Consider the following 56,815-nt stretch of genomic DNA (forward strand, 5'->3'; position numbering starts at 1 on the left):
TCTTAGTTTCGTGCAAGTTGCATGAGCCGTTCGCCAGGTCAACGATCGCGGGTTACGGCAGTGACGGTGCTCGACATATGGGCTGGCACCCACCGGCCGCGGGGAAGGAGTTGGGGCGAATGTGGAGGAACGTCGCACCGCGTGTCGCGCAACTGTCCCCGCTGGAGCGGGTCCGCCTGCGCCGGATCGCCGTCCGCTACGCCCTGCACGGCTGGGAGGTCACCCCGGGCGCCTGCCTGGCCCGCAGCCGCTTCGTCTGCGGACGGGCCGGCTGCCCCACCGTCGGCTGCCATCCCGCGCTGGAGGAGTGGCAGCAGGGGGCGAGCGCCGACCCGGCCCGGGTGGCGACCTGGTGGCGCAGCCGGCCGCACGGGGTACTGCTGCCCACCGGCCGGGCGTTCGACGTCCTGGAGGTGTCCGCCCACCTCGGCCGGCAGGCCCTCGACACGGTCAGGACGCACCCGGCCGGCGAGGGGTGCGCGGGCCGGTCGTGGTGACCCCGACCGGGCGGTGGATGTTCCTGGTCCGCCCTGGCGACCCGCTGCGCCCCGAGCTGGAGCACTGCTTCCACGTGGTCCGGCACGGCGTCGGCTCGTGGATACCGGCGCCGCCCACCCGGCTGCCCGAGGGGCCGGTCCGCTGGGCGGTCGCCCCGGAACAGGCCCGCTGGCGGCTGCCGGACTCCTACCTGGTGCAGAACGCGCTGGTCGAGGCGCTGCGGGCGGCCGGGGTGAGGCTGACCACCGAGCTGCTCCCCGGTCACCTGCCGCTGCCCCGGCGCGGCTGCTGAGCCGCGGCTGTCGGGCTGCCGACGCGGGCCCGACAGCGTCCCGGCGGCCCGGCGACTCGTTGACCCGTGCGGGGGCGCGACCGCGCCCGAGCGGGGGTCCGATGTCCAGGTACGACGCGCCGCGCCAGCCCGGTGGCGCGGAACCGCCACCGCACCGCCACCGGGGGCACCGCTGGCCCCCGAGCCGGCCGTGCGGCTCCCGCCCCGGTCGGCCCGGCCGCTGGGCTCCCGCCCGGCGGGCACCCGCCGCCCCGCCCGCTGACGATCGCGCACGCCGCGGGTTCCGCCCGTCCTCGTCGCCCGACAGGGACGACGCGTCCCGAGCCGGGCCGCGCGCGGCGTTTCGGCCCGGCCGACGCCGATGGCCCGTTTCGTTACCCGCCGGCCCCTTGGGCATCGACAAGCCTGCGCTGAGTCGCTCGTCCACACCGGCCCGCGCCGCCGCCCCGGCCGGCGAAAGTAGCAGCAGGGGCAGCGCGTGAGCCGCCTCCGCAGCGGGTATGCCGCCGGACCGCTGATACGCGTGAGGGGAAGGCACCGCCATGCTCAGCAAAGAGGATCAGCGCAGGTTCGAACAGATCACCCGTCAGCTCCGGGAGAGCGACCCGGAGTTCTTCGCCCGGCTGGACCACCGGACCCGGGCCCGGCGCGGCCGCTACCTGATGCTGTTGACCATCGTGCTGTGGGCCTCGCTGCCGGCGATGACCGTGCTGGCCGGCCGGCTGGCCGGCGCGGTCTGCGCGGTGGTGCTGCTGGCCAACGCCGCGCTCATGTGGAGGTTCCGGCGCCGATGGCTATGACCGCGCGGGCGGGTCCGGGACCGGCCCGGACTCCGCCGGCTCCGGGGACCCCGGCGGCCGGGACGACGGCCCCCGGTCCGTCTCCGGGCGGGGCCGGCCGAACTCCCGGTAGGCCCGGCGCAGCCGTTCCACCAGGCCCGGTCCGCCCAGCGCGGGCGCCGGGGCGCCGAGCTGCCGCAGCAGCAGGTCCGGCCCGGTCGCCAGGCTCGGCGGCCGGTCCGGCAGCGGGACCGGCGGCACCCAGAACCGGTCCACCGCGTCGGCCGGCGGGGCCGCGGGCAGCGCGGCGAGCGCCCGCGCGGCGCCGACCGCCGGCAGGGCGCGACCGTCCGCCCTGGACGGCCGCACCCGTATCCCGTCCGCCCGGTCGCCGTCGTCCGCCGTGGACGGCGCACGGCCCTCGGCCGCCCGGCCGTCGTCGCCCGCCGTGGGCGGCGCCGCCCGGCCGTCGGCGGCACGCAGGGCACGTAGGCGGTCCAGCAGGTCGGACCGGCGCCGGCCCCGCCAGTGCAGCAGCGCGAACGGGTCCGCGTCGAACGCCTCGGCGAGCAGGTAGAACGCCGCGGCGAGGTGCTTGCACGGTACGGCGAAGTCGGGGCAGCTGCACCGCTGGGCGAGCTCGTCGATCCCGGCCGGGAACAGGGGCGCGCCCGCGGCGACGAACAACTCCTCCAGCTCGGCCGGCAGGTCGCCGGCGAGCAGCCGGGCGCTGAAGAACGCCTGCGCCGCCAGTTCCGCCTCGACCCGGTCCCACAGCCGCGCCGGGAACGGGGCCAGCTCGATGCGCACCCGGTACGGCTCGGCCCGGGAGCCCTGCACACTCGCCGTCACCACGCCCGGGGCCACATCCAGGCTGAGCACCTGCCCGGCCCGCGCGTACGACCGGCCGCGGGTGAGCCGGGTGCCCAGCGCGAACGACTCCAGCACCTCCAGGAACCGCCGGGACCACCAGGACCGGCCGATCGCGCCCCGGGTGCTGCGGGCGCGCAGCCCGCCGTCCACCCGCCGCGGCCGGCCGTACTCGGCGAACCGGCCGGTGGAGGCGCCCCCGCCGGACGGCGCCGACCGCTCGGCGGGCGGCGTCACTCGACCACCGCCCCGGGCTCCAGCGCGAACAGCTCGCGCAGCTGCTCCGTGGACAGCTCGGTGACCCACTGCTCGCCCGCGCCCACCACGGACGCGGCCAGGCTCCGCTTCTCGGCGATCATCGCGGCGACCTTCTCCTCCACCGTGCCGGCGCAGACGAACTTGCGGACCTGCACCCGCCGGCGCTGACCGATCCGGAACGCCCGGTCGGTGGCCTGGTCCTCGACCGCCGGGTTCCACCACCGGTCGACGTGGACGACGTGGTTGGCCGCGGTCAGGGTCAGCCCGGTGCCGCCGGCCTTGAGCGAGAGCACGAACAGCGCCGGCCCGCCGTCGGACTGGAACCGGGCGACCATGGCGTCCCGGTCGGCCTTGCCGACGCCGCCGTGCAGGAAGAGCACCTCCCGGCCGAACCGGGCGGACAGGTGTCCGCGCAGCATCGCGCCGAACTCGGCGTACTGGGTGAACAGCAGGGCCTTCTCCCCCGCCGCGAGCACCTCGTCGAGGATCTCCTCCAGCCGGGCCAGCTTTCCCGACCGGCCGGCCAGGGCGGAGCCGTCGCGCAGCAGCTGGGCCGGGTGGTTGCAGACCTGCTTGAGCCGGGTCATCGCCGACAGCACGAGGCCGCGCCGCTCGATGCCGTCGCTGGACTCGATGCGCGCCAGCATGTCGTCGACCAGCGCCCGGTACAGCGACGCCTGCTCGGCGGTGAGGTTGCAGAGCACCTCCATCTCCAGCTTCTCGGGCAGGTCGGAGATGATCGACGAGTCGGTCTTGAGGCGGCGCAGCACGAACGGGCCGGTCATCCGGCGCAGCCGCTCGGCCGCCTCGGCGTCGCCGTGCCGCTCGATCGGCTCCGCGTACGCCTTGCGGAACGCGGCCGCCGGGCCGAGCAGCCCGGGGTTGGCGAACTGCATGATCGACCAGAGGTCGGCGAGCCGGTTCTCCACCGGCGTGCCGGTGACCGCCACCCGGTGCCGGGCGGGCAGCGCCCGGACGGCCTCCGCCTGCCGGGTCGAGGCGTTCTTGATCGCCTGCGCCTCGTCCACCACCACCCGGTGCCAGTCGATCCCGGCCAGGTCGACCGCGTCGCGGGCGGCGACCGAGTACGTGGTGAGCACCAGGTCCGCGGCGTGCACGGCGGCGACGAACGCCTCCCCCCGCGCCCGCTCGGCGCCGTGGTGCACGTGTACGCGCAGCCCCGGCGTGAACCGCGCGGCCTCCCGCTGCCAGTTGCCGACCAGCGACATCGGGCAGACCAGCAGGGTCGGACCCGCCTCGGGCGGGTCCCCGGCGAGCAGGGCGAGCAGCTGCACCGTCTTGCCCAGCCCCATGTCGTCGGCGAGCACCCCGCCCAGCCCGAGCGACTGGAGGAACGCCAGCCAGGCCAGCCCCCGCCGCTGGTACGGCCGCAGCGTCCCGGCGAAGCCCGGCGGCGGATCCAGCGGGGTGAGCCGGCGCTCGGCCTGCCCGGCGAGCAGGTCACCGAGCGCCCCGTCGGCGGTGACCTCCAGTACCGGCAGCGCGTCGTCGGAGTCGGCCTCGGCCAGGCCGAGCCGGAGCAGGTCGGCGACGGTCAGCTCGCCGGCAGACCGGAGCAGCCGCAGCCCGGCGGCCAGCCGCCGGGGGTCCAGCTCGACCCAGCGCCCGCGCAGCCGGACCAGCGGCGTCTTCAGCTCCGCCAGCGCGGCCAGTTCCTCCTCCGACAGCGGCTCGTCGCCGAGCGCCACCTCCCAGCGGTAGTCGACCAGCGCGTCCAGGCCCAGCCCGCCGGCCGCCGCGGCCACGGTGCCCGGCGCGGTCCGGCCGCGCGCCCGCAGCCGCGCCCCGAGCCGGGACGACGGCCGCTGCCACCAGGACGGCAGCAGCACCCCGAACCCGGCGGCGTGCAGCACCGGCGCCCCCTCGCGGAGGAACCGGTGCGCGCCGTCGGCGTCCAGGTGCAGCGCCTCCGGGGCGGCCGTGCGCAGGGCGGCGTCCAGCTCGGGCCAGAGCCGGCTGGCCCGGCCCAGCTCGGCCAGCAGGGTCTCCTGCGGCCGGTCGCCGAGGCCGTCGACCGTCGCCGGGGCCCGCCAGACGCGCCCGGCGTCGACCAGCAGGCTCGGCTCGTCGGCGGCCTGGAGCCCGAACTCGACCCGCCAGAGCGCCGCGTCGCCGGACGCCTCGACGAGGGCGCCCGCCCGCTCGTCCTCCCCGGCCAACTCCTCGGCGTGAGCCTCGGTGAACGGGTCGACGGCCGGTTCCACCAGGCGGAAGCTCGCCCGCACCGCGCCGCCGGCCGCGTCGCGCTGCCAGTCGTCCAGCTCGGCGCGCAGCGCGTCCAGGGCGGCGGGGTCGGCGGCGAAGCGGCCGTCGGGGCCGGTGAGGGCGGCCAGCCACGCGGGCACCGCGCCGGTCTGCCGGCCGCCCCGGGTGAGTACGGTCCGGGTGAGCGCGGCCCGGGCGGCGGCGTCGGTGAGCGCGTCGAGGGCGTCGGCGACCAGCTCGCCGGGCGACGGCCCGTCGGACGCGGCGCGGGCGGCCGGGGGCAGGGCCAGCGCCAGCGACCGCGCCCAGGCGGCGTCCGCGCCGGTGAGCAGGGCCGCCACACCGCCCGCGCCGGCACCGCCGCCCGGCGGGTCGTTGGCGCGTCGGGGGGCGTTAGCCCGTCGGAAGGCGTCGGCTCGTCGGGCGGAACGCGGTCGGCGCGGGTGCCTCGGCCGGGGCGACACCGGGCAGCACCCGGCCGCGGTGAACCAGGTCGGCGGCGAACTCGGCCACGTCGGCGAGGTGCCGCAGGGTGGCGCCGCACACCCCGGCGAGGTCGCCGGCAGCGCGCAGCAGCGCGAGCGCGTCGCCCGGGGCGTACCGGAGGGCGGGGGCGCGCCAGCCGGCGAGGGTGACCGGCCCGCGGACCGGTTCGTCGACGGCGGTCCGGACCAGCTCCGGGGAGTCGGCGGGCGAGCCCGCCCGGGTGGGCAGGCGCAGCAGCACCGAGCCGGCCCGCGCGGCCGGCGGGCCGGCGGCGAGGGCGGCGGCCAGCGTGGCGCGGTCGGCGGCGAACGGGTGGGGACGCTCGCGCGGCGCGCGGCCGGGCCGGCGCGGCGCGCGGGGCGGCAGGGCGCTGTCCTCCGCCCACACGGCGAGCCCCGCGCCGGGCAGCCACGCCCCGTGGATGACCAGCACCCGCTCCCCCTCGTCCAGACCCCGGCCCAGGATAGGCGGCGCGGCCGGGCTAGCGTCGGCGCCATGGTCGACCTGCTCGTGATCGGCGGTCTGGGGGTGGATCTGCGGGTGCGCGTGCCCGCGCTCCCGTTGCCCGCCGCCGACTCCCTCACCGTCCCCCCGATCGACCTGCGGATCGGCAACACCGGCGCCGGGGTGGCGCTGGCCGCGCGGGCGCTGGGCCTGCGGGTGACCGTCGTCGACGTGCTCGGCGCCGACCCGCCGGGCGCGGTGGTACGCGAGGCGCTGGACCGGGCCGGGGTGGGGACCGTGCTGGCCAGCGACCCGGGCGGGACCCGCCGGTCGGTGAACCTGGTCGACCCGGCCGGCCGCCGGATGTCGCTGTACGACCCCCGCCCGTGGCACGGGCCGCCGCCCTTCCCGCCGGAGCGGCTCGCCGCGCTGGCCCGGGACGCCGCGCACGTCCACCTGTCGATCATGGACTGGGTCGCCCCGCTGCTGCCCGCGCTGCGGGCCGGCCTCCGCGCGGGGGTACGCCTGTCGACCGACCTGCACGACTGGGACGGCGACAACCCCTACCACCGCCCGTTCGCCGACGCGGCCGACCTGGTCTTCGTGAGCGGGGTCCGGCTCGGCGACCGGGCCGCGGCGCTCGCCGCCGGGCTGGCGCCCCGGACCGCGGTGGTGACCCGGGGCGGCGACGGCGCGGAACTGTTCGACGGCGGCGGCGCGCCCGCCCGGGTGCCCGCGGCGGCGCCGCCGGGGCCCGTCGTGGTCACCAACGGCGCCGGGGACGCGTTCGCCGCCGGCCTGATCGCCGCCCGGCTGCGCGGGGCGGGCCTGTCCGACGCGGCGGCGTACGCGGCGCGGGTGGCCGCGGCGGCCTGCGCCCACGACGGCATGGAGTACCCGGCGGGGCTGCTGCCGCCCGCGTGAGCGCGTCGCGCCGTCGCCGGGGGCGGGTCAGAGCGCGCCGGTCGAGCCGTCGGTCAGCTCGCGCAGGATGTCCGCGTGGCCCGCGTGCCGGGCGGTCTCCTCGATCAGGTGGGTGAGGATCCAGCGCAGCGAGACCTCGCCGAGCTGCGGATGGGGCACGACGTGGTCCAGGTCGAAGCGCGCGGCGATCTCGCGGGAGCGGGCGCAGGCCCGCTCGTAGCCGGCCGCGAGGGACTCGACGGTGTCGGACTCGGCCAGGGCGAAGCTCGCCGTCGCCTCCTCCTCGCTGGTCAGGTAGACGTCGCCGGGCCCCGGATCGAGCAGGCAGACGAACCAGTTCCGCTCGACCAGGGCCAGGTGCCTCAGCAGGCCGCCCAGGGTGGTCGCGGACGGCACCAGCCGGCGCCGGGCGTCCGCGTCCGTGAGGCCGCGCACCTTGCGCAGCACGATCGCGCGCTGGAGGTCGAGGAACGATTCGAGCACCGCGCGCTCGGCGCCGGCGCGGGCCCGCACCACCGGCTCGACGACAGGATCGACAGGTATCTCCACCATCCATGAACGGTAGCCCGGCGGCAGCGGCTCGGGGCGACACGGCCATCGCCCTGCGGGGCGACCGCCGCCGGGGCAGGATGGGCCCATGGCAGCATCGGTAGAGATCCCGTTGGCTGGCGGCGCGGCCGACGGGCAGACGGTCACGGTCGAGCTGGACAGCAACGGCCGGCCGCCGCTGACCCACCACCACCTCGGGGAGCGGGGGCTGGCCGAGGCCGACATCTACGAGCTGGAGTCGGCGGGCGACCGGGACGGGTGGCTCTACCGGTGGCGCGGCCGGGCCGCCTGAGCCGGCGGTTCTCCCCCACCTCCGCCCGGGCTCAGGTGCGGCTCGGCGCCCCCAGCTTCCGGGAGCGCAGGCTCGCCAGCACCGCGCCGGTCACCTGGGAGGTGCCCCGGGCCTGCTCGCACACGTCGGCCACCCGGCGGGCGGTCTGCGCGGCACGGTGTTCCCGCTCGTCCCAGAGCCGGTCGACCTCGGCCAGCAGCGGCCCCTCCACCTCCCGTTCCACCCCGCGCAGCGCCGGCACGCCGAGCCGCTGCGCCAGGTCGAAGACCTTCCCGGCGTACGGCAACGGCAGGAACGGCGTGCCCACCATCGCCGCGAAGATCAGGAAGTGCAGCCGCATGCCGACGGCGAGGTCGAAGTGCCGCATCAGCCCGAGCACCTGTCGGGGCGAGTAGCCGCCGTGCAGGATCCGGCCCCGCTCGGCGGCGGTCATGTGCGACATCACCCCGTGCGAGTGCCGGATGTCGTCGCGCTCCATCGGGACGAAGAGCACGTACGCGTCGATCCGGTTGATCAGGAAGTCGGCGATCTGGGCGATCAGCCGGTGGTAGCCGTCCACGTCGAGCCGCTCGGCGGCCCGGCCCGGCTCGCGGACGCTCATCCCGACCAGTCGCTTGCCGGCCGGTACCCCCTCCTCGCGCAGCAGCCCCTCGGGGAACTCCTCCGGCTCGAGCAGGAACGCGGGGTCGGCGGTGACCGTGACAGGGTTGGTCAGTCCGGCCTCCTCCAGCACCATCCGGGACTCCTGGTCCCGCACGGTCACCTCCACGGCGCTGGCCAGGGTCTCCCGGACCATCCCCGTGTCCACCCCGTCCGAGAGCGGGCCCACCCCGACCGCGTACGTGAGCAGGGGCAGCCCCCGCTCCTGGGCGACCCGGACCACCCGCAGGTAGCGGCGGGCCTCCCGGTCGTAGAGGATGCCGCCGCCGCCGAGGATCAGCAGGTCCAGCCCGGCGAGCACCTGCGCCGAGTCGACGCGGCTGACCCCCTCCCAGGGCACCGCCTGGACGTCGGGGTGCTCCCTGGCGGTGTGCTCCGGGTTGCGGGAGAAGACGACGATCCGCGCGTCCGGTTCGTGGTGTCGCAGGTCGGCCAGGAGGCCGGTGAGGATCGCCTCGTCGCCGAGGTTGCGCCCGCCGTACGAGCCCAGCACACCGATCGTCAGCCCGGTGCGGTCCGCCATCGCCTCGCTCCTCCCAGCGGGGTACCTTCCGCGTGGCGTTCCCGCTGGGCCGGGGGGCATGCCCGGGGCGGTCAGCGCGGCGGGGCCTCCCCGGCGTCCGAGGTGAGCGGCTTGCGCATCTGCTGGTTGGTGACCTCGAAGCCCAGGCTCTCGTAGAGCCGGATCGCGCCGGTGTTGTGGGCGAAGACGTTCAGTCTGAGCTGGTCGTACCCGAGCCGGGCGACCTCGGCCTCGGCGAGCTGGATCATCCGCCGTCCGTGCCCGCGTCCCCGGTGCGCCGGGTGTACCTCGATGTGGTGGATCCGGGGCAGGCTCGGGCGGCCCGGGGCCGGCAGGCTCACCCAGATCCAGCCCACCCCCGCCCGCCGACCAGGCGGGACACCAGGGCGGACACCACCTCGTCGAGGTCGAAGCCGGCGTCGATCGAGGTGGTGAGCAGGTCGAGCAGCAGCCCGTCCACCGCATAGTGGAGCAGGGCGACCTCGAACGCGCCACCCGGTAGCCCGGCGGCGACGTGGAACGCGACGTCGTCGGTGTACCCCTGGCGCAGCACGGCGGCGAGGCCGCGGTTCAGCTCCGGGCGCCGCGCCGCCTCCAGGCGCAGCTCGATGAGCGCCCGGGTGACGTCGGGCTCCCGGGTGGTGCGCGCGACGACGTACCGCAGGTAGTCGGTGACGAGGGCGAGCGAGGGCTCGCGGCCGGCCAGCTCGGCGAGGACGGCCTCGTCCGGGGCGTACCGCTCGAAGATCCGCTCGGCGAGCGCGCCGAGCAGCGCCTCCCGGCTCGGAAAGTAGTTGGAGGCGGTGCCGGTCGGCACCCCCGCCTCGGCGTCCACCGCGCGGTGGGTGAGCCCCCGCGCGCCGGCGGCGGCGAGCACGCGCAGCTCCCACGTTCAGCCACCCGCACTTCGGCCTCGACCAGCCCACCGGCCGGTTCGACACGGTGTTGATGGGCCGCGGCACCTACGAGCCGGCGCTGCGGATGGGCGTCACCAGCCCGTACGCCCACCTCACGCAGACGCCGGAGCGGCCCGGCATCAGGCCGGCTCGCGGACCTGGGTGGTGAGGAACGGAAGCACCGCCGCGGGCAGCGCCGCCGAGCGGACGATGTCGTAGTGGGTCAGCCCCGGCAGCACCGCCAGGCGGGAGGCGGGGCGGCCGGTGCCGTCCCAGCCGGCGTCGCGCCGGCCGCCGCCGAGCAGGCCGAAGAACTCGGCGGCGTGGGCGGTGGAGACCGAGTCGGCGTCGGCGAACACCAGCAGGACGGGAGCGGCCAGGGCGGCCACCTCCGCCGACCAGTCGTAGTCGCGGCGGAGCAGGTCGCCGGACTTGGCCCAGAGCGCCGGCCAGTCCTCGGGGTGGGGGGCGATCCGGGCGTACAGCTCGTGCGGCGGGGTGCCCCGCATCCGCTCGGCGACCTGCTCGTCGTGGGCGGCCATGGCGGCCAGCACCTCCGGATACCAGCCCTGCCGGCGGCAGGGCGCGGAGACCACCACCAGCCGGCGCACCAGCGCGGAGTGCTGGATCGCCAGTCGCAGGGCCACGCCGCCGCCCAGCGAGTAGCCCATCAGATCGACCTCGCCGAGGTCGAGGTGACGGATCAGCGCGGCGACGTCGTCGGCCATCGACTCGTACCGCAGCGGGCGGTCGATGTCGGCGGTGCGGCCGTGGCCCTGGAGGTCGACCGCGACCACCCGCCGCCGCTCGGCCAGGGCGGGCAGGACGGGCGCGAACATCTCCGCCGCGCCGAACCCGCCGTGCAGCAGCACCAGCGGACGGCCGGAGCCGTGCACCTCGTACCAGAGCGACAGTCCGTTGACGTCGGCATAGCTCATCGGGGCACCTCCGGCACCTGTCCCACTCGTCGAGGCCGATCCAACACCAGCCGTACGACATCCGCCGGGGCGACGCCGGACCAGGCCGGACGGGCTAGGCGAGTACGATCCTGCCGTGGCTTCGGGCAGGATCGACGACGACGAGCAGCTACGCCGCATCGAGGCGGTGACCGATTCCACGCTGTCCCGGCTCGACGTCGCCGACCTCTTCGACGAACTGCTCGACCGCGTCCGCGACCTGCTGGGCGTCGACACCGCCGCCATTCTCCTGCTCGACGTGCACGCCCGTCAGCTCGTCGCCACCGCCGCCAAGGGGCTGGAGGAGGAGGTGCGGCAGGGCTTCCGGGTCTCGGTGGGCCGGGGCTTCGCCGGCCGGGTCGCCCTGACCCGCCAGCCGGTCATCATCGAGCACGTCACCTCCGACCGGGTGGTCAACCCGATCCTGCTGGAGACCGGCGTCCGGTCCCTGCTGGGCGTGCCGATCTTCGCGCGCGGCGAGGTCGCCGGCGTCCTGCACGTCGGCACCCTCACGCCCCGGCGGTTCAACACCGACGACATCCGCCTGCTCGAACTCGTCGCCGATCGGGTCGGCCAGGCCGCCCGGGCCCGGGCGAACACCCTGGACCAGGCCGCCGCCCTGGCCCTGCAACGCAGCCTGCTCCCCACCGCGCTGCCCCAGGTGCCCGGCCTGGAGATGGCCGCCCGGTACGTGCCCGGTCACGTCTCCGGCGTCGGCGGCGACTGGTACGACGTGTTCACCCTCCCCTCCGGCTGGGTCGGGGTGGTCATCGGTGACGTGTCGGGCCACGGGCTCCAGTCGGCCGTGGTGATGGGCCGGATCCGCAGCGCGCTGCGGGCGTACGCCCTGGTCTGCGACGACCCGGCGGAGGCGCTGACCATGCTGGACCGCAAGGTGGTCCACTTCGAGACCGGCGCCCTCACCACCGCCCTGTACGCGATGATCTCTCCGGACGGCGCGACGATCCGGATCTCCGTGGCCGGGCACCTGCTACCCGTGCTGGTCGCGCCCGACCGGCCGGCCGCTCTGCTCCCCGCCGACGTGGACCTGCCGCTCGGCACCGGCCGCCGGCCACCCCCGCGGCGCAGCGCGCGGCTGGACTTCCCGTACGGCGGGGTCCTGGTCTGCTACACCGACGGGCTCGTCGAACGCCGCGGCGAGGTGATCGACGCGGGCATCGCCCGGCTGCAGGCCGCCATCCCGCTGGCGCCCGTCGAGACGGTGTGCGCGACGGTCATGGCGAGCCTCGACACCGAGCACCCGAACGACGACATCGCCATGCTGGCGATCCGGCGAACGGTCGGCCGAATCTAGCTGGGGCAACCTTCCACCGGAGTCCGCGGACGTCCACCACCGCTCGTACCCGTCGTCACCCAGATAGCCACCTACCTCACGCTGTTACGGGAACGACGTTTGCGTGGGCCACACACGGGTATGCGGCGCCATGATCGCGCTGCTCATCGCCCTGCTACTCGTCTGGCTGGTCCTGGTGATCGTCGGGCTCGTGGCCAAGGGCCTGTTCTGGCTCTTCGTGGTGGGGGCGATCCTGTTTGTCGCGACCGCGATCGTTCTGTGGGTCCGCAGGCGGGTGTAAGCCGCCTACCAGCGGTGGGGTGCCGCTGGGGGTGGATCCGCCCCGGGCACGTGTTGCCGAACTCGGAGGATCGCCCCGCACGTCGTACAGGCCATCGCCCGCCACGCCGACGTGAAGATCACCCTGAAGATCTACTCGCACGCCAACCTTGACGTCATGCGCCCGGCGCTCGGCAAGCTCGACGGGCGGCTGTCGTGAGCCTCGTTGCTGTCACTATTGCTGTCAGCGGCCGGATTCTCGATCATCCGAATCGCGGCGGCGCTGTGGTTGGTGGTGGGCGCGGCAGGTTTCGAACCTGCGACCCCTCGCTTGTAAGGCGAGTGCTCTCCCACTGAGCTACGCGCCCGGAACGCCCCGCACGGCGGGCCGGAGTCCGGCAAGCTTACCTGCCGGCCCCCGGCCCGTCGCAACGGCGTACCTGGTTGGGATCAGGCGGCCACGGCCTCCGCGAGGGCCTTGCGCCAGCCCTGCTGGTCGCGCGCCTCGCCCGGCATGTTCATCTCGGCGAACCGGACGACGCCCGCCTTGTCGATCACGAACGTCCCCCGGTTGGCGATGCCCGCGACGTCGTTGAAGACGCCGTACGCCTGGGCCACCGCGCCGTGCGGCCAGAAGTCGGCCAGCAGCGGGAACTGGTAGCCCTCCTTGTCGGCCCAGATCTTGTGGGTGTAGATGGAGTCGACGCTGACGGTCAGCACCTGGACATCGTCGTTGACGTACTCGTTGAGGTTGTCCCGCACCTCGCAGAGCTCACCCTGGCAGATACCGGTGAAGGCGAGCGGGTAGAAGACCAGCAGCACCGTCCGCTTGCCGCGGTAGTCCGACAGCCGGACCTCCTGGTTGTTCTGGTCCTTCAGCACGAAGTCCGGCGCCTCGGCGCCAACCTCGATAGGCATGCGTACTCCTTGGGGGTGTCAGGTTTAGGGGTGGCGTCAGCCTGCCATAACCGGCACGCCCCGTCTACTGTGGCCCGGCCCGCGGAGGGGCCGGTACGCCGACTACTTCTTGGCCTTGGTGCCCCGGCGCAGCACGAGCCGGGCGCCGCTCCAGTCCCGGCCGGCGTTGACCGTGGACGTCTGCTGCAGGCCGGCGGTGGGCGCGGACTCCGCGACCTCGCTCGGCTCGACGTGGCCGTCCCGCCCGGCCTTGGGCGTCAGCAGCCACACGACGCCGTTGTCGGCCAGCGGGCCGAGGGCGTCGACGAGGAGCTCGAAGAGATCACCGTCGCCGTCGCGGTACCAGACCAGCACCGCGTCGACCACCTCGTCGGTGTCCTCGTCGACCAGATCTCCACAGCGGTCGGTCAGGGCGTCCCGGAGATCCTGGTCGACGTCCTCGTCGTACCCCATCTCCATGACGACCATCCCCGGCTCGATCCCGAACCGGTCCGCCAGGCTGCGTACCCCGTCGGCGGCCTGACCAGCGGTCGCGCTCACTGTCGCGTGCCTCCTCATCTCATCCCTGCTCGCGGCATCGCTGCGACGCCGTCAGGCAAAGTCCACACACTCGTGCCTCCCTGCGCAAGTGGCGCACCGGGTGGAACGGAATTTACCGCGCCAGCAGCGTACGGGCACCCTGGGTAATGGCTTCCTCGGAGACCAGCACCTGGCGGGCCGCCGGACCTAATGGTACAAATGAGTCAACTCCGGCCACTCGCCGCGCCGCGCCGACGTACCCACCGTCGACCAGCGCCGCGATCACCCCCTCGCCCACGCCGCCGGACCGACGGGTCTCGTCCACGATCAGCACCCGGCCGGTCGCCGAGGCCTCCCGGACGATGTCCGCCACGGGCAGCGGCGCGATCCAGCGCAGGTCGACCACGCGGGCGCCGACCCCCTCGTCGGCCAGGGCGGCGGCGGCGCGCAGCGACATCCGCACGCCGTTACCGAAGGTGATGATCGTAAGGTCCTCGGCTGAGCCGACCCCGTACACCCGGGCCCGGCCGACCGGCACGTGCGAGCCGGCCCACGCGCCGGGCTCCGCGTACCCGGTTAGCCACTCGCCGTCGCCGTCGGCGTACAGGTCGCTGGTGTGGTAGAGCGCGATCGGCTCCAGGAAGACGCACACGCTGCCGTCCACCGCGGCGCTGGCGAGGCAGGTACGCAGCATCGGCCCGGCGTCGTCCGGGCGGGCCGGCACCGCGATCACCAGCCCCGGCACGTCCCGCAACACAGCGAGCGAGTTGTCGTTGTGGAAGTGCCCGCCGAAGCCCTCCTGGTACGCCAGCCCGGCCACCCGGACGACGAGCGGGTTGCGGAACGCCCCGGAGGAGAAGAACCGCATGGTGGCCGCCTCGCCGCGCAGCTGGTCCTCGGCGTTGTGCAGGTACGCCAGGTACTGGATCTCCGGCACCGGCAGCAGCCCGGCCAGCCCCGCGCCCAGCCCGAGGCCGAGGATCGAGGTCTCGTCGAGCAGCGTGTCGAACACCCGGGCCGGACCGAACCGGTCGCGCAGCCCCTTGGTCACCCCGTACACGCCGCCCTTGGCCGCCACGTCCTCGCCGAAGACGACCATGCCGGGGTGGTCGAGCATGCCGTCGGCGAGCGCGGCGTTGATGCTCTGGGCGAGGGTGAGCGGGCCGGCCAGCTCCGGCGGCCTGCCGCCGAACGCCTCGACCCGCGCCGCGGCGTTGGGCCCGCCGGCCCGGGCCGCCGCGTCGGCCACCGCGCGGGCCACCCGGGCCGGCCGCCGGGGCGCGATCTCGGCGACCACGTCGGCCGCCGAGGCGAGTTTCGGCTCACCGATCACCTCCTCCGCGATCCGGCGTACCTGCCAGCCGCGCTCGTCGTACCGGGCCAGCAGCTCCTCTCCGGTGGCCACGCCGGCCGAGACCAGCAGCCGCGCGGTGGCGAGCACCGGGTCCCGCGCCAGGTCCGCGGCGATCTCGCCCGAGCTGCGGTACGCGGCCTCCGCGTCCGCCCCGGCGTGCCCCATCAGCCGTACGGTGGACAGGTGCAGCACGGCGGGCCGCCGGTGCCGGCGCACCCAGCCCACGGCCTCCACCGCCGCCTCGTACGCCCCGACCGGGTCGCTGCCGTCGGCGGCGAAGTAGCGGATCCCCGGCTTGGCGCGCAGGGTCGCCTCCACCCAGCCCTGCGGCGAGCGGACGCTGATGCCCAGGCCGTTGTCCTCACAGACGAACAGCACGGGGATGCGCAGCCCGGTGTGGTCGTACCAGCCGGCGGTGTTGAACGCGGCGGTGGCGCTGGCATGGTTGACCGAGGCGTCGCCGAACGAGCAGACCACGACCGCGTCGGGCGGCCACGGTGACCGGGGCGGGGGGACGTCGTCGCCGGCCCGGCTCGCCCCGGCCCGTCGCGCCGTCGGGTCCCGCCGGCGCAGCCGCTCCAGGGCCAGGCCCACGCCGACGGCCCGGGGCAGGTGCGAGGCGATCGTGGAGGTGGTCGGCACGACGGCCAGGTCGGCGCGGCCGAACACCTTGTGCCGGCCCCCGGCGATCGGCTCGCGGGCCGAGGCCACCATGCCGCGCAGCACGTCCCGCGCCGCTTCGGCGTACGCATCCGCAGAGCCGGCCCCGGCGGGGCCGACCTCGGCGGTTGGACCGGTGACGGTGGAGTCGGCCTCAGCGGTGAAACCGGTGACGGCGGGGCCGGCCTCGGCGGGGCGGGTGGCCGCCGGTTCCCGGTCGCCCGCCGGTCCGTCACCGGCGACCGGCTCGGCCCCGGCGGGACCATCGGCCAGCCCCGCCCGCCCCTCCCCTCCGGCCGGCGCGGCGTGGTCCGGGGCGTCCCGGTCGCGGTTCCCGGGACCGGTGGGCGGGACGTCGTCCGCGCCCTCCCCGCCCCCGGTCGTGGCCCCGTCCTCGGTCAGGAAGGCGCCCCCGCCCGCGGCCTGGGCGGCGCGCAGGCAGTAGAACGCGCCGGAGCGGTAGTGCAGCAATGTCGGGTCGCCGGGGCGCAGCGCGGCGGCGACCGCGGCGTTGCCCTCGTGGCCGGCGGACCCGATCGTGTAGAAGCCCTCGCCGAAGCTGCGCAGCCACCGCCCGGCGAGGTCGAGCTGCCGGCTGGTGACCTGGGCGTCGAAGAGGTCCAGCAGCTGCGCCCCGGTCAGTGGCGAGCCGTCGCGCACGGGCTCGGCGGGGTCGAGTCGCCGGGCCGCGGGCGCGAGCGCGGCGAGGGACTCCCGGAACCGGTCGTCGAGATCTTGCGGGGTGGTCACGTCGGACAGCATTACCGACGCGGGGTCACCTCGCCCACCCGGACACGATCCGCCCGGGACGGGCCGCCTCACTCCGGCCCGCACGGCTCCGGGCAGCCGCCGTCGGAAATCTTCCAGACCAGCTCGCGGAGCGCGGTCAGCTCCTGCTCGGTAAGCCCGGCGAGGAGTCGGGAGTCCGACATCACCTGATCGACGCGGCCGCGCATGCGCCGCCCGGCCTCGGTCACCACCAACGTCTTCTGCCGGCGGTCCGCCGGGTCGACCCGGCGCTCCACCAGGCCCGCCCGCTCCAGCTTGTCGACCAGCCCGGTCACGTTCGACCGGTCGCAGCGCAACTGCTCGGCCAGGTCGCGGGCCGGCAACGGGCGGTCCGGGTCGAGCTGGTGCAGGGCCCGGGCGGGCCGCCCACCCGCGCAGCGGCAGATTCACGGAGATTGTCCCTTCGGGGCACCGTATGGCCGGGCATTCCGTGAATGTGCGTGCTTCTGCGGTCCCGGCGCCCTTCCCCGCGGTCAGGCCGCGAGGAAGGAGAGGCGGACCTGGCGGGTGGGGTTGTCGCCGTTGGTGTCGACCAGGCAGATCGACTGCCAGGTGCCCAGCGCGAGCCGCCCCCCGACCACCGGCACGGTCGCGTACGGCGGGACGAAGGCCGGCAGCACGTGGTCCCGCCCGTGGCCGGGCGAGCCGTGCCGGTGTCGCCAGCGGCCGTCCGCGGGCAGCAGGTCGTCGAGGGCACGCAGCAGGTCGTCGTCCGAGCCGGATCCGGTCTCGATCAGCGCGAGCCCGGCCGTGGCGTGCGGCACGAAGACGTGCAGCAACCCGTCCCCCTGGCCGGAGACGAACCGCTCGGCCTCGGCGGTGATGTCCCGGACGGTCGGCCGGGACCCGGTCTGAACGGTGATCACCTCAGTGCGCACCCCCGCATTCTGCCGCAGCGGGGGCCACGGGCCGGGAGCAACGCGACACCCCACGCCGGGCGCCGTGGTTCGGCCGCCCCGCCCGTTACCGGATCACACTCGATCGTTGATGGAGTGGCCTCGTCCCGCGCTCGATCCCACTACTTCACGGATTGAGCACGATCTTGGCGCGGAGCGCGGAGCGCGGGGACGCAGCGCGCGAGGCAGGGGCGCGCGAGCGCGGGACTCGGAGTGGTGAAACCCCTGGCCAGGTCACCAGCCGCCGCCACCGCCACTGTCGCCCCCGGACGAACCGCCACCCGACCAGCCGCCGTCGCCCCCGGACGAACCGCCACCCGACCAACCGCCGTCGCCCCCGGACGAACCGCCGCCCGACCAGCCGCCCGGCCAGCCGCCGGAGTCCGCGCCGCCGGACGAACCGCCGACGGAGTCCGCGCCGCCGGACCAGCCGGAGTCACCGCTCGGGTGGTACGCGCCGACGGGGCCGGCCGGCAGGGTCGCGTCGTACCCGCCGCCGGAGCGGCCTCGCGGGGCCGTCGAGGCGTAGCCGTGCCGGGGCCGGTCGCCGCGGGCCGAGGAGAGAAAGGCCAGCCCCACGGCCAGCAGGGCGAGCCCGAGCAGCCCGAGCGGGACCATGCCCGCCCTGCCCCGGGCCAGCCCGGCCACGGCCAGCGGGAGGGCCAGCCCGCCGGCCAGCACGAGTACGCTCGCCAGCGCCCGTCGCGTCGTCATGGCCCCGAGGCTAGTGCGGTGTCCACAGACGTTTGCCGGGTTCGTCGGCGGTGAAAATTGTCGTACTGGTGGTGTTGGCTTCGGTTCGTGCCTCGTCGTCGGGATCCGGATGCGCCGCGGGTGGTGCATCGCACCGCTCGTGTCGCGTTGCGGGTGACGGCGGGGCAGCGGCGGCGGTGTTTCGGCCTGCTGCGGTCGGCCGGTGACGTATGGGCGTGCGTGCTGGAGGTCAACGCGTGGCGGCGGCGCCGCCACGACGCCCCGCTGGCGGGCTATCAGGAGTTGTGTCGGGAATTGTCGGCCTCGGGTGCGGGGACTTTCGCGGAGTTGGACTCGACGGGTGCGCGGTCGGTGTTGCGGCGGTTTTCGGATGCGTGGTTCGCGGCGGCGAAACAACGCAGGGCCGGTGACGCGTCGGCGCGGTTTCCGAGGCGGCGGCGGGGGTTGGTGCCGGTGCGCTGGTACCACGGCACGTTCACCCTCGACGGCCACCGCGTGCGTATCCCCACCGCGAGAGGCACCACCGCGTTGTGGGTGCGGCTGGCGCGTCAGGTGCCGTATCCGGTGGAGCAGGTCCGCTCGATCACCCTGCTGTGCGAGGGCGGCCGGTTGTTCCTCGACGTCACCGCCGAGGTCCCGGTCGCGGTGTACCCGCCCGGTGAGGGGCCGGACCCTGCCAGGGTCGCGGGCGTGGACATCGGCATCATCCACCCGTACGCCGTCGCTGGCCCTGGCGGGCAGGCGCTGCTGGTGTCCGGGCGGGCGATCCGCGCCGAGCATCGCATGCACCTGGCCGACACCAAAGCCCGCCACCGTGCCGTCGCCCGCCGGGCACCGAAACCCGGTCAGCGGGGGTCACGGCGGTGGCGCCGATACCGGGCCCGCGCCCGGGCGGTGGAGGGCCGGCACCGGCGGCGGGTGCGCCAGGCCCAGCACGAGGCCGCCCGCGCCGTCGTCGGGTGGGCTGTCGAGCAGCGGGTCGGGGTGCTGCACGTCGGTGACCCCCGCGGTGTGCTGGACCTGCCGGCCGGGCGGCGGCACAACCTGCGGCTACGGCAGTGGCAGATCGGCCGACTGTTGCAGATCCTGACCGACAAGGCCACCCTCGCCGGCATCACCGTCCACCTGGTCGACGAACGCGGCACGTCCTCGACCTGCCCCACCTGCCGCCAGCGGATACCGAAGCCGCGTGGGCGGACCCTGACCTGCCCGCACTGCCAGTTCACCGGCCACCGCGACCTCGTCGCAGCGGCCAGCATCGCCACCCGTATCCCGGGCGGCGGACGCACCACCCCCACAGCCATCGTGCTGCCCGGGATGGTCACGCACCGTCGAGCCGGCCGGCACCTCCCCGGCGCTGGCCGGTCCCGACCTGACCCCCGCCGCCCACCCGGCGGCGTGCGGGTCAAGATGGCCCGCTGTGGCCCGCCCCACCGACCAGTGGGGAGTCGCTCGCCCAACAAGCGAGGATCCACAACACCCCACCGGAGACCCGGTGAACGTCAGTGGACACAGCACTAGGAGAGCAGGGCAACCCCGTCACGGAGACCCCGGGCCAGCGGAAAGTTACTGGCGGGTACCTGTGTCCGACATCGCGTCTGGGGGAGCCAGACGTGACGGGAGCCGCCACCACGGGGCAGGATGACGCTAGAGACCTATCCCACACACACAACCGAGGGAACGCCAGTGGCTACGGAACGCAAGCGCCCGGTGATCACCGCCGGTCTGCCGAGCCAGCTTCCGGACATCGACCCCGAAGAGACCAGCGAATGGGTCGAGTCGCTTGACGGTGTCATCGACGAGCGCGGAACCAAACGCGCCCGGTACGTCATGCTGCGCCTGCTCGAGCGGGCCCGCGAGCGCCAGGTCGGCGTGCCGTCGCTGACCACCACCGACTACATCAACACCATTCCGCCGGAGCGCGAGCCGTGGTTCCCGGGTGACGAGCACGTCGAGCGGCGGCTCCGGGCGTACATCCGGTGGAACGCGGCGATGCTGGTGCACCGGGCGCAGCGCCCCGAGATCGGCGTCGGCGGGCACATCTCGACGTTCGCCAGCTCCGCGTCGCTGTACGAGGTCGGGTTCAACCACTTCTTCCGCGGCAAGAACCACCCGGGCGGCGGCGACCACATCTTCTACCAGGGGCACGCCTCCCCCGGGATGTACGCGCGGGCGTTCCTCGAGGGGCGGCTGAGCGAGGACCAGCTCGACGGGTTCCGGCAGGAGCTGTCCCACCCGGGCGGCGGCCTTCCGTCGTACCCGCACCCGCGGCTGATGCCGGACTTCTGGGAGTTCCCCACGGTCTCCATGGGCCTCGGCCCGCTCAACGCCATCTACCAGGCCCGGTTCAACCGGTACCTGCACCACCGCGGCATCAAGGACACCTCGCAGCAGCACGTCTGGGCGTTCCTCGGCGACGGCGAGATGGACGAGGTCGAGTCGCTCGGCGGGATCGGCGTGGCCGCCCGCGAGGAGCTGGACAACCTCACCTTCGTCATCAACTGCAACCTCCAGCGGCTCGACGGCCCCGTCCGCGGCAACGGCAAGGTCATGCAGGAGCTGGAGGCGTTCTTCCGGGGCGCCGGCTGGAACGTCATCAAGGTCGTCTGGGGCCGCGAGTGGGACCCGCTGCTCGCCGCCGACACCGACGGCGCGCTGGTCAACCTCATGAACACCACGCCGGACGGCGACTACCAGACCTACAAGGCCGAGTCCGGGGCGTACGTCCGGGAGCACTTCTTCGGCCGCGACCCGCGCACGCGCAAGATGGTCGAGCACCTGAGCGACGACGAGATCTGGAACCTCAAGCGGGGCGGCCACGACTACCGCAAGCTCTACGCGGCGTACAAGGCGGCGATGGAGCACACCGGCCAGCCGACGGTGATCCTGGCCAAGACGATCAAGGGCTGGACGCTCGGCTCGCACTTCGAGGGCCGCAACGCCACGCACCAGATGAAGAAGCTGACGCTGGAGGACCTGAAGCTCTTCCGCGACCGGCTCTACCTGGACATCCCGGACAAGGCGCTGGAGGAGAGCCCGTACCTCCCGCCGTACTACCACCCGGGCGATAAGTCCGAGGAGATCGCGTACCTGAAGGAGCGCCGCCAGCAGCTCGGCGGGTACCTGCCGACGCGGCGGACCGAGCACAAGGCGCTGGCCATCCCGGCCACCGAGCGGTTCTCGGACGTCAAGCGCGGCTCCGGCAAGCAGAAGATCGCCACGACCATGGCCTTCGTGCGTCTACTCAAGGACATCATGAAGGACAAGGAGTTCGGCAAGCGCTGGGTGCCGATCATCCCGGACGAGGCCCGCACCTTCGGCATGGACTCGCTGTTCCCGACGCAGAAGATCTACTCGCCGCACGGCCAGCGGTACACGTCGGTGGACCGGGACCTGTTCCTGTCGTACAAGGAGGCGACGACCGGGCAGATCCTGCACGAGGGCATCAACGAGGCCGGCTCGGTCGCCTCGTTCACCGCCGCCGGCACCTCGTACGCCACCCACGGCGAGCCGATGATCCCGCTGTACATCTTCTACTCGATGTTCGGCTTCCAGCGCACCGGCGACGGCTTCTGGGCCGCGGCCGACCAGATGGCCCGGGGCTTCGTGCTGGGCGCGACCGCGGGGCGGACCACGCTCAACGGCGAGGGCCTGCAGCACGAGGACGGCCACTCGCTGCTGCTCGCCGCCACGAACCCGGCGGTGGTCGCCTACGACGCGGCGTTCGCGTTCGAGCTGGCGCACATCGTGGAGAACGGCCTGCACCGGATGTACGGCGAGAAGCAGGAGAACATCTTCTACTACCTCACCATCTACAACGAGCCGATCTACCATCCCGCCGAGCCGGCCGAGCTGGACGTCGAGGGGCTGCTCAAGGGCATCTACCGCTACGCCCCGGCGCCGCAGGTCGAGGGGAACGCGCCACGGGCCAACATCCTGGCCTCCGGCACGGGCATGCAGTGGGCGCTGCGGGCGCAGCAGCTGCTGGCCCAGGACTGGGGGGTGGCCGCCGACGTCTGGTCGGTGACCTCCTGGACGGAGCTGCGCCGGGACGCGGTGGAGTGCGAGGAGCACAACCTGCTCAACCCGGGCGCCGAGCAGCGGGTGCCGTACCTCCAGCAGAAGCTGGCCGACGCCGACGGCCCGAAGGTCGCGGTCAGCGACTGGATGCGCGCCGTACCGGACCTGATCGCCCGCTGGGTACCGGGTGACTACACCTCGCTCGGCACCGACGGGTTCGGCCTGTCCGACACCCGGCACGCGCTGCGCCGGCACTTCCACGTCGACGCCGAGTCGGTGACGGTCGCGGCGCTGCGGCAGCTCGCGCTGCGCGGCGCGGTGCCGGCCACCGTGCCGGCCGAGGCGGCGAAGAAGTACGCCATCGACGACGTCAACGCCGCCCCGGTCGGCGAGACCGGCGGCGACAGCTAGGCCGTACGGCGACAGGGCCCGGCGCGGTGGTCATACCGCGCCGGGCCCTCGTCTCGATGGCCGGCAACGGCGTATTGATTTCCACGAAACGATGGACCGGCATGCTCTAGGTATGTAGAGTTTGGATATGCCGCGCATCCGAGACACCTCCCCCCAGACGCTGCGCGTCCTCCAGGCCCTGTTGCACGATCCGCAGGAATGGCGGTACGGCTACGACCTGAGCAAGGAGACCGGCCTTGCCTCCGGCACCCTCTACCCGATCCTGATGCGACTGTCGGAACGCGAACTGCTCGACGCGCAGTGGACCCCGCCTGCCCGCCCTGGCCTGCCGGCCCGGCACACCTACCGTCTGACCGGCGAGGGCATGCGGCTGGCACGGGAGCGGCTAACCGCACGGACCGAGGCAGTACAGGCCAAACCGGCCACCGGGCGACTACGCCAAGCGATGGAGGCTTTCCTCACGCCGCTGAGCGGATACGCCCGATGACCGCCAACGGAATGCAGCGACGGATCCGCGCCGCCTCTCACGCGCTGCTGGTAGCGGTTGTGCGTGGCAGGGGCAATCGCGGCGGAGCATGGGGCGAGGCAATCCTCGCCGAGCACGACCAGACGACCGGGACGATCGAAGCGGTCCGCTGGACGATGAGCTCCCTCCGCGTCGTGCTTCGCGAGCGGCAGGGGCGACGGGCTGCCCAAATTAGCCCGGTCAGGCGTATGCGACTGTCGCAACGGCTGGCCGCCTCGGCGCTGGTGGCAGCCGTGGCCGGGGTACTGATTCAGCAGTTCGTCGTCGGCCTCACCCCGGTTCAGTCCATTGCGATGGAGCCCACGCTACGGGTCGACGACCGTGTCGTGGTCGACCGCATCGCGTTCCGCCTGCTCCACCTCAACCACGGCGATGTCGTACTGCTTCGCGGCGAAGATGGCATGGCCAGCGCTCTCCAGCGCGTGGTGGGACTCCCCGGGGACCAACTCTCGTGCGACCGGGGCCGACTGTACCGCAACAGCGAGCAGGTCGAGGAGGCCTACCTGAACGCGAAAGACCGGACCGAGTGTTCCCCCGTCACCGTACCGGCCGAGACGGTCTATGTGATGGGCGACGGTCGTGGGGTGGCCCGGGATTCCCGTGAGTATGGGCCCATACCGCAGGACCGGGTGATCGGCCGGGTCCTGAGTCGAATCTGGCCGATGGGGTAACAACACCACCAAGTCCGACCCGTCTTGCTCGACGCGACCATCAATAGACGCCATCAGCGGCTAGCAGCCGTCCACCATTCCAGCGAACACGGAGGGTAGCAGGGTTGTAAAAGATTGAGGTTTATGGTTGATCTCTTCGGGCGCCCACCCTCGAATCGTCGAATTTCTTGAGCGCCAAACGGGGAGGTACACCCTTGACCAGGGGTAAGAAACTAGTCGCTACCGCCGGCCTGTCCGCAGCATTCGTACTCGGATTCGCATCCACGGCCCACGCATTGGGCAGCGGCCCGCTGAATCTCGACAACGGCACGGGCCACTTCTCAGGGCAGTGGGAGTTCTATCCGCAGGGTACCGGCCACGGGGGCCTGCACGTCTGGGGAAGCGTCTGCGACGACTCCGCAGACGGCAACGGCGTCTACGGCCAGGGCCGGGTGCACGGGCTGAGCTGGTCCAGCCAGCGCGGGGACAGCAACGGCAGCGCGGCTGGATGTGGGTCCGAGAATCGCGAGTTCTACGATTCCGCGACGACGTACTCGAGCTACGGCTACTATCAGGTATGCACTGACGATCTTGGATCGGACACCTGCGACGTCTCGGCTCGACTCAACCGATAACTGTTTCCTGCGTAGTTAAGGAAAACCGTGCTCTCAGCGGAAAAACTGACGCTGAGCTTCGGTAAGACGGTGGCGCTCGCAGGAGCGAGCGCCACCGTCCACCGCGGCGAGGTATTAGCCCTGGTCGGCCCGAGCGGTTCCGGCAAGTCCACGATGCTCTACTGCATGGCCGGGCTGCTCGATCCCGATGGCGGCAAGGTCGAGTTTGACGGCAGAATCCTCACGAAGCTTAACGACGACGTCCGCTCCGATTTGCGTCGCCGCGAGTTCGGGTTCGTGTTCCAGTTCGCTGAACTCGTACCTGAGTTGTCACTCCGAGAGAACGTGTCATTGCCCTTGGAACTCAACGGCGTTTCGCGCCGGGAACGTGAAGCACGAGTGGACGAACTGCTGGATCGGCTCGGCATCGCGGAGCAGGCGGGACGCCGCCCGGCCAAGGTGTCCGGCGGGCAGGCGCAACGCGCCGCCGTCGCGCGCGCCATGGCGCACCGGCCCCGCGTCCTGTTCGCCGACGAGCCCACTGGCGCGCTGGACAGCCAGAACGGCACTCTCGTCCTCGACGCGCTGCTCGATCTGGCGGCGGTTGACGAGACCGCCGTCGTCCTGGTGACACACGATCCGGAGATCTCGGCACGCGCGCACCGGGTCGTCCAGATGCGTGACGGCGTGGCGACCTCATGAGCCGCACCTTCTCTCTCGCCATCCGCCTGGTACGCGGCGGAGGCGCGGCGGGGATCACACGTCTCGCTCTGATGACAGTGGGTATGGCGGTCGGCGTGGCCGTCACGACCCTCGTCGTAATGCTGCCGTCGGTCCTCGATCACCGTGCCGCCGCCTCGTCCGGCCGGTTGCCTGCTCCCGCAGGCGAGGCGGGCAGCGCGAAGCCGACGTTCATGTTCGCCCTCGTGGAAGACTCCTGGAAGGGACAACGATTCAGCCGGGTCCTTCTCGCCCCGTTAGGCACTGACGCCGTGCCGCCGCCGGGAGTCGAGAGATTTCCGGGTCCTGGCGAGATCATCGCCTCCCCGTCCGCAGCCGCCCTGCTCGCCGACCATCCCGAACTAGGTGCACGGGTTCCGGGACGGGTAACGAGTGAGATCGCCGCCGAGGGCCTGCTAGCCCCCGACGAAATGTTCGCTTACGTCGGTGTGACACCCGACCGCCTGGAGGGCGGCAGCGAGGCATCCGGGTTTGGGGTCGGCTTTCAGGACGACATCGTCCGCGAAACGTTCGACGGCGTCGCACGTGAACTCGGCGTCCTGGTCCTCACGCCTGCGCTGATCTACGTGGTTGTCTGTGGCCGCCTCGCTGCGGCGACCAGGGCCCGGCGCTATGCCGCCCTGCGCCTGATCGGACTGCGCCGCAGCCACGTGCTGCGGATCGCCGCAACCGAATCGGCCATCACCGGCGGGTTCGGCGCACTGGTCGGCGTTCTGCTCTATGAGCAACTATCCCCTCCAGTGGCTCGCAGTGGCGCCCTCGGGTTCACGTGGTACCCAGAAGTTAGCGACGTCGGGGCCGCCGGCACGGCGGCGATAGTGCTGCTCGCCGCCGTCGTTTCTGCATTGGTGGGGGCGCTGGGGTTGCGGCAGAGCCTGAACCGACCGGTTGCGGCGCGGGCTGCGGTGGAGGAACCACCTGCCCGCTGGTGGTTGCTACTCCCCCTTATTCTCGGCCTCGGTCTCATGCTGCCCGTCATCCTGCGACGGGTCACCACCGGTGGAACCACCCGGGTGGTCTACACGGATGTCCAGATCGCGATGGTGCTCACGGGCATGGTCCTCGCCGGGGTAGGTGTCGTGCTGGCGATCCGACCCATCGTCTCGTCGACGGCCCGGGCGGTCGCTCATCCCTCCCTACCTCTTACGCTCCGACTCGCCGGCCGCCGGCTGAGCTGCACACCCTCGAGTACCCTGCGGCTGTTGTCCGGCTTGGCGGTGCTCGTGCTCGTTGGCGGCATCAGCGCTGGCGTCCTGCGCGATGACGAACTCGCTGCGGGCCCGGAGGTCGACGCATTCACTGTGACGGTTGACGCGCGGCGGGCGGCGACGCCTCAGGTTCGAGAGAAGGTAGCCCTGGTTCCCGCGCAGCACCGCTGGACCGTCCAGTACTCGATCGCCAGGCCGCCTGCCAACGTCGGTCCGCCGACGACGGCGGCGGACCGGGTAGCGATGTTCGGGGTGGCTATGGTGACGGCGCCCTGCGCGCAGATTCGAGTTATCACCAAATCCGCGCTCCCCGGCTGTCGCGACGGTGCAGACTACCGCCTAGTCGACGCCGAACTTCACAACACCGCCGAGGACATCCCGCCGGGGGTCATGGTGCAGTTCGCCGATGACAAGGGTGAAAGCAACTCGTACCGGACGCCGGAGGCCTCACTTGTGGTGGACGACCTTGAGCAGTCACAGCTGCACTTGAGCAGTGCGATCCTCGTCGCGGCGGAGCGACCGCGGTTCGGCTGGCCTGAAAATCTGTTGCTGAACTTTGTGGTGGCGGAGCCGGAGTCAAACGTCGAGGCGTTCAAGTCGGCCGTGCTGGCCAACGACCCTACGGCCGCCATTGATGTCCAACTGCGCAACATTCCCGCGCTCGAGGCATATCGGGCACATCGGGGAACCATCAGCACCGGCGTCATGATCGGGTTTTTCCTCGGCGCTGCGGCATTCCTCATCGCCGTCGTCGACCGGGCGATCGATCGCCGCCGCGACGTCATCAGCCTCCTGGTGCTGGGCATGCCGCTCCGCTCGGTGCGCGCCAGCCAACTGTTTCACATTACGCTGCCTCTCATTGCCGTTCTCGTGGTGACCGTGGCGGTTGGACACGTAGCCGGCAACGCATGGCTCCAGCTCAACGGCCGGTACAGCGGCTGGTACGGCGGCACCCTCAAGACAATGCTGCCGCTCGCCGGGCTTGCGGCCCTCGCCGCGATCAGTGCCGCGCCGGTCGTTGTCGGCAAGACGATCCGGGCGGAGGACATGCGTCGCGAATGACGAGGAGCGGAACGACGATGGTCCGGCGTCCCTGGCGGGAACGCCGGACCATCACCATCGCGGGCGACGCCGGGACCGGTCCGGTCAGCCGACGGCGGCCAGGTCGGTCAACCGGGCCAGTGATTCCTCCAGGTCGGCGCCGACCCTGCGGAGCCCGAGCCGGAGCAGGGCGGCCTTGACCGGGCCGGCCGGCCACCGTACGACGATGAGCCGCACGATGGTCCCGCCCTCCTCCTCGTCCGAGGTGAGCTGGACGTAGATCTCGGTGCGGGCCTCGGCCCGGGCACCGGCGCCCCTGGCGCGCTCCCGCCAGCCGATCAGGGTCGGCTCCTGGTAGGCGATCACTTCGGCCTCGTGCGCCGCGCCGCGCCCGGCCTGGACCAGCTGCCGCCGGCCGAAGCCCTCACCCGAGAGCACCTCGGCCGCGCGGACCCCCGCCAGCCAGGCCGGCAACTGCTCGGCCCGCTGCACGACGTCCCAGACCGCTTCCACCGGCGCCATCACGTGCGCACTGCGTTCCACGAGGATCATCTTTGTTCTTCCCCCACTGAGGACATCCGCGATATTCCGCACTCTATGCGCAAAAACGGACGTACCAGGACGGGATCGGAAAAGACACGCCGAGGGGCCTTGCGCACACGATGGGCGACCGCCTATGGCGCCCCCCTGGCTCGTACCCCTGACGGAATCCGCTGGCCGGCCGCCGTAGGCTTGGGGACGTGACGGTACGTGTACGCTTCGCCCCCTCGCCGACCGGTATGTTCCATGTCGGCGGCGCCCGCTCGGCCCTGCAGAACTGGATCTACGCCAAGCAGCAGGGCGGGGTGTTCGTGCTCCGCATCGAGGACACCGACGCGGCGCGCAACAAGCCCGAGTGGACCGAGGGCATCCTGTCCGCCCTGGAGTGGATCGGCGTCGCCCGGGGCAGCTACGAGGGCCCGCACTTCCAGTCGTCGTACGCGGCCGAACACCGCGCCGCCGCCCGGCGGCTGCACGAAGCGGGCCGCGCGTACTACTGCGACTGCACCCGGGAGGCCGTGCAGGCGCGCACCGGCTCCCAGTACACCGGCTATGACGGCTTCTGCCGCGACCGGGGCCTGCCGCCGGGCGAGGGCCGGGCGCTGCGCTTCCGTACGCCCGACGAGGGCGAGACGGTGGTCGTCGACCTGATCCGCGGCGAGCCGACGTTCGAGAACAAGCTGATCGAGGACTTCGTCATCGCCCGCGGCGACGGGTCGGCGGTGTTCCTGCTGGCGAACGTCGTCGACGACATGACCATGGGGATCACCCACGTGATCCGGGCCGAGGAGCACCTGCCCAACACGCCGAAGCAGCAGCTGCTCTGGGACGCCCTCGGGGTCAAGCCGCCGGTCTGGGCGCACGTGCCGGTGGTGGTCAACGAGAAGCGGCAGAAGCTGTCCAAGCGGCGGGACAAGGTCGCCCTGGAGGCGTACCGGGACGAGGGCTACCTCGCCGACGCGATGCGCAACTACCTGATGCTGCTCGGCTGGGCCCCGTCGGGCGACCGGGAGATCGTGCCCTGGTCGGTGATCGAGGAGGAGTTCCGGCTGGAGGAGGTCAACCCCTCCCCCGCGTTCTTCGACGAGAAGAAGCTGCGCGCGTTCAACGGCGAGTACATCCGGGCCCTGCCGCTGGACGAGTTCGTGGCGGCCTGCCGGCCCTGGCTCGCCGGCACCGACACCATCGCGCCCCCGCCCTGGCAGCCGGAGGAGTTCGACGCCGAGGCGTTCGCCGCGGTCGCCCCGCTGGCCCAGACCCGGATCGCGGTGCTCAGCGAGATCGTCGCCAACGTCGACTTCCTCTTCCTGGCCTCGCCGCTGGTCGACGAGGCGGCGTGGGCCAAGGCGATGAAGGAGGGCGCGGCCGAGCTGCTGGACGCGGCGATCGCGGCGTTCGAGGCGCTCCAGCCCTGGGACGCGGAGTCGCTGAAGGCGGCACTGGAGGCGGTCGGCGCCGAGCGCGGGCTCAAGCTCGGCAAGGCCCAGGCCCCGGTCCGGGTCGCGGTCACCGGCCGTACGGTCGGCCTGCCGCTGTTCGAGTCCCTGGAGGTCCTCGGCCGCGAGCGCACCCTGACCCGCCTCCGCGCCGCCCGCGTCCGCCTCCCCTGACCGCCCGCCACCCTCGCCAACGCCGTTGCGTTTGGCGATCGGCGGATGAGTCAAGGGGGACTTTGAAGACGCGAACGGGACTTCTGATAGATCAACTTGTGTCGAGCAAGAAGATCATGCCTCAGGAGTCCCGTTGCAGGAGAAGTCTGTCATCACCCGGTCGATCGAGGTAGCCGGGGGTGTGCACGCGCCCGGACATCTGGGCGAGTTGACCCAGATCATCGACTTCGACCTGGTCGACGCGGTGCTGGAAGAAACCGGGACACGCGAGAAGCGGCTGCGGCTGCTGCCGTCTCGGGTCGTGGTGTACTTCGTCCTCGCACTCGCCCTGCTCGACCGCTGTTCCTACCGAGCGACGTGGGGGAAGCTGACCGCGGCCCTGGCCGGCTTGTGCCTGACGCGGCCGAGTATCTCCTCACTGTCACGCGCTCGCCGCCGGGTCGGAGTAGCGCCGCTACGGCGCCTGTTCGAGACCCTGGCCGGTGCCGTCGGTCTGCTCGGCCAGCCCGGCGTGTTCTACCGGGGCCTGCGTACCGTGGCCATCGACGGCACCCACCTGCACGTGCCCGACGAGGAACGGGTCACCTGGCGCTACCCCAAACGCGTAGGAGACAAGCTGGAGTTCGGCTACCCGCTGCTACGGCTGCTCGTGGTGATCGAGTGTGGGACCCGCGCCCTGCTCGCCGCGGCCTTCGGCCCCGAAACAGAAGGCGAACTGGCTTACGCGCGGCGGCTTCTGGGCGTCCTGGACCGCACGATGCTGCTGCTGGCCGACGCCGGCTTCGACGCCGCGGAATTCCTGCGCGACGTCGGCGCCACCGGCGCGCAGTTCCTGGTCCGCTCATCCGCCCGCCGCTGCCCGACCATCCAGCGTCGCCTACCCGACGGCTCCTACCTGGCCCGCATCGGCTACGGCAGCCTACCCGCTCTCATCCTGGTGCGGGTCATCGAAGCGCAGGTCACCGTCACACTGGCCGACGGCAGCCTGCGGCGCGAGCAGTGGCGGCTGATCACCAGCCTGACAGACCACACCCGCTACCCCGCCCACGAACTCGTGGACCTCTACCACGAACGCTGGCAGGCCGAAACCACGTATTTCTCGATCAAAGCGACCATGCTCGACGGCCGCGTCCTGCGCTCCCGCAGCATCCCCGGGATCGAGCAGGAGGTGTACGCCCTGCTCACCGCCTACCAGGCCCTCATCCGCGCGGCAGCAGACGCCACCTGCACCCAGCCCGGCCTGGACATGGACCGGATCAGCTTCACCGTCCTCATCGACGCCGCCGCCGACACGATCACCACCGCCAGCGGAATCCTTCCCGGCAGCTCAACCGACCTCCTCGGCACGATAGGCCACGCCGCGCTGGCCGACCTCCTACCCGCCTGGCGCCGCCCTCGAATCAAGGCCCGCTCCCGCAAGAACCCGACCAGCAAGTACAGCCCGAACGCCGGACAGCACCCCGCAACCACGCAGACCTACACCTTCCACGCCGACATCACAATCTTCGAAAAGGGGCTTGCCTCCCGCTCACGGCGCTAAACGCAACGGTGTTGCCACCCTCGCCCTGCCGCGATCTTGCACTTTCGGCCCCGACAGAAGGGGGCAACTCACCCATATCGGGGGCACCAAGTGCAAGATCGCGGCTCGTCGGGGCGGGGCGGGGCGCCGATGGGGCGTCAGGCGCGTCGTGCGCGGCGGCGCAGCAGGAGTACGGCGGCGAGTGCCGCGAGCACGACCACCCCACCCGCGGCCCAGAGCCAGCGGGCGACGCCGTCGCCGTCCCTGGCCGGGAGCGGGATCGCGGCGGACGGGGTGGTCGGGGCGGCGGCGGGCGAGGACGGTGCCGCCGTCGGGGTGGCGGCGGGTCCCGCCGGGCCGGACGACGGCGGCTGCGCCGGGGTGCCGGTGGTCAGCGTGAAGCGCACCTCGCCCCGCACCGGGTGGCCGTCGCCCGACGCGAGCTGGTACCCGACGATGTAGAGCCCCGCCGCGCCGGGCGCGAACGGGACGCTCACCCGGTTGCCCGAGTAGGTCGGCGAGCCGCCGAGGGCCGGCACGTTGTCAGGCCCGGCGACTGTGATCTTCGTCGTATCCCGGTCCGGCTTCGCCAGGAACCGGAGTTCGATCTTCTCGGGTGCGACCGCGATCCGCGCGCCGTCCTTGGGATCGCTGGCCGTCAGCGAGTTGTGCGCCGCCGCGGGCGCGGCCGGCAGCGCCAGCGACACCCCGAGCGCCACGCCGAGAACGGCTGGCGCCGTACGCGCTGCGCGTGGGACCCTGCCCCCCATGAACCCCTCCGTAAAGGTACGATCCGCCCGCTGATCAACGGCTGACCATTAGTCGGGTCGAGATCGCAAATAGTTCCAATTCCCGATCCAGCAGCTGCAACCGATCGACGTTCTGCGCAGTCTTTGAGGTGAAGTGTCTCCGCTGTCGGAGGGGGACGCGGTCATCGCCGTCGGCCAACCAACGCGTGACCTGCAGCGAAGCCATCCAAATCGACGGGGCGAGGAGGCGGCCATGGTCCGACTGGTGAAGCGGCTGATCCTGGCGGCCGCGGGGGTACTGCTGGCGGCGGTCCTGACGCCCGCCCTGGCGGAGCCCGCCCACGCCGCCGGCGCGGGCACGGCCCAGGGTGGCGCGGGGCGGGCGGGGGGCGGGCCGGCGCAGGCCGCGCCCAAGCCGAAAGCACCGCCGGCCGGGGTCGACATCACCGGGCACCAGCTCGCCGAGCCGCTACGGCTGCGCGCCGCCACCCATCCCGCCGAGGTCGCTGCCGTCATCGACCAGGTGAACTGGCTGAGCCGGACGGGCGCGGCCGCCGGGCCGAAGCCGGACGACCTGGGCCCCAAGTACACGGTCGTGGTGCTCGCCGGGGACGTCCCGACCCAGACGTACGACCTCTATCCGCTGGCCCTGGGCGGCCCCCGGGTCTACCGGCCGGCGAAGCAGCCCGACCCGGCCCACCGGGCCAAGGCCGGCTGGTTCCTCGGCCGGCTCAACATGTCCGAGACCCTGCGGACGGCCGGCGTGCCGCTGGAACGGCAACTCGACACGGTCAGCGGCGGCGGTGGCGTCGGCGGCGGCGAGCGGGTGCTGCCGGACGAGTCGCTGAAACCGGGCAAGGACCTGGGCGAGGCGATGGGCGAGCTGCAGCGGCTGCTGCTGCTCAACGTCGGCGTGCTGGTGGCGATCACCGTCGGGCTGGCCGGGATCGCGCTGCTGATCCGCCGCCGCACCCGCTGACCCGGCACCGACAGCACGAGGTCGGCACCCGCGGCGCGGAGTCACCGCCGGCGCGAGGGCGGCACCAGCGCGGAGTCAGCGCCAACCGCGCGGGGTCAGCACCAGCGGCGCGGTGGGCGCTCCTGCCGCACGGCGCGGTGCCGGGGGCGGACCGGGCCGTGCCGGTGCGCGCCGGCCCAGCCGGGCTGGTCGTTGCGGCAGGACGCGGACCGCCCCAGCTCCCCACCGACGGGCGACTCCGGGGTGCGCTGGCGGGGCACCGGCGGGTCGTCCTCGCCCCGGGGCGGGCCCGGCTCGGCGGGGTAGGGCGGGCCGGCGGGCCGACGGTGGTGCTTCGCCGCCGGCAGCGGCTCGTGGTGGCCCGGACGGCAGCCCTCCCCCTGGGCGCAGCCGTGCTCGGCCTCCCCCTGCGCCATCGCCCCGTCTCCTCACGCTCGCGTCGCGCGCGGACCGGCCGGACCGCGCGCCCTGTCACCGTACTGGCCCAGGCCGGCGCGCGCCGGGCGCACCCCTCGTCAGTTCCGCGGGGGCGGCGCGCTCCATGGCGGGGGTCGGCATGCGCGGCCTGCTGCCCGGGTAGGGGCACCGGGCGGCGATCCTGGGCCAGGAGCTGGCCCTGCCCGCCCCGCCTCCCCCGCGTCGTGCCAGGCTGTAGGAATGGGGAACGAGCCGGAGGGCGGGGAGCTGTCGGCCACGCTGCGCCGGATCGAACGGGCGGCGGGGGCGCTGGCCACCGCGAGCGTGGCCCGGATGGACGAGACGCTGCCCTGGTTCCGGGCGCTCCCGGCGGACCAGCGCTCCTGGGTGATGCTGGTGGCCCAGGCCGGCGCCCGGTCACTGGTGCAGTGGCTGCGCGACGGCGGCGGCACGGCGGACAGCACCCAGGAGGTCTCCGACGAGGTGTTCGCCACCGCGCCGCAGGCGCTGGCCCGCTCGATCAGCCTCCAGCAGACGGTGGCCCTGATCAAGGTCACCATCGAGGTGGTCGAGGAGCAGGTCGGGACGCTGGCCGCGGAGGGCGAGGAGCAGCAGCTGCGGGAGGCGGTGCTGCGCTTCTCCCGGGAGATCGCGTTCGCCGCCGCCCGGGTGTACGCCCGGGCCGCCGAGTCCCGCGGCTCGTGGGACGCCCGGCTGCAGGCCCTGCTGGTCGACGCGCTGCTGCGCGGGGACTCCCCGGACGTGCTGGCCAGTCGCGCCGCGGCGCTCGGCTGGTCGGACGCCCCGCCGGTGGCGGTGGCGGTGGGCCGCTCCCCTGGCGGCGAGGTGGCCGCCGTGCTGCACACGGTCTACCGGCTGGCCCGGCGGATCGGCGTCGAGGTGATCGGCGGGGTGCACGGCGACCGGCTGGTGATCGTGCTCGGTGGCGCGGCGGACCCGATGGCGGCGACCGGGAAGCTGCTGCCCGCGTTCGGGGACGGGCCGGTGGTGGTGGGCCCGGCGGTGCCGAGCCTGGACGAGGCGACCGACTCGGCGCGGGCCGCGCTGGCGGGTTTCCGGGCGGCCCCGGCCTGGCCGGCCGCACCGCGCCCGGTTCCGGCCGGCGAGCTGCTGCCCGAGCGGGCCCTCGCCGGGGACGCCGAGGCCCGCCGCCGGCTGCGCCACGACGTGTACGCCGCGCTCGTCCGCGCCGGCGGGGAGCTGCTGGAGACCCTGGACGCGTTCTTCGCCGCCGGCGGGACGCTGGAGAGCGCGGCCCGCGCCCTGTTCGTACACCCCAACACCGTGCGTTACCGGCTGCGCCGGATCGGCGAGGTGACCGGCTTCTCGCCGCTGGCGCCCCGGGACGCGTTCGCCCTGCAGGTGGCGCTGACGGTCGGCCGCCTGGACCCGGTGGTCCCCGTGGTGCCAACCCAGACAATGCCCCCCACCGGTCGGCAAAACGTCACAGACAGGTGATCATCTACGCCGATTTTTGTAGGAACCCCACAAAGGCGCTAGTGTGGTTTGGTGGCCGTCGGCACACACGTGACCGACGAGTATCCGGGAGAGTCATAACCGTGCTCGCCGTACTCTCTCCTGGGCAGGGTTCGCAGAAACCCGGCTTCCTGACCCCCTGGCTCGACGTGACCGGCACCGAGGCACGACTGCGCTGGTGGTCGGCACTGGCCGGGGTCGACCTGGTGCACCTCGGCAGCAAGGCCGACGCCGACGAGATCAAGGACACCGCCCGCACCCAGCCGCTGCTGGTCGCCGCAGCCCTGCTCGCCGCCGAGCACCTGCCGATGCACGACGTGGCGCTCACCGCCGGGCACAGCGTCGGCGAGCTGGGGGCGGCGGCGCTGGCCGGGGTCCTCCCCGCCGAGACCGCGATCACCCTCGCCGGGGTGCGCGGCCGGGAGATGGCGGCCGCCTGCGCGCTGGAGCCGACCGGCATGGCCGCGGTGCTGGGCGGGGACGCCGACGAGGTGCTGGCCGCGCTCGACGCGCACGGGCTGCACCCGGCCAACCGCAACGGCGCCGGCCAGGTCGTCGCCGCGGGTTCCGTCGCCGGCCTGGACAAGCTCGCGGCCGAGCCGCCGGCGAAGGCCCGGGTGATCCGGCTGAAGGTGGCCGGGGCGTTCCACACCCCGTACATGGGCCCGGCCGAGGCCGCGCTGGCCGAGGTGGCCGCCGGGATCACCCCGGCCCGTCCGGCCCGGATCCTGCTGTCCAATCTCGACGGGGCGGCGGTCGACCACGGCCGGGAGGTGGTGCAGCGGCTGGTCCGCCAGGTCACCGCGCCGGTGCGCTGGGACCTGTGCATGCGCACGCTCGCCGACCTCGGCGTCACCGGGGTGATCGAGCTCCCGCCCGCGGGCACCCTCGCCGGCCTGATCAAGCGGGACCTCAAGGAGTCCGGCGTCCCCGAGATCGTCACCCTGAACACCCCGGACGACCTGCCCGCCGCGCGGGACCTGATCGCCCGGCACGGCACGGCCCCGGACCACGAGCCGACCATCCGGTTCCGGGTGGTGGCGGCCCGCTCGGCGGGCACCTTCAAGCCCCTCGACGGGCTGACCGAGGGCGAGGCGCTGCGGGCCGGCCAGGTGATCGGGCACGTCGCCACCCGGCAGGGTCAGGTCGAGGTGACCGCGCACGACAGCGGCCTGCTCACCGAGTGGCTGGCCCACCACGACGACCCGGTCGCCCCGGGCCAACCACTCGCCCGGATCGGGGGTCAGCAGTCATGACAGTCAGCCGGATCGTCGCGCTGGGGCACTACCAGCCGTCCCGCGTCGTCACCAACGACGAGCTGGCCCAGCTCGTGGACACCAACGACGAGTGGATCCGGGACCGGGTCGGCGTCGCGACCCGCCGGATCGCCGGGGACGAGACCGTCGCCGACATGGCCGCGGCCGCCGCCGGCAAGGCGCTGGCCGGCTCGGGCCTCACCGCCGCCGACATCGACCTGGTCGTGGTGGCCACCTGCACCGCGGTCGACCGCAGCCCGAACGTGGCCTGCCGGGTGGCCGCGAAGCTCGGGATCACCGCGCCGGGCGCGTACGACATCAACACCGCGTGCTCGGGCTTCGCGTACGCGCTGGGCACCGTCGACCACGCCATCCGGGCCGGGGCGTCGCGCAACGCGATCGTCATCGGCGCGGAGAAGCTGTCGGAATTCACGGACTGGACCGACCGCTCCACCTGCATCATCTTCGGCGACGGCGCGGGCGCGGCCGTGGTCACCGCCGCCGCCGAGGGCGAGCCGGCCGGGGTGGGTCCGGTGGTGTGGGGCTCGGTGCCGGAGAAGAGCGACGCGGTACGCATCGAGGGCTGGCGCCCGTACATCAAGCAGGAGGGGCAGGCGGTCTTCCGCTGGGCCACCACGGAGCTGGCCCCGCTGGCCCTGAAGGCGTGCGAGCGGGCCGGGGTCGACCCGTCGGAGCTGGCCGCCTTCGTGCCGCACCAGGCCAACGCCCGGATCATCGACGGCATCGCCAAGCGGCTGGGCATCCCCGACGCGATCATCGCCAAGGACATCGTCGAGTCCGGCAACACCTCGGCGGCGAGCATCCCGCTGGCGCTGTCCAAGCTCGTCGAGCGGCGGGAGGTCCCCTCGGGCGCCCCGGTGCTGCTCTTCGGTTTCGGCGGCGGCCTGACCTACGCCGGTCAGGTCGTCCGCTGTCCCTGACGTCCGGCCCCACCGGGCCGTGCGCACCGGGCCCGTGTCGCCCGGTGAGACCAACCCCATTGAGAGGAACCCAACCGCAATGACCCGTGACGAGATCACCGCCGGCCTCGCCGAGATCCTCGAGGAGGTTGCCGGGGTGAACCCGGACGACGTGGCCGAGGGGAAGTCCTTCACCGATGACCTGGACGTCGACTCGCTCTCCATGGTGGAGGTCGTGGTCGCCGCCGAGGAGAAGTTCGGCGTCAAGATCCCGGACAGCGAGGTGCAGAACCTGAAGACCGTCGGGGACGCCGTCAGCTACATCGAGGCGCAGTCCTGATCATGAGTCGCACCGACGTCGTCGTCACCGGGCTCGGCGCGACCACCCCACTGGGCGGGGACGTCGCGTCGACCTGGGACGCCATGCTCGCGGGCCGCTCCGGGGTGGGTGCGCTCACCCAGGAGTGGGCCGCGCAGCTCACGGTCCAGATCGCCGCCCAGCTCGCTGTCGAGCCGTCCGAGATCCTGGACCGGGTCAAGCTGCGCCGGCTCGACCGCTCCGAGGCCATCGCGCTCGTCGCGGCGAAGCAGGCCTGGGCGGACGCCGGCCTGGCCGACTCCGGGCTGGACCCGGAGCGGCTGGCGGTCAGCGTCGGCTCCGGCATCGGCGGGGCCACGACCCTGCTCGCGCAGGACGACATCCTGGAGGCGTCCGGCCCCCGCCGGGTCTCCCCGCACACCGTGCCGATGCTGATGCCGAACGGTCCCGCCGCCTGGGTGGGGCTGGAGGTGGGCGCGAAGGCCGGCGTGCACTCGGTGGCCAGTGCCTGCGCCACCGGGGCAGAGGCCATCGCGCTGGGTCTGGACATCATCCGCGCCGGCCGGGCCGACGTGGTGGTGGCCGGTGGCACGGAGGCGGTCATCCACGCGCTGCCGATGGCCGGGTTCGCCTCGATGCGGGCCATGTCGACCCGCAACGACGAGCCCGAGCGGGCGTCCCGCCCCTGGGACAAGGGCCGGGACGGGTTCGTGCTCGGCGAGGGCGCCGGCATCGTGGTGCTGGAGCGGGCCGAGCACGCCGCCGCCCGGGGCGCCCGGGTGTACGCGCGGCTCGCCGGGGCCGGGATCACCTCCGACGCGTACGACATCGTGCAGCCGCACGCGGAGGGTGAGGGCGCGATCCGGGCGATCCGCCGGGCGATCGCCGACGCGGACATCGCCAAGCGGGACATCGTCCACGTCAACGCCCACGCCACCTCCACCCCCGTCGGCGACATGCTGGAGATCGGCGCCCTGCGCGCCGCGCTCGGCGACCACCCGGTCCTCACCGCCACCAAGTCGATGACCGGCCACCTGCTCGGCGCGGCCGGCGCGCTGGAGTCGATCGCCACCATCCTGGCGATCCGCGACGGTGTCGTCCCCCCGACGATCAACCTGGACGACCCGGACGACGGCCTCGACCTGGAGGTGGCCGCCCACGAGGCGCGCCACATGGAGGTCCCCGCCGCGCTGAACAACGCGTTCGGCTTCGGCGGGCACAACGTGGCTCTCGTCTTCACGCGGGCCTGACACCCCGGCAAGGGCCCCTTGTCAAGGCGCGTTCCGCGCCGCAAGGGGCCCTTGCCAATCTCCGGGCCCGGTCAGGCAACGGCGCGCAGGCGGGCGTCGAGCGCGTCGAGGTCGGGCAGGAACCAGACGTGGTCGGCCCGGTTGGACTCGTGGACGAGGGCGCGCAGCGCCGGACTCGCCACGAGTTGCCGGGAGATGTCGCCGATCACGGCCAGCCGCAGCCGGTAGTTGACGAACTTCTGCATGACCTCGCCGGCGAACCGGCTGCCCAGCTCGAAGAACTGCTCGTCGAGCCGGCCTGCGGGCACCGCCACCACCTCGGCGCCGAGGAACGCCGCACCGATCAGGTCCACCGCGTCCTGCACGGTGGTCACCGGCGGGCCGTCCGGATCGCACTCCAGCACCCGCACCCCGGCCCGCTCCCGCACCACGTCAGGCATCCCGGGCCTCCCCCGCTTCCCAGGCGAGCAGGCCGTTGCCGCCTTCCAGGACGGCGTCGACCAGGCGCAGCAGCTCCGCCGTGGCGGCGGCGCCCCCGAGTATCACGATCTTCATGCGGTTCCGCTCCTCGTCGTAGACGGTCTGGACGCGCAGCGCGTGGGCAGGGTCGGCGCCCGTGTTCGCCGCGGCCAGCACGAGCGTGCCCAGCCGGTCGGCCGCGGCCCGCTCGATCCCGTCGACCTGCGCGATGCTGGACACCTCCACCGGCGCTACGCCCGCGGGCCGGGTCGCCCCCGGCTGCGACCGCCCGGTCAGCGCGTCGAGGTCGGCGCGGGCGACCCGGTACTGCTTGCCGATCCGTACGGCCCTGAGCCGGCCGGCGCGGATGTAGCCCCGCACGGTACGCACGTGCAGGCCGAGCAGCTCGGCCACCTGCTCGACCGAGTACATTTCATTCCCCATCGCTCCCCAAGATAGCCGCTTGGGGAGCGATAGGGAACACCAATCGGGTACGGCCCGAGGTCTTCCCGGCCCCTATGGAGCTGCCCGCACAGGCGGGGCACGATGTGGCGGGCGGACGGGCGCACAGGCGGGGCAGCTTGTGGCGGGCGGACGGGCGCACAGGCGGGGCAGCTCCACAGGGGCCACGTCGCATGCCCGTGTCGGTCGGCCCGAACCTCACGCCGGCACGACCGGACGGGCGGCGCCCGACTAGGGTGAGAGCCGCCGAGAAGCGCGAGGAGCACGCCGTGGAAGCGACCGAAGTCCGCAAGCTCGCCGCCCTGGAGGACACCCACTGGTGGTACCGGGAGCGGCGCGTGCTGCTGGCCCGCGCGCTGCGCCGGCTGGCCGCCGCCGGGCACCGCCCCGGGCGGGCGCTCGACGTCGGCGCGGCCGGCGGCGGCAACACCCGGGTGCTGCGCGCGCACGGCTGGCGCCCGGTGGCGCTGGAATACACCCCGGAGGGCGCCGCCGTGGCCCGGGAGCGGGGGCTGGACGTCGTCCAGGCCGACGCCCGGCACCTGCCGCTGCCCTCGGCGAGCCTCGGCCTCGTGGTGGCGTTCGACATCCTGGAGCACTTCGACGAGGACCACCTGGCCGCCGCCGAGATCCGCCGGACCCTGCGCCCCGGCGGCACCGCCCTGATCGCCGTGCCGGCCGACATGGCGCTGTGGTCCGCGCACGACGAGGCGGTCGGCCACGTCCGGCGGTACGACCGCGCGTCGCTGCGCGCCGTCGTGGAGAAGGCCGGGCTGGTGGTCGACGAGCTGTGGAGCTGGAACGTGCTGCTCCGGCCGGCCGCGGCCTGGCGGCGGCGCAGGTCCACCGGCAGCGACCTGGACGACCCGCACCCCGTGCTCAACCTGGGCCTGCGGGCCGTCATCACCGCCGAGCGGTACCTGCCGGTGCGGTCGCTGCCCGGCGTGTCCCTCATGCTGCGCGCCCACCGCCCCACGGAGAACTGATCCCACGCGAGCCGCGGGGCTTGAGTCTCCAGCGGCTGGAGGGTGCACGCTGGGCGGGTGACCGACCGCACCGAGCTGTACACCATCGGGCAACTCGCCCGGCGGACCGGCCTGACCGTGCGCACCATCCGCTTCTGGTCCGACCTCGGCCTGCTGCCGCCGACCACCCGGACCTCCGGCAACTACCGGCTGTACGACGCGCCGGCGGTGGCCCGGCTCGACCTGCTGCGGACCCTGCGGGACCTCGGCATCGGCCTGGACGCCGCCCGCCGGATCCTGGACCGCCAGGAGAGCGTGGCCGACGTCGCGGGGGCGCACGTACGGGCACTCGACGCCGAGATCCGGATGCTGCGGCTGCGCCGGGCGGTGCTGCGGTCGGTCGCCCGACGTGGCGGTACGACAGAGGAGCTGAAACTGATGACCGACCTGGCCCGACTCTCCGCCGAGGAGCGGCAGCGGATCGTCGACGACTTCGTCGCCGACGTCTTCGCCGGGATCCCCGCCGACGCGCCCGGGGCCGGCCTGGCCGGGGCCATGCGGGCGCTGCCCGCCGAACTGCCCGACGATCCCAGCGACGCGGAGGTGGACGCGTGGCTGGAGCTGGCGGGGCTGGTCGCCGACCCGGCGTTCCGGGAGCGGGTACGCCAGATGGCGCTCGCCGGCGCGGCGGGCGACTCCACCGTGGAGCTGTCGCCCGCGTCCGTGGAGCGGGCCCGGGAGGCGCTGGCCGCCGGGTTGGCCCCGGAGTCCCCGGAGGCGGCAGCGGTGCTCGCGCAGCTCGTGGACCCGGCGCTGACCGGCCGGGAGCGGGCCGCGCTGGCCGACCGTCTGGCGACCTTCACCGATCGCCGGGTCGAGCGGTACTGGCAGCTCGTCGGGGTGCTCAACCGGCGGCTCCCGTTCCCGTCCTCGGTACCGGCCGTGGAGTGGCTGATCGCCGCGCTCCGCGCACCCCGCTGAGCCCGGCTCGCCGTCCGCTACGATCCATCGGCCGTCCGGTGTGGACCCGGGCGGGCAGCGAATCGACCACGGGGAAAGTGGACAGGTGTTTCGACGTGCCGGGGCGGTCCTGTTGGCCGCGCTCACCATCGCGACCACGGCGGGCTGCGGCGCGGACGGCACGCGTACGGCGGCGGCCGATCCCGCCGGGTCCCACCCGCTGCGGGTCGAGCAGCAGGCAGCAGGTGACCGGGTGCCGAGCCAGCTCGTCGACCCGGGCCGTCAGCGCGTCCCGGGCCGGCCCGGGGCGCTCGGCGGCGGCGGCCAGCCCGGCCACCCCGCCCGGCACCCCGGAGGACTCGGCGAGCCGGTCCAGCGCCCGGCCCGAGAAGCCCAGTTCCAGCATCGTGCCGGGCCACGGCCGCCGGTGACGGCGTACCCGATCTCGCCGGCCGCGCCGTGGTGCCCGGCCAGCACCGCTCCGCGTACCGTGACCGCCGCCGCGACCCCGGTGCCGAGCCCGACGACCAGAGCGGGATCGGCGTCGCGGAGGGATCCGAGCCGCAGCTCGGCCAGCGCGGCCGACGCCGGCCGCGGCGAGCGGTGCGCCGACGTCCGCCAGCAGCCGCCCGGCCAGGTCCAGCGCGCGGTCCAGGGCCTGCGGGGCGCCCTGTTCGGCGTGCGTCGGCACGCGCTCGCGGGCCAGCAGCCGACCCTCGCCGTCGGCCACCCCGACCGCCATCTTGGTGCCGCCGAAGTCGATGCCGAACAGCACCGGGGCGGGCCGGTCGGCCCGCGGCGCGGGGCGGGCGACCGGGCCCGCCGGCCGCACGCTCACCGCCGCTTCCCCTCGGTCGTCGCCGCGGTGCGCACGCTCACCGGGCGGCCCCCTCGGCGGCGACCGACCTGCGCAACCACGGCGAGGCCACCCAGAGCGGCACCGTCACCCTCGGCCTGCCGGACGGCTTCACCGCCGACGCGCCCACGAAGAGCTACGAAGAGCTACGCCGACCTGGCCCCCGGCGGCACCGGGGCGGTCACCTTCACGGTCACCAACTCCGACGCCACCCTGCCGACGGCCAACGAGGGCGGCTCGGACGGCGACTACCGCATCACCATCACCACGACCAGCGCCGCCGGCAGCACGGTCGAGACCGGCGCCCTGGAGATCGTGCCGACCACCGAGGTCCCGCACGCCGGCGCCGACCACGCCATCGACGGCGTGGTCGGCGCCGTCCACGCCGTCGACGGCGTCGCCTCCCCCGGCGAGTACCCGGGCGAGGAGCTGGACCTGTCCCGGATCTGGGAGGGGGCGGCCACCACCCCGCAGGACGCCTCGGCGACGGGCCGGATCGCCTGGACCGCGGACGCGCTGAAGGTGTTCGTCCAGGTCACGGACGACGTGCTGGGCCGGAAGGTGGTCCCACAGGGCTGCAAGCGGCAGCGGCGCACCGACGGCCCAGCGGCAGCCCAGCGCCCCGGTCTTCCCGGACACCGCCGCCCGCAGCGTGCACAGCCCGCAGACCATCGCCCAGGCGGCGGTGGACGGGGTGGCCCCGGCCGCCGTGCCCCGGCTGCCGCAGGACGCCCTGCGGCTGACCGGCCAGCGCCCGGTGGCCGGCGGGGTGGAGGTCACCCTGCGGGCCGACCGCGCCGGCACGGCGTACCTGTATGCCTGGGACGGCGACGCCGCCCTCGGTGACCGGACCGTCGAGCTGGCCGCCGGCCGGTCGGCGACGGTGGTGGCCCCGGTCGCCGGCGGCACGCCGACGGCCCTGCTGGCCGCGTTCGAGTCAAACGGCTCGGCCCTGGCCCGCAGCCTCCCCCTGAACTGACGGCGAACGGAGGGGCCCCTGCTCAAGGGGCCCCTCCGTTCAGCGCAGGCGGTAGACGGCCATCCGGGCGTTCGTGTAGCGCAGCTCGGCCAGCGTGGCCAGCGCCTCGGACTCCCGCCCGACCTGGCGGTCGACGACCAGCCAGCGCACGCCGTACGTGTCGCGCAGGTGGGCCAGGCCGTCGGCCGTCGGGGCGGTGAACGCCTCGTCGTTGGCGCGCAGCCGCGCGGCGTCCCAGAACGGGGCGTACGGGCCGCCGGGCAGGCCGACCATCCGGGGCGCGAACGCCCACCCCTCGACCAGCACCGCGCGCTCGGTGTACCCGCTCAGCCAGAACGACCGGGCGTCGCACCAGCCCTGCACCACCGCCCGGCAGTGCGCGTTGGTCGCCACCACGTCGTCGGGCTCGCTGTGGTCGTGCACCCAGCGGGCCGCCGCCACGCGGGAGGCCGGCATCCGCTCCACCGGGTACGCCCCGCCGTTGGGATACCGGTGGGCGGCCGCCGCGTCCAGCACCAGCCCGGGCGCGCCCGCGACCAGGGCGGCGGTGAGCAGCACCGCCCCGCCCCGGCCGGCGAGCCCCGGCCACCGGCCCACCAGCGCCGGCCAGCACAGCGCCACCAGCACCGCCACCGCCGCCAGCGCCATCGCCCACGTCAGCAGCGGCAGCACCGGGGCGTACGCCGGGCCGGCCGGCCCGGGGGCCGGATGGCGCAGCTGGACGGCGGTGAGCAGCACGGCGAACCCGGCCGCCCCGGCCGCGAGCAGCGCCCGGCCCCGGACGCCCAGCGCGGCCCGGTCCAGCAGCTCCGCCCAGCCCCACGCCGACAGGATCACCCCGAACGCGAACCCGGCCCGGGTGAAGTACTGGTTGCTGCTGCCCGGGTGGCCGACCAGCAGGTAGATCGCCGGCCCGGCGAGCGCGCCGCCGAGCAGGAACACCTGCACCGGCTCCAGCCGCCACCGGCGCAGCCGCAGCAGCGCCAGCGCCCCGGCCAGCCGAAGCTGGAGGTTGAGCAGGAACGCGCCGAAAACCGCCACCCAGAGCAGCGCGGTCACCCCCGCCGGGTGGCCCGTGCCGACGTACGGGCGCAGCCCCGAGAACGGGTCGACGGTCACCCCGTGGCTCTCGAACGCGAACAGCACGGCGGTGGCGAACAGCTGCGCGGCCAGCGCCAGCCCCGCCGCCGCCAGCACCGCCCGGGGCGGCCGGCGGCGGGCCAGCAGCGCCACGGCGGCGGTGAAGGCGAGCGCCGCCAGCACCACCGGCACCGAGCTGGCCTTCGCCCCCGTCGAGGCGGCCAGGAACAGCACCGCGAGCGCCCACCCGCCGCGCCCGAGCGCCGGCACGGTCGACCCGCGGGCCCGGCCGACGATCTCCCCGAGCGCGGCGACCAGCGGCAGCAGCAGGACCCAGCTGTACGTCATCGACGGGCTGCCCCAGACGATGAACGTGGCCTGGGTGCCGAAGAGCTGGCGCACCCCGTTCTCGTAGCCGAACTCCCCGACGGTGAACATCAGCGCGGCGGCGCCCACCCCCGCGTACGCCCGGCCGGAGACCCGCCAGCCGACCACCGCGACCAGCACGGCGGCGAGCGCGCACAGGGTCGGCACGCCCAGCCGGAAGAACACCGTCGGCAGGTCGACGCCGCTGACCAGGCTGGCCGCGGCGAAGTGGGCGAAGCCGAACCAGTGGTAGTGCAGCGGCTCCCCGGCGACCTGCGGCACCTCCAGCGGCACCCGGTGGGTGGCCGCGCCGGCCAGGGAGAGCTGGAACGCCAGGTCGATGTACTGTGCCTGCCCCTCGTCGGTGGGCAGCACCGGGTTGACCCGCAGGAACGACTCGGTCAGGTAGAGCGTGAAGCCGGCGACCACGGCGGCGAGCGACCACGCCCAGCCGGCGGGAACCGGGACGTACCCGGCGGGCCGCCAGTGCCGGCGCAGCCGGGGCACGGCCACGAACGGCGCCAGCACCGCCAGCGGCCACAACCACAGCCAGCCGGGCCGCCCCGCGGCGGTGAACGCCGCCCAGCCGACCAGCTCCAGCACCAGCCCGACCGCGGCGCCCAGCGCCAGGTCCTCGACCAGGGTGTGCGGGCGGCGGCGCAGCGCCCGGAAGACCAGCGTGCCGGGCAGCAGCACGGCCAGCAGGACGTACCCGGTCCAGCGGGCCACGTCGAGCGCCGGGGTGCCGGTGGCGAGCAGGGCGGCCACGACGGCGGCGTAGCCGGCGACGGCGGGGGCGAAGCGCAGGGCCGCGGGGCGGCGGGCGGTCGCGCCGCCGCCCGGCGCGGCGGGGCGCCGGCGGCGTCGGGTTCGCGGGGCCGCGGCGGCTCGGCGCCGCCGGTGGCGAGCGCGGTCACCGGAGGCTGTCGGCCAGCTCGGCCGGGCCGTCGGAGGCGGCCGGCGCGCCGTCGCCGGGGCGGCGGTCCGCTCCCGCGTCGCCGTCCGCGCCGGTGTCGCTGGCCACGAAGTACGCCGGGCGGCCCTGCACGGCGGTGTAGACGCGGGCCACGTACTCGCCGAGCAGGCCGAGGCAGAGTAGCTGCACCGCGCCGAGGAAGAGGATCGCCACGTAGAGCGAGGGCCAGCCGGTCACCGTGCTGCCCGCGAGCCACGCGACCACGGCGACGACCACCAGCACGCCGCAGACCGCCACGCCGGCCAGCCCGAGCCAGGTGGCCACCCGCAGCGGTACGGCGGAGAAGCTCGTGACGCTCTCGACGGCCAGGCCGGCCATCCGGGACAGCGGATACTTGGTGCGGCCGGCCGCGCGCTCCTCGCGCTCGTAGCTGACCTCCCCGCTGGGGAAGCCGAGCCACGGCACCACCAGCCGCAGCACCGGGCTGCGCTCGGGCAGCTCCCGCAGCGCCTCCACCGCCGCCCGGCTGAGCAGCCGGAAGTCGCCGGCCTGCGCGGGCACCTGCTTGCCGACCAGCCGCCGCATCAGCCGGTAGTAGCCGGCCGCCGTCCACCGCTTGAAGCGGGTGTCGCTGCTGCGGTCGGCGCGCACCCCGTACACGACGTCCAGGCCCTCGGCGCGGGCCCGGCGCAGCATCTCGGCGATCGCCTCCGGCGGGTCCTGCAGGTCGGCGTCGATGCTGACCACGTACCGGCCGCGGGCCCGCAGCACCCCGGCGACCAGCGCCGCCTGGTGGCCGCTGTTGCGCCGCAGCCGCAGCACCCGCAGCTGCGGCCAGCGGGCGCGCAGCCCGGCCAGGCCGGCGGCGGTGCCGTCGGTGCTGCCGTCGTCCACCGCCAGCACCTCGTAGGGCTCGTCGAGCCCGTCGAGGACGGCGCGCAGCCGCTGGGCGAGCAGCGGCAGCACGCTCTCCTCGTTGAACATCGGGACCACCACCGACACTGCCGGCTCCGGTCGCGTCACGGCGCTGGCCTCCGTCCTCGCCGGCGGTGTCGGGACAGCCGAACGCTACCAGCCGGGCCGGGGGGCGCAGGCCGGTCCGGCGCGGTGCCGCGCCCTACTTCGCGCAGGAGGTCGCGGGAAGCCCGGGTACGGGCACCGGCGAGCGCCCGGTCGGCTCGGCCCTGCCGGCGAGCACGTTCGCCAGCGCCGTCATCGAGGCCGGGCTGGAGGAGTACGTGGCCAGCAGCGTGGGCGACTTCGCCCGCGCCAGCAGGTACGGGGTGTCCATCGCGACGGTCACGGCGGCGTCCGCGCTGAGGTCGCCGGCGCCGTCGCCGTACCCGACGAGGTGCACCTTCGTCCCGCCGCTCGGCTTGACCTCCACCCCGGCCGCGGTCAGCGCCTCGGCCAGCAGCGCCCGGGTCCGGTCTCGGCCGCCGGAGGAGGTGACGGTCACCGGGCCGCGTACGCCGACGGCGCAGGAGCCGCGCAGCACGGTCACCGCGCCGGCGGCCAGCGCCTCGGCCGCCCCGCGGTGCTCCGGGCTGTCGAGCGTGGACATCGCCGGGGCGGGGCGGTCGGCCAGGGTGAACTTCATGGTCAGCACCCGGGTGGCCGCCTCGACCAGCCGCGCCCGGGGCAGCGACCCGTCGCGCAGCGCGGCGAGCAGCCCGTCGTACGCCTGGGTGACGTTCGGCGGCATCAGGATCAGGTCGTTGCCGGCGTCGAGCGCCCGCACCGCCGCCTCCCCCGGTGACCAGCGCTTGGCCGGCGGCATGTTCATCCCGTCCGTGACCAGCACGCCCGTGAAGCCGAGCTGCCCGCGCAGCACGTCGGTGAGGACCTTGCGGGAGAAGGTCGCCGGGACGCCGGGGTCGATCGAGGTGACGTCGAGGTGCGCGGACATCACCGCGAGGGCCCCGGCGTCGATGCCGGCCGAGAACGGCGGGAACGCCACGCTGTCGAGCACCTTGCGGGACTGGCCGACCACCGGCACGTCCTTGTGCGAGTCGGCGGCGCTGAGGCCGTGGCCCGGGAAGTGCTTGACGGTGGCCGCCACGCCGGCGGCCTGCAGCCCCCGGACCGCGCCGGCCACCTGCGCTCCGGCCCGCCGCGGGTCCGCGCCGAACGACCGGGACCCGATCACGGTGCTGCGCTTGGCGAGCACGTCGGCGACCGGGGCGAAGTCCATGTTGATCCCCATGGCGGCCAGCTCGGTGCCGGCGGCCCGCCAGGCGGCCTCGGTGCGCGCCGGGTCGCCGGCCGCCCCGGCCGCCAGGGGGCTGGGCAGCAGCGTGACGCCGTCGGTGATCCGGGTGACCACGCCGTACTCCTGGTCGGTGCCGATCAGGAAGCCGGCCGGGCCGGCGGCCAGCTTTCCGCCGGCCTCCCGCAGCCCGCTGGTCAGCTCGCGGACCTGCCGGGGGTTCTCGACGTTGGTGGTGACCTGGTTGCCGGAGGTGGGGTCGTCGGCGCTGAAGCCGACGAGGATGACCCCGCCCAGCCGGTACTTCGCGACCATCTCGGCCGGGGTGGCCACCCCGGCGAGGGTCCGGTTGCCGGCGGCGGAGGCTTCCGACACCTCCGTCGCCGAGCTGCCGTACGCGTAGGGCATCAGCACCTGGCCGACCAGGTCCTCGTCGGCGAGGGTGCCGACGAGGGCGGCGGCGCGGGCCGCCGGGTCGACGGCGGTCGATCCGGACGGGGTCGGCGGCGCGGCCGGGGCGGTGGTCGGCGGGGCGACGGCCGGCCCGCCGGACTGCCCCGCACACCCCGTGAGGAGCAGCGCGGTCAGGGCGGTGAGCGCGACGCCGGCACGTCGAGGGGTAATCGACACGCCGCCCATCCCACCAGTTCACCCTTATCGGGGCAAGTTGACCTGGTACGGGCCGGCAGCGTCCGGCCTGCGTGCCCGAGGCGGTCAGCCGACCCGGGTGAGCAGGGTCACGGGGGCGCCGTCGCCGGCGTACCGGTAGGGCTCCAGCTCGGCGTCCCAGGCGGTGCCGAGCGCCTTGTCGAGGGCGTGCGCCAGCGCCTCCGGGGCACGGGCGGCGGCCATGATGGCGCGCAGCCGGTCCTCGCCCAGCTGGATGTCGCCGGCCGCGCCCACCGTGGCCCGGAACAGGCCCCGGCCCGGCACGTACATGAAGCGCTCCCCGTCGGCACCGGCGCTCGGTTCCTCGGTCACCTCGAAACGGATCATGGGCCACTGCCGGAGGGCAGCGGCCAGCTCGGCGCCCGTCCCCGGACGACCGGTCCACCCGCACTCGGCGCGTCGGGCGCCGGGGTCGACGGGCTGAGCCGTCCACTGCAGGTTGACCGGCGCGGCGAGGACGCGCGCGATCGCCCACTCGACGTGTGAGCACACGGCGAGCGGGGTCGAGTGGACGTATACGACGCCACGCGTTGGCACGGAGACCTCCCGGAGAGCGAGGTGCGTCTTCCCCTACGACCTCGACCACCCGAGTTGTCACTGGAACACATGATGACTGGTGTGACGGATGGTACGCCAGGGAATCGGAAAATTGCCCTCGGGCAGACCGCGCATCCGACCTACCGGCGGGCCGGAATAGCTGGGTGGCTCACCCGGTTGTGCTCTCCGGACAGGCACGGTGACCAGCCAGGTGCCGTGGTCGTGTACAGTTCCATCGGCGGCTTGTGCCGCGCACATCTTCGGCGGGCCGAGGCTCCACCCGGGCGTCACCCGTCAACAGCCCCCGGACGTTACCGTCCTCCCGTACGTCTCAAGGAGTACCTCCGTGGCGAGCAACACCTCTAAGACCGCGCGCGCGTCAGTCCGGGCCGGCCAGGCTGGCCAAGGTGGCGCCCTCAGCGTGCTGGGCGAGTTCAAGTACATCATCCCGCTCAACGGCGGCAAGCACGCCTACCTGCGGAACCTGACCAACGGCAAGACGGCGCACCTGCGCACCGACTCCGAGGCCTTCATCGAGGAGATCCGGGTGCTGGCCGCCGCCGGCCACGCCGCCAAGATCCGGGCCGAGATCAACGGCCTCGCGGCCGCCCACCCGGAGCACGGCTGGGACGCCACCGAGAAGCGCCTCGTCGAGGCCGGCGTCTTCGAGGGCTGAGCCCTCCCCCTCGCTGCATCCAGAACCGCCCGTCGGGTCGTCCCGGCGGGCGGTTCGTCGTCTCCGCCCTCTTCCTTCTCGCCGGCGGGGTGGTTGGCCTGGTGCCATGGTGGGTAGCCGATGTTCTCCGGGCGGCCCGAGGGGAGGCGGCGATGCCGGAGCACGTGGAGCTACGGCTGCCCGACGACGTACGCCTGCACGTCGAGGCGTCCGGGCCGGCCGACGCCGAGGTCACCGCGATCCTGCTGCACGGCTGGACGCTGGACGGGCGCGGCTGGCACCGCCAGCTCGCCGCGCTCCGGGACGGTTTCGGCGACCGGGTCCGGGTGGTCACGTACGACGCCCGGGGCCACGGCCGGTCCAGCGCCATGCCGCTGCGCACCGCCACCCTGGCCCAGCTCGGCGACGACCTGGCCGCCGTGGTCGACGCCGTCGCCCCGGCCGGCCCGGTGGTGCTCGTCGGGCACTCGATGGGCGGCATGACGATCATGGAGTACGCGCACCGCCACCCCGAACACTTCGCCGCCCGGGCGGCCGGGCTGGTCTTCGTCGCCACCACCGCCGAGGGGCACACCCACACCGGCTACGGCCTCTCGCCCCGCGTCGCCCGGCTGATCCGGCTGGCCGAGACCACCGGCGCCGGGGTGCTGGCCCGCTGCGGCTCGTGGTGCCCGCCCCGGCCGCTGCTGCGCGCGCTGCGGCCCAGCATCCGCTGGCTGCTGTTCGGCGACCGCTGCGACCGGACGGACATCCGGCTGGTCACCTCGGCGGTGGCCCGCGCCTCGCTGCGCTCGATCGGCGGCTTCCGGGCCTCGATCGGGGCCCAGCACCGGCTGGAGACCCTCGCCGCGCTGTCCCACCTGCCGGCGGCCGCGCTGGTCGGCGACCGGGACCGGCTCACCCCGCCGCCGTGCGCCGAGTCGATCGCGGCGGCGCTGCCGGAGACCGCGCTGACCGTCTGCCCCGGCGCCGGGCACATGCTGATGATGGAGCGGCCCGCCGAGGTCAACGCCGCCCTGGCCGGCGTACTGCACCGGGTGCTGGCAGGCGCCCCGCGGGCCGTGCCGGCCGGCGTCCCCGGCGCCGCACCGACCGCCCGGTCCGACGCCGTCCCGGCCGGCTGACCGCCCGCGATCCGGCGGCCGGGACGTGGGGTGGATCGCGGCACCGGCATGGCCCCGCGACGGCGTCCGCCGGTGGTCGTACCCTCACCCGGTCACCCCGGCGACCGCCGCCACCGTCTGCGAGGAGCCCGTACGTTGAGCGACCGGACCACCCTGGAGCAGGAGATCGCCGTCGAGCAACGGCATCTCGACCGGGTGTACGCCCGCCTCGCCGAACTGCGCCGCGCGGCCGCCCTGGCCGAGAAGGAGGGCTACCGGCTGGCCCGGGTGGGCAACTTCGGCGCCCTGGTCGAGCGGGACGCCATGGTCTTCCACGCGGCCCGGCGGCGGCACCTGCTCGACGCCGAGCACGAGGGGCTGGTCTTCGGCCGGCTGGACCTGCGCGAGGGGCAGGTGCTGCACGTCGGTCGGCTCGGGGTGCGCGGCGAGGACGCCGAGACCCTGGTGGTGGACTGGCGGGCCCCCGCCGCCGCGGCCTTCTACCAGGCCACCCCGGCGCAGCCGCTGGGCGTGGTGCGCCGGCGCACGATCCAGTCCTCGGCGGAGCGGGTGACCCGGATCGAGGACGACCTGCTGGACCCGGGTGCGGCCCCGCCGGAGATGGTCGTGGTGGGCGACGGGGCGCTGCTGGCAACCCTGTCCCGGGCCACCGGCCGGGGCATGCGGGACATCGTCGCCACCATCCAGCGGGAGCAGGACGAGGCGATCCGCTCCCCCGGCTCCGGGGTGACCATCGTCTCCGGCGGCCCGGGCACCGGCAAGACGGCCGTGGCCCTGCACCGTGCGGCGTACCTGCTCTACTCCGACCGCAGCCGGTACGCCGGCGGCGGCATCCTGGTGGTCGGCCCGTCGGCGGTGTTCGTGGAGTACATCGCCTCGGTGCTGCCGTCGCTCGGCGAGGAGGCGGCCACCCTGCACTCGCTCGGGTCGCTCTTCCCGGGCATGTCGGCCACCCGCACCGATCCGCCCGAGGTGGCGGCGGTGAAGGGGTCGCTGCGGATGCGCCGGGTGCTGGAGCGCGCCGCGCGCGACGCCGTGCCGGGCGGCCCCGGCGAGTTGCGCCTGCTCTACCGGGGCGCGCTGCTGCGGCTGGACCGCCGCGAGCTGGACGGCATCCGCGATCGGGCGCTGTCCCGGGGCGCCCGCCGCAACGAGGTCCGCCGGGCCGGCTTCGACGGGGTGTTCGCCGCGCTGTGGGCGCAGGCCCGGCGGCTGGACATCCCCCGGCTGCCGGAGCAGCGCGTGTTCGAGGACGAGATCGCCGACCGGCCCGAGTTCCGCGAGTTCCTCAAGGCGTGGTGGCCGCGCCTGCACCCGCGGCACGTGCTGGGCTGGCTGGCCCGCCCGGAGCGGCTGCGCCGGTACGCCGGGGGCGTCCTGAGCCGGGCGGAGATCGGCCTGCTCGCCGACGCGTACCGGACGCTGGACGCCGAGGGGCTCACGATCGCCGACATCGCCCTGCTCGACGAGCTGGACGCGCTGCTCGGCAAGCCGGTGCGGCCGGCCCGGCCGAAGCGGGACCCGTTCCAGCTGGCCGGCGGGGTGCGGGAGCTGAGCACGTACGCCGAGCGGCAGCGGGCGGCCCGCGAGGCGGCCCGGCAGCGCCCCGAGGACTACCGCGAGTACGCGCACGTGGTCGTCGACGAGGCCCAGGACGTCTCGCCGATGCAGTGGCGGATGATCGGCCGGCGCGGCCGGCTGGCGTCCTGGACGGTGGTGGGCGACCCGGCGCAGACGGCGTGGACGGGCGCGGAGGAGGAGCTGACCCGGTCCCGGGACCAGGCGCTGGGCCGGCGCCGCCGGCAGCACTTCACCCTCACCACCAACTACCGCAACTCCGCGGAGATCTTCGCGGTGGCGGCGGCGGAGATCCGCCGGCTCTACCCGGACCTCGCGCTGCCCAGCGCGGTCCGCTCCACCGGCGTGGACCCGGTCCGACTCGCCGTCCCGCCGGCCGAGCTGCGGCCGGCCGTCGCGGCGGCGGTCGCCGAGCTGTTGGGCGAGGTGGAGGGCACGGTCGGGGTGATCACCCCGGTCCCGCGCCGGGACGAGGTCGCCGGCTGGCTCGCCGGCCAGGCCGGCCCGCGCCTGCAGGTAATCACCAGCCTCCAGGCCAAGGGCATGGAGTACGACGGGGTCGTGCTGGTGGCCCCGAGCGAGATCCGGGCCGACCCGGGCTCCGGCGTACGGACGCTCTACGTGGCGCTGTCCCGGGCCACCCAGCGCCTCACCACGGTCGATCCGACGGGCTGACGGGGTACCCGGACGGGGTCCTCGGTCGGACTGCCGACGATTACTTGCATACATAGCGATGTGAGCATAGATTGGGCCGGCACCGGGACAGGGACGGAGGGTGTTGGCGTGGGCGCAGGTCATGACCACCACCACGGCGTCGCGTACGCCGCCGAGCGGCACCGGGGCCGACTGTGGGCCGCGTTCGGGCTGCTCGGCGCGCTGATGCTGGTCGAGGCGGGCACGGCGTACGCCACCGGCTCCCTGGCGCTGCTCTCCGACGCCGGGCACATGTTCACCGACGTGCTCGGCATCGGCATGGCGCTCGCCGCGATCACCGCCACCCGCCGGGCCGCCGCCGACCCCCAGCGCACCTTCGGGCTGTACCGGCTGGAGGTGCTCGCGGCGCTCGGCAACGCGCTGCTGCTCAGCGGCGTCGCCGTGTACGTCCTCCTCGAGGCGGTACGCCGGTTCGGCAACCCGCCGGAGGTGACGACCGGCCCGATGCTGGCGGTGGCGGTGCTGGGCCTGCTCGCCAACCTGGCCGCGTTCGGCCTGCTGCGCGGCGGGGCGCAGGAGAGCATCAACCTGCGCGGGGCGTACCTGGAGGTGCTGGGGGACCTGCTCGGCTCGGTCGGGGTGATCGCCGCGGCGGCCCTGATCTGGGCCACCGACTGGTGGTGGGCCGATCCCCTGGTCGCGGTCGCGATCGGCGTGTTCATCCTGCCCCGCACCTGGCGGCTGGGCCGGGCCGCCGTCCGGATCCTGGTGCAGGCCGCCCCGGAGCACCTGCAGGTCACCGCCGTGCACGACCGACTCGCCGCGGTGCCCGGCGTGGTCGAGGTGCACGACCTGCACGTCTGGACGCTCACCTCCGGGATGGAGGTCGCCTCGGCGCACCTGACCATGGCCCCCGACGCCGAGGTGGGCGCCGTGCTGACCGCCGCCCGCACCGCACTGCACGAGGACTTTCACATCGAGCACGCCACGCTACAGGTCGAACCCGGAACGTCACCGGGAAACTGCGGGCCGACCGCCTGGTGATACCCAGATCCGTCGATCAGGTGGGCTATTGTGCCTCCATGCCGGATTTGATGGGTTTGATCCGCGTACCGTGCGTAACGGGCGCAGCGCCCGCCCCACCAGCACCGGTAGGCTCGGTCCCGGCCTCCGCTCCGGTGGCGCCCGCCGGCGCCCGCGGCGGCCGCCGCCTAATCGCCCGCGAGGGCGAGCCGGGGAACCACGTTCGTGGGGTGCATCCGCGTGAGCGGTAGGGATCTTCCGTCCCGAACCCGTCAGCTAACCCGGTCGGCGGCTGACGGAAGGACATCCGCATGCCAGTAGTGGCACCTGTACGAAGGACGGCCGCCCGGGTGGCGGCCCTGCTCGCGCTCACGCTCGCCGGCGGCCTCGCGGTCGTCCCGGCGGGCGACACCCCGGCACAGGCGGCGCCGCCCGCCGGGCTGCTCGCCGCCGCGCCGGGGCAGGACGACGAGGGCGGCACCCCGGCGCTGCGCGCCGCGCTGGAGGCGGCCAGCAAGGGCTACCTCGACGCCAAGGCCGCCCTGAACCGCTCGGTGCAGCGGCAGCAGCAGCTCGGCGCCCAGCTCAAGACGATCGAGGCGGAGCTGACCGTGCGTGACAGCAGGGTCGGTGAGATTGCCGGTGTGGCGTACAAGACGGGCCGGCTCCGGGCGGTGTCGGCGCTGCTGAACAGCAACTCGCCCGAGGGGTTCATGGACCGGGCGGCGGCGCTCGACCAGGTGGCCAGCAACGAGGACCGCGCCCTGCGCGACCTGCTGGCGGCCCGGGACCAGGCGAACCGGACGCGGCAGGCGCTGGACGGGGAGATCCGCGAGCAGCGCCGGCAGGTCGCCGTGATGGGCAAGCGCAAGGAGCAGGCCGAGCGGGCCCTGGCCGTGGCCAACGAGCGGGCCGGCGGCGGGTCGAGCCCCGGCGGCACCTCCGGCGCCACCGCCTCCCCCGCGAAGCGCAACCCCGACGGGTCCTGGCCCGCCGAGTCGTGCAGCGTGAACGACCCGACCCCGGCCAACGGCTGCATCACCCCCCGCACGTTGCACGCGCTCCAGCAGGCCAAGGCGGCCGGCTTCACCCGGTACGTCTCCTGCTACCGCTCGGGCGGCTCCGGCGAGCACCCCAAGGGGCGGGCCTGCGACTTCGCCGCACAGACGGGCGGCTTCGGCGGCGTGGCCAGCGGCGGGGACCGCACGTACGGCAACAACCTGGCGGCGTACTTCGTGCGCAACGCGGACAACCTCGCCGTGCTGTACGTCATCTGGTTCAAGCAGATCTGGCTGCCCAGCAGCGGCTGGAAGGCGTACAGCGGTGGCAACGGGGATCCGTCGAGCGACCACACCAACCACGTGCACCTGTCGGTGTACTGACCCGACTCCCGCCCCGCGCCCGTAAGGCCCTGCTCACCCTGCACCGCGCTGCCGCCCGCCGGCGCGTCGCCACCGGCCCCGCTCAGGCCGGCGAGGAACCGCCCGGCGGGCGGTCCAGCACCTCGGCGAGCCGGCGGGCCAGGCCGAGGTGCGCCGAGCGGGCCTGCCGGAAGGCGTACCCGAACAGCGGGGCGGGGGCGCCGAGCGTGATCTCGACGTCGATCCGGACCACGCCGCCCGGCTCGTCGCGCAGCCGGGTGTGGTTGCGCACCGTCGTGGCCGGCCACTGCCGGGCCACTATGACGATCTCGTCCTCGGTCACCACCAGGACGTCTGCCTGGTACGTCGTCGTGAAGCGCAGCGGACCGGCGGCGAGCCGGTCGGTGATCGCGTAGCTGGCCCGGGCGCCCGGCCGGGGCGGCAGCCGGCGCACCCGCGTGATCAGCGGGTGCAGCTCGCCCTGCCGGGACAGGTCGCCGAGCAGCGCCACCGCCTCGGCGCGCGGGCAGCGCGCCTGGACGGAGTACTGGAAGGTGTCACGCCGCAGCACGCCCACGATCATCCCCCAGCGGAGCCGACGACAAAAGGGCCCGGCGCGGTCAGGCGCCCGGCAGGACCTCCGGGGTGGCGTTGCCGGCGTAGTAGGGCTCCGGGGCGCCGAACAGGCCGAGCAGGCCGGTCACCCAGAGCTGACGGTGGACGAACCGGCTCGGCTCGGTGACGACCAGCTTCACGCCGCTGACCTCCGCGGTCTGGAAGCCGGCCACCATCGCGCTGATGCCGACGGAGTCGATGAACGTGACGAGGCGCATGTTGAGCTCGATCCGGGTGGGACGCCCCTTGGCGAGCACCTCGGCGATGGCTTCGCGCACCTCGTACGCGGTGTCGACGTCGATCTCACCGCGCGGGGCGATCTCGACGACACCACCGGACAGTACCGACTTCACGATCGACAGGCTCACGCGAGCACCTCCACTCGCCCGATCACGGGCGCCTCATCAGTACGCGGGCCGCGACCGAGAGTATTCCTCCGACGGCCTCGGTCGCCACCCCTCAGGATGAGCAATCTGTGGATCAGGGCGGAGAAAGCGCCCCATCCGGACTATTCACATCTGCTTCGGATCACATCTGGTTCGGCACACGACCGACCCCGGGGCCGGTCTCGCCGCCCCAGGGTAGCGGTCTCCACCGACGATCGCGCGCACCCGCCGTACCGGGCGCGCCCCGTCGGCGGGGACGGCCGCCGGCCCGCGCGTCCGGGTTTGCGGCGGCGACGGGTGGGGCACTGCCCGGGTGGCACCCCGAGGAGGTATGACCATGTTGGGAACGAACCTGCTGGAACGCCGCAGCAGACCCGAGCGGATCGCGGACCAGGCCTGGCAGCACCTGCTCTCCGCCGCCAGCTCCGCCGGGGACACCGTCCGGGACACCGCCCGCTCGGCCCGCCGGGGCGGCTCGGGCCTGGCCGGGGAGGCCGGTGACCTGGTCGGCTCCGCCGCCGACGAGGCCCGCCGCCGCGCGGTGCTGGCGTTCGACGCGCTCGCCGGGCGCCGCCCGGCACTGCCCTGGGCCCTGCT

General features: G+C 74.2%; 52 protein-coding genes, 1 tRNA gene, 3 pseudogenes and 1 riboswitch (1 of these 57 only partly in view). Of the genes and pseudogenes, 29 read left to right on the plus strand and 27 right to left on the minus strand.

All coding sequences use genetic code 11. The annotated features are described in order from the left end of the window. Nucleotides 1-119: 119 nt before the first annotated feature. Nucleotides 120-790 (plus strand): annotated as a pseudogene (locus JD77_RS03880) (bifunctional DNA primase/polymerase). 542 nt (nt 791-1,332) lie between these two features. Beyond that, nucleotides 1,333-1,590, plus strand: a complete 258-nt coding sequence (locus JD77_RS03885; RefSeq protein WP_145773073.1) for a DUF3040 domain-containing protein — start codon at nt 1,333-1,335, stop codon at nt 1,588-1,590. Here the strand turns inward: JD77_RS03885 and JD77_RS03890 are convergent. Together JD77_RS03890 and JD77_RS03895 are read right to left on the minus strand one after the other, a co-directional pair. After that, nucleotides 1,585-2,676: an SWIM zinc finger family protein gene (locus JD77_RS03890; RefSeq protein WP_145773074.1), complete on the minus strand. Its 1,092-nt coding sequence runs from the start codon at nt 2,674-2,676 to the stop codon at nt 1,585-1,587. The two genes, JD77_RS03885 and JD77_RS03890, sit on opposite strands and share 6 nt — an antisense overlap. Then, nucleotides 2,673-5,841 (minus strand): annotated as a pseudogene (locus JD77_RS03895) (SNF2-related protein). The gene JD77_RS03890 and the pseudogene JD77_RS03895 overlap by 4 nt, the downstream one beginning before the upstream one ends. Nucleotides 5,842-5,904: 63 nt before the next feature. Between JD77_RS03895 and JD77_RS03900 the strand changes: the two are divergent. Next, nucleotides 5,905-6,777 carry a carbohydrate kinase family protein gene (locus JD77_RS03900; protein WP_145773075.1) on the plus strand — a complete coding sequence of 291 codons (873 nt, stop codon included), beginning with the start codon at nt 5,905-5,907 and terminating at the stop codon, nt 6,775-6,777. 27 nt (nt 6,778-6,804) lie between these two features. Here the strand turns inward: JD77_RS03900 and JD77_RS03905 are convergent, their stop codons facing one another. Then, entirely contained in the window at nt 6,805-7,329 is a 525-nt protein-coding gene (locus JD77_RS03905) for a DinB family protein (RefSeq protein WP_145773076.1), read from the minus strand. 85 nt (nt 7,330-7,414) lie between these two features. Here JD77_RS03905 and JD77_RS03910 point away from each other — a divergent pair, with 85 nt between their 5' ends. Next, the gene (locus JD77_RS03910) at nt 7,415-7,618 is read left to right on the plus strand and encodes a hypothetical protein (protein WP_145773077.1); all 204 of its coding nucleotides are present in this window, start codon (nt 7,415-7,417) and stop codon (nt 7,616-7,618) included. Nucleotides 7,619-7,649: 31 nt separating this feature from the next. On the opposite strand, the gene JD77_RS03915 is transcribed toward JD77_RS03910, so the two are convergent. The 4 genes from JD77_RS03915 to JD77_RS03935 all read right to left on the minus strand — a co-directional run bounded on the left by JD77_RS03915 (nt 7,650) and on the right by JD77_RS03935 (nt 10,635). Then, on the minus strand, nt 7,650-8,801 hold the full coding sequence (locus JD77_RS03915; RefSeq protein ID WP_145773078.1) for a polysaccharide pyruvyl transferase family protein: 1,152 nt from the start codon (nt 8,799-8,801) through the stop codon (nt 7,650-7,652). A 71-nt stretch (nt 8,802-8,872) separates the two neighbouring features. Beyond that, on the minus strand, nt 8,873-9,142 hold the full coding sequence (locus JD77_RS03920; protein ID WP_211372479.1) for a GNAT family N-acetyltransferase: 270 nt from the start codon (nt 9,140-9,142) through the stop codon (nt 8,873-8,875). Then, on the minus strand, nt 9,139-9,678 hold the full coding sequence (locus JD77_RS03925) for a TetR/AcrR family transcriptional regulator (protein ID WP_387227062.1): 540 nt from the start codon (nt 9,676-9,678) through the stop codon (nt 9,139-9,141). The genes JD77_RS03920 and JD77_RS03925 overlap by 4 nt, the downstream gene beginning before the upstream one ends. 159 nt (nt 9,679-9,837) lie before the next feature. Further along, nucleotides 9,838-10,635, minus strand: coding sequence for an alpha/beta fold hydrolase (locus tag JD77_RS03935; protein ID WP_145773081.1), 798 nt, complete (start codon nt 10,633-10,635; stop codon nt 9,838-9,840). Nucleotides 10,636-10,750: 115 nt separating this feature from the next. On the opposite strand from JD77_RS03935, the gene JD77_RS03940 reads away from it, so the two are divergent. Continuing rightward, nucleotides 10,751-11,968: a PP2C family protein-serine/threonine phosphatase gene (locus tag JD77_RS03940; protein ID WP_145773082.1), complete on the plus strand. Its 1,218-nt coding sequence runs from the start codon at nt 10,751-10,753 to the stop codon at nt 11,966-11,968. Between the two features lie 130 nt (nt 11,969-12,098). After that, nucleotides 12,099-12,248: a hypothetical protein gene (locus tag JD77_RS31840; RefSeq protein WP_170286372.1), complete on the plus strand. Its 150-nt coding sequence runs from the start codon at nt 12,099-12,101 to the stop codon at nt 12,246-12,248. 271 nt (nt 12,249-12,519) lie between these two features. Here JD77_RS31840 and JD77_RS03950 read toward each other — a convergent pair. The 7 genes and pseudogenes from JD77_RS03950 to JD77_RS32725 form a co-directional block, all read right to left on the minus strand. Further along, a tRNA-Val gene (locus JD77_RS03950) sits at nt 12,520-12,594 on the minus strand. Between the two features lie 82 nt (nt 12,595-12,676). Then, the gene (locus JD77_RS03955) at nt 12,677-13,144 is read right to left on the minus strand and encodes a peroxiredoxin (protein WP_145773083.1); all 468 of its coding nucleotides are present in this window, start codon (nt 13,142-13,144) and stop codon (nt 12,677-12,679) included. Between the two features lie 102 nt (nt 13,145-13,246). Further along, complete coding sequence (locus tag JD77_RS03960; protein WP_145773084.1) at nt 13,247-13,684, minus strand: DUF3052 domain-containing protein; 438 nt, start codon at nt 13,682-13,684, stop codon at nt 13,247-13,249. Nucleotides 13,685-13,796: 112 nt separating this feature from the next. Then, complete coding sequence (locus JD77_RS03965; RefSeq protein WP_387227111.1) at nt 13,797-16,304, minus strand: transketolase C-terminal domain-containing protein; 2,508 nt, start codon at nt 16,302-16,304, stop codon at nt 13,797-13,799. Between the two features lie 191 nt (nt 16,305-16,495). After that, nucleotides 16,496-16,825 (minus strand): annotated as a pseudogene (locus JD77_RS03970) (MarR family winged helix-turn-helix transcriptional regulator); the annotation flags it as partial. A 114-nt stretch (nt 16,826-16,939) separates the two neighbouring features. Then, entirely contained in the window at nt 16,940-17,344 is a 405-nt protein-coding gene (locus JD77_RS03975) for a secondary thiamine-phosphate synthase enzyme YjbQ (protein ID WP_145773087.1), read from the minus strand. 252 nt (nt 17,345-17,596) lie between these two features. Continuing rightward, nucleotides 17,597-18,076: a hypothetical protein gene (locus JD77_RS32725; protein WP_211372480.1), complete on the minus strand. Its 480-nt coding sequence runs from the start codon at nt 18,074-18,076 to the stop codon at nt 17,597-17,599. A 120-nt stretch (nt 18,077-18,196) separates the two neighbouring features. Between JD77_RS32725 and JD77_RS03985 the strand changes: the two genes are divergently transcribed. The 6 genes from JD77_RS03985 to JD77_RS04010 all read left to right on the plus strand — a co-directional run bounded on the left by JD77_RS03985 (nt 18,197) and on the right by JD77_RS04010 (nt 27,308). Next, nucleotides 18,197-19,597, plus strand: a complete 1,401-nt coding sequence (locus JD77_RS03985; RefSeq protein ID WP_145773088.1) for an RNA-guided endonuclease InsQ/TnpB family protein — start codon at nt 18,197-18,199, stop codon at nt 19,595-19,597. 165 nt (nt 19,598-19,762) lie between these two features. Beyond that, nucleotides 19,763-22,507 carry a pyruvate dehydrogenase (acetyl-transferring), homodimeric type gene (aceE, locus tag JD77_RS03990; RefSeq protein ID WP_145773089.1) on the plus strand — a complete coding sequence of 915 codons (2,745 nt, stop codon included), beginning with the start codon at nt 19,763-19,765 and terminating at the stop codon, nt 22,505-22,507. A gap of 127 nt (nt 22,508-22,634) precedes the next feature. Further along, complete coding sequence (locus JD77_RS03995) at nt 22,635-22,994, plus strand: PadR family transcriptional regulator (RefSeq protein ID WP_145773090.1); 360 nt, start codon at nt 22,635-22,637, stop codon at nt 22,992-22,994. Beyond that, a complete protein-coding gene (lepB, locus tag JD77_RS04000; RefSeq protein WP_145773091.1) occupies nt 22,991-23,704 on the plus strand; it encodes a signal peptidase I in 714 nt (237 codons plus the stop codon). The genes JD77_RS03995 and lepB overlap by 4 nt, the downstream gene beginning before the upstream one ends. A 641-nt stretch (nt 23,705-24,345) precedes the next feature. After that, on the plus strand, nt 24,346-24,999 hold the full coding sequence (locus JD77_RS04005) for an ABC transporter ATP-binding protein (protein WP_145773092.1): 654 nt from the start codon (nt 24,346-24,348) through the stop codon (nt 24,997-24,999). Next, nucleotides 24,996-27,308: an FtsX-like permease family protein gene (locus JD77_RS04010; RefSeq protein ID WP_145773093.1), complete on the plus strand. Its 2,313-nt coding sequence runs from the start codon at nt 24,996-24,998 to the stop codon at nt 27,306-27,308. Before JD77_RS04005 ends, JD77_RS04010 begins: the two co-directional genes overlap by 4 nt. Before the next feature lie 84 nt (nt 27,309-27,392). On the opposite strand, the gene JD77_RS04015 is transcribed toward JD77_RS04010, so the two are convergent. Further along, nucleotides 27,393-27,839 carry an SRPBCC family protein gene (locus JD77_RS04015; protein WP_145773094.1) on the minus strand — a complete coding sequence of 149 codons (447 nt, stop codon included), beginning with the start codon at nt 27,837-27,839 and terminating at the stop codon, nt 27,393-27,395. A gap of 188 nt (nt 27,840-28,027) precedes the next feature. Between JD77_RS04015 and gltX the strand changes: the two genes are divergently transcribed. Together gltX and JD77_RS04025 are read left to right on the plus strand one after the other, a co-directional pair. Further along, a complete protein-coding gene (gltX, locus tag JD77_RS04020; protein WP_145773095.1) occupies nt 28,028-29,437 on the plus strand; it encodes a glutamate--tRNA ligase in 1,410 nt (469 codons plus the stop codon). A 133-nt stretch (nt 29,438-29,570) separates the two neighbouring features. Beyond that, nucleotides 29,571-30,977, plus strand: a complete 1,407-nt coding sequence (locus tag JD77_RS04025; protein ID WP_145773096.1) for an IS4 family transposase — start codon at nt 29,571-29,573, stop codon at nt 30,975-30,977. Nucleotides 30,978-31,114: 137 nt separating this feature from the next. On the opposite strand, the gene JD77_RS04030 is transcribed toward JD77_RS04025, so the two are convergent. After that, nucleotides 31,115-31,726 carry a copper resistance CopC family protein gene (locus tag JD77_RS04030; protein ID WP_145773097.1) on the minus strand — a complete coding sequence of 204 codons (612 nt, stop codon included), beginning with the start codon at nt 31,724-31,726 and terminating at the stop codon, nt 31,115-31,117. A 232-nt stretch (nt 31,727-31,958) separates the two neighbouring features. On the opposite strand from JD77_RS04030, the gene JD77_RS04035 reads away from it, so the two are divergent. Further along, nucleotides 31,959-32,684: a hypothetical protein gene (locus JD77_RS04035; RefSeq protein ID WP_145773098.1), complete on the plus strand. Its 726-nt coding sequence runs from the start codon at nt 31,959-31,961 to the stop codon at nt 32,682-32,684. 95 nt (nt 32,685-32,779) lie between these two features. Here the strand turns inward: JD77_RS04035 and JD77_RS04040 are convergent, their stop codons facing one another. Beyond that, nucleotides 32,780-33,100: a hypothetical protein gene (locus JD77_RS04040; protein ID WP_145773099.1), complete on the minus strand. Its 321-nt coding sequence runs from the start codon at nt 33,098-33,100 to the stop codon at nt 32,780-32,782. A gap of 241 nt (nt 33,101-33,341) precedes the next feature. Between JD77_RS04040 and JD77_RS04045 the strand changes: the two genes are divergently transcribed. The 5 genes from JD77_RS04045 to fabF all read left to right on the plus strand — a co-directional run bounded on the left by JD77_RS04045 (nt 33,342) and on the right by fabF (nt 38,343). After that, nucleotides 33,342-34,580 carry a PucR family transcriptional regulator gene (locus tag JD77_RS04045; RefSeq protein ID WP_145773100.1) on the plus strand — a complete coding sequence of 413 codons (1,239 nt, stop codon included), beginning with the start codon at nt 33,342-33,344 and terminating at the stop codon, nt 34,578-34,580. A gap of 101 nt (nt 34,581-34,681) precedes the next feature. Beyond that, complete coding sequence (locus tag JD77_RS04050; protein ID WP_145773101.1) at nt 34,682-35,854, plus strand: acyltransferase domain-containing protein; 1,173 nt, start codon at nt 34,682-34,684, stop codon at nt 35,852-35,854. Next, nucleotides 35,851-36,795: a beta-ketoacyl-ACP synthase III gene (locus JD77_RS04055; protein ID WP_145773102.1), complete on the plus strand. Its 945-nt coding sequence runs from the start codon at nt 35,851-35,853 to the stop codon at nt 36,793-36,795. Before JD77_RS04050 ends, JD77_RS04055 begins: the two co-directional genes overlap by 4 nt. Nucleotides 36,796-36,874: 79 nt before the next feature. Continuing rightward, nucleotides 36,875-37,114, plus strand: a complete 240-nt coding sequence (locus JD77_RS04060; protein ID WP_145773103.1) for an acyl carrier protein — start codon at nt 36,875-36,877, stop codon at nt 37,112-37,114. 2 nt (nt 37,115-37,116) lie between these two features. Further along, nucleotides 37,117-38,343, plus strand: coding sequence for a beta-ketoacyl-ACP synthase II (gene fabF / locus JD77_RS04065; RefSeq protein ID WP_145773104.1), 1,227 nt, complete (start codon nt 37,117-37,119; stop codon nt 38,341-38,343). Between the two features lie 71 nt (nt 38,344-38,414). Here the strand turns inward: fabF and JD77_RS04070 are convergent, their stop codons facing one another. Next, nucleotides 38,415-38,783: a DUF4180 domain-containing protein gene (locus tag JD77_RS04070; protein ID WP_145773105.1), complete on the minus strand. Its 369-nt coding sequence runs from the start codon at nt 38,781-38,783 to the stop codon at nt 38,415-38,417. Continuing rightward, nucleotides 38,776-39,246 (minus strand): helix-turn-helix domain-containing protein, encoded by a 471-nt coding sequence (locus JD77_RS04075; protein ID WP_246140517.1) that lies wholly within the window; start codon nt 39,244-39,246, stop codon nt 38,776-38,778. Before JD77_RS04075 ends, JD77_RS04070 begins: the two co-directional genes overlap by 8 nt. A 287-nt stretch (nt 39,247-39,533) precedes the next feature. Between JD77_RS04075 and JD77_RS04080 the strand changes: the two genes are divergently transcribed. After that, the gene (locus JD77_RS04080; RefSeq protein WP_145773106.1) at nt 39,534-40,250 is read left to right on the plus strand and encodes a class I SAM-dependent methyltransferase; all 717 of its coding nucleotides are present in this window, start codon (nt 39,534-39,536) and stop codon (nt 40,248-40,250) included. Between the two features lie 57 nt (nt 40,251-40,307). Further along, entirely contained in the window at nt 40,308-41,210 is a 903-nt protein-coding gene (locus tag JD77_RS04085; RefSeq protein ID WP_145773107.1) for a helix-turn-helix domain-containing protein, read from the plus strand. A gap of 261 nt (nt 41,211-41,471) precedes the next feature. On the opposite strand, the gene JD77_RS33320 is transcribed toward JD77_RS04085, so the two are convergent. Together JD77_RS33320 and JD77_RS33325 are read right to left on the minus strand one after the other, a co-directional pair. Continuing rightward, nucleotides 41,472-41,765, minus strand: coding sequence for an ROK family protein (locus JD77_RS33320; protein WP_342799677.1), 294 nt, complete (start codon nt 41,763-41,765; stop codon nt 41,472-41,474). Nucleotides 41,766-42,293: 528 nt separating this feature from the next. Further along, on the minus strand, nt 42,294-42,584 hold the full coding sequence (locus JD77_RS33325; protein WP_246140518.1) for a hypothetical protein: 291 nt from the start codon (nt 42,582-42,584) through the stop codon (nt 42,294-42,296). A 113-nt stretch (nt 42,585-42,697) separates the two neighbouring features. Between JD77_RS33325 and JD77_RS33330 the strand changes: the two genes are divergently transcribed. After that, nucleotides 42,698-43,024 (plus strand): hypothetical protein, encoded by a 327-nt coding sequence (locus JD77_RS33330; RefSeq protein WP_145773108.1) that lies wholly within the window; start codon nt 42,698-42,700, stop codon nt 43,022-43,024. A gap of 39 nt (nt 43,025-43,063) precedes the next feature. Here the strand turns inward: JD77_RS33330 and JD77_RS04105 are convergent, their stop codons facing one another. From JD77_RS04105 to JD77_RS04120, 4 genes are all read right to left on the minus strand, one after another. Then, nucleotides 43,064-45,238 carry a hypothetical protein gene (locus tag JD77_RS04105; RefSeq protein ID WP_145773109.1) on the minus strand — a complete coding sequence of 725 codons (2,175 nt, stop codon included), beginning with the start codon at nt 45,236-45,238 and terminating at the stop codon, nt 43,064-43,066. A gap of 145 nt (nt 45,239-45,383) precedes the next feature. Further along, entirely contained in the window at nt 45,384-46,409 is a 1,026-nt protein-coding gene (locus JD77_RS04110) for a glycosyltransferase family 2 protein (protein WP_281292078.1), read from the minus strand. Nucleotides 46,410-46,503: 94 nt separating this feature from the next. Then, complete coding sequence (locus tag JD77_RS04115) at nt 46,504-48,234, minus strand: glycoside hydrolase family 3 protein (RefSeq protein WP_145773110.1); 1,731 nt, start codon at nt 48,232-48,234, stop codon at nt 46,504-46,506. Between the two features lie 75 nt (nt 48,235-48,309). Then, nucleotides 48,310-48,801 carry a DUF3145 domain-containing protein gene (locus tag JD77_RS04120; RefSeq protein ID WP_145773111.1) on the minus strand — a complete coding sequence of 164 codons (492 nt, stop codon included), beginning with the start codon at nt 48,799-48,801 and terminating at the stop codon, nt 48,310-48,312. 346 nt (nt 48,802-49,147) lie between these two features. On the opposite strand from JD77_RS04120, the gene JD77_RS04125 reads away from it, so the two are divergent. The 5 genes from JD77_RS04125 to JD77_RS04145 all read left to right on the plus strand — a co-directional run bounded on the left by JD77_RS04125 (nt 49,148) and on the right by JD77_RS04145 (nt 55,238). Further along, a complete protein-coding gene (locus tag JD77_RS04125; RefSeq protein WP_145773112.1) occupies nt 49,148-49,477 on the plus strand; it encodes a hypothetical protein in 330 nt (109 codons plus the stop codon). Nucleotides 49,478-49,629: 152 nt separating this feature from the next. Then, nucleotides 49,630-50,601, plus strand: a complete 972-nt coding sequence (locus JD77_RS04130) for an alpha/beta fold hydrolase (protein WP_145773113.1) — start codon at nt 49,630-49,632, stop codon at nt 50,599-50,601. Nucleotides 50,602-50,736: 135 nt separating this feature from the next. Next, a complete protein-coding gene (locus JD77_RS04135; protein WP_145773114.1) occupies nt 50,737-52,854 on the plus strand; it encodes a HelD family protein in 2,118 nt (705 codons plus the stop codon). A 108-nt stretch (nt 52,855-52,962) separates the two neighbouring features. Further along, nucleotides 52,963-53,877: a cation diffusion facilitator family transporter gene (locus tag JD77_RS04140; protein ID WP_145773115.1), complete on the plus strand. Its 915-nt coding sequence runs from the start codon at nt 52,963-52,965 to the stop codon at nt 53,875-53,877. Nucleotides 53,878-54,031: 154 nt separating this feature from the next. Then, nucleotides 54,032-54,163, plus strand: a riboswitch (cyclic di-AMP (ydaO/yuaA leader). Nucleotides 54,164-54,167: 4 nt separating this feature from the next. Further along, nucleotides 54,168-55,238: a coiled-coil domain-containing protein gene (locus JD77_RS04145; protein ID WP_145773116.1), complete on the plus strand. Its 1,071-nt coding sequence runs from the start codon at nt 54,168-54,170 to the stop codon at nt 55,236-55,238. A gap of 82 nt (nt 55,239-55,320) precedes the next feature. On the opposite strand, the gene JD77_RS04150 is transcribed toward JD77_RS04145, so the two are convergent. Both JD77_RS04150 and JD77_RS04155 read right to left on the minus strand, forming a co-directional pair. Next, nucleotides 55,321-55,788, minus strand: coding sequence for an SRPBCC family protein (locus JD77_RS04150; RefSeq protein WP_145773117.1), 468 nt, complete (start codon nt 55,786-55,788; stop codon nt 55,321-55,323). 49 nt (nt 55,789-55,837) lie between these two features. Continuing rightward, nucleotides 55,838-56,200, minus strand: a complete 363-nt coding sequence (locus JD77_RS04155; RefSeq protein WP_145773118.1) for an STAS domain-containing protein — start codon at nt 56,198-56,200, stop codon at nt 55,838-55,840. Nucleotides 56,201-56,555: 355 nt separating this feature from the next. Here JD77_RS04155 and JD77_RS04160 point away from each other — a divergent pair, with 355 nt between their 5' ends. Continuing rightward, nucleotides 56,556-56,815: the 5' portion of a hypothetical protein gene (locus tag JD77_RS04160; RefSeq protein WP_145773119.1), read on the plus strand. Its footprint extends 148 nt past the window's final position; the window shows 260 of its 408 coding nt (coding positions 1-260); it begins with the start codon at nt 56,556-56,558; the stop codon falls past the right edge of the window.

Source organism: Micromonospora olivasterospora, from assembly GCF_007830265.1.
GTDB classification, from domain to species: Bacteria; Actinomycetota; Actinomycetes; order Mycobacteriales; family Micromonosporaceae; genus Micromonospora; species Micromonospora olivasterospora.

Excerpts from the sequence above, each read along its gene's own strand:
- JD77_RS32725 (WP_211372480.1), bottom strand. The coding sequence starts at position 18,076 with ATGACGACGCGACGGGCGCTGGCGAGCGTACTCGTGCTGGCCGGCGGG.
- lepB (WP_145773091.1), top strand. The coding sequence starts at position 22,991 with ATGACCGCCAACGGAATGCAGCGACGGATCCGCGCCGCCTCTCACGCG.
- JD77_RS03910 (WP_145773077.1), top strand. The coding sequence starts at position 7,415 with ATGGCAGCATCGGTAGAGATCCCGTTGGCTGGCGGCGCGGCCGACGGG.
- JD77_RS04045 (WP_145773100.1), top strand. The coding sequence starts at position 33,342 with ATGGGGAACGAGCCGGAGGGCGGGGAGCTGTCGGCCACGCTGCGCCGG.
- JD77_RS04075 (WP_246140517.1), bottom strand. The coding sequence starts at position 39,246 with ATGGGGAATGAAATGTACTCGGTCGAGCAGGTGGCCGAGCTGCTCGGC.
- JD77_RS03900 (WP_145773075.1), top strand. The coding sequence starts at position 5,905 with ATGGTCGACCTGCTCGTGATCGGCGGTCTGGGGGTGGATCTGCGGGTG.
- JD77_RS31840 (WP_170286372.1), top strand. The coding sequence starts at position 12,099 with ATGATCGCGCTGCTCATCGCCCTGCTACTCGTCTGGCTGGTCCTGGTG.
- JD77_RS04130 (WP_145773113.1), top strand. The coding sequence starts at position 49,630 with ATGCCGGAGCACGTGGAGCTACGGCTGCCCGACGACGTACGCCTGCAC.
- JD77_RS03955 (WP_145773083.1), bottom strand. The coding sequence starts at position 13,144 with ATGCCTATCGAGGTTGGCGCCGAGGCGCCGGACTTCGTGCTGAAGGAC.
- JD77_RS03915 (WP_145773078.1), bottom strand. The coding sequence starts at position 8,801 with ATGGCGGACCGCACCGGGCTGACGATCGGTGTGCTGGGCTCGTACGGC.
- JD77_RS03935 (WP_145773081.1), bottom strand. The coding sequence starts at position 10,635 with ATGAGCTATGCCGACGTCAACGGACTGTCGCTCTGGTACGAGGTGCAC.
- JD77_RS04010 (WP_145773093.1), top strand. The coding sequence starts at position 24,996 with ATGAGCCGCACCTTCTCTCTCGCCATCCGCCTGGTACGCGGCGGAGGC.
- JD77_RS04115 (WP_145773110.1), bottom strand. The coding sequence starts at position 48,234 with ATGGGCGGCGTGTCGATTACCCCTCGACGTGCCGGCGTCGCGCTCACC.
- JD77_RS03995 (WP_145773090.1), top strand. The coding sequence starts at position 22,635 with ATGCCGCGCATCCGAGACACCTCCCCCCAGACGCTGCGCGTCCTCCAG.
- JD77_RS03905 (WP_145773076.1), bottom strand. The coding sequence starts at position 7,329 with ATGGTGGAGATACCTGTCGATCCTGTCGTCGAGCCGGTGGTGCGGGCC.
- JD77_RS04040 (WP_145773099.1), bottom strand. The coding sequence starts at position 33,100 with ATGGCGCAGGGGGAGGCCGAGCACGGCTGCGCCCAGGGGGAGGGCTGC.
- fabF (WP_145773104.1), top strand. The coding sequence starts at position 37,117 with ATGAGTCGCACCGACGTCGTCGTCACCGGGCTCGGCGCGACCACCCCA.
- JD77_RS04060 (WP_145773103.1), top strand. The coding sequence starts at position 36,875 with ATGACCCGTGACGAGATCACCGCCGGCCTCGCCGAGATCCTCGAGGAG.
- JD77_RS04055 (WP_145773102.1), top strand. The coding sequence starts at position 35,851 with ATGACAGTCAGCCGGATCGTCGCGCTGGGGCACTACCAGCCGTCCCGC.
- JD77_RS03885 (WP_145773073.1), top strand. The coding sequence starts at position 1,333 with ATGCTCAGCAAAGAGGATCAGCGCAGGTTCGAACAGATCACCCGTCAG.
- JD77_RS04035 (WP_145773098.1), top strand. The coding sequence starts at position 31,959 with ATGGTCCGACTGGTGAAGCGGCTGATCCTGGCGGCCGCGGGGGTACTG.
- JD77_RS04015 (WP_145773094.1), bottom strand. The coding sequence starts at position 27,839 with ATGATCCTCGTGGAACGCAGTGCGCACGTGATGGCGCCGGTGGAAGCG.
- JD77_RS04030 (WP_145773097.1), bottom strand. The coding sequence starts at position 31,726 with ATGGGGGGCAGGGTCCCACGCGCAGCGCGTACGGCGCCAGCCGTTCTC.
- JD77_RS04145 (WP_145773116.1), top strand. The coding sequence starts at position 54,168 with ATGCCAGTAGTGGCACCTGTACGAAGGACGGCCGCCCGGGTGGCGGCC.
- JD77_RS04070 (WP_145773105.1), bottom strand. The coding sequence starts at position 38,783 with ATGCCTGACGTGGTGCGGGAGCGGGCCGGGGTGCGGGTGCTGGAGTGC.